The 57,502-nt window shown below is 62.7% G+C and carries 52 protein-coding genes (2 of these 52 only partly in view); 25 read left to right on the forward strand and 27 right to left on the reverse strand.

Annotated elements, in window-relative coordinates; genetic code table 11:
* Positions 1-43 carry the end of a class II fumarate hydratase gene (locus tag AC07OF_RS12700; protein ID WP_157191636.1) on the forward strand. Its footprint begins 1,352 nt before the window's first position, so only the last 43 of its 1,395 coding nucleotides appear in the window; its start codon lies off the left edge, out of view; it ends in the stop codon at positions 41-43.
* A gap of 1 nt (position 44) precedes the next feature.
* Here the strand turns inward: AC07OF_RS12700 and AC07OF_RS12705 are convergent, their stop codons facing one another.
* A complete protein-coding gene (locus AC07OF_RS12705) occupies positions 45-1,001 on the reverse strand; it encodes a DMT family transporter (RefSeq protein ID WP_157191635.1) in 957 nt (318 codons plus the stop codon).
* A 230-nt stretch (positions 1,002-1,231) separates the two neighbouring features.
* Positions 1,232-2,725 carry a polyphosphate:AMP phosphotransferase gene (gene pap / locus AC07OF_RS12710; RefSeq protein ID WP_157191634.1) on the reverse strand — a complete coding sequence of 498 codons (1,494 nt, stop codon included), beginning with the start codon at positions 2,723-2,725 and terminating at the stop codon, positions 1,232-1,234.
* Positions 2,726-2,820: 95 nt separating this feature from the next.
* On the opposite strand from pap, the gene mnmC reads away from it, so the two are divergent.
* The 5 genes from mnmC to AC07OF_RS12735 all read left to right on the forward strand — a co-directional run bounded on the left by mnmC (position 2,821) and on the right by AC07OF_RS12735 (position 9,944).
* On the forward strand, positions 2,821-4,812 hold the full coding sequence (mnmC, locus tag AC07OF_RS12715; RefSeq protein WP_157191633.1) for a bifunctional tRNA (5-methylaminomethyl-2-thiouridine)(34)-methyltransferase MnmC2/FAD-dependent 5-carboxymethylaminomethyl-2-thiouridine(34) oxidoreductase MnmC1: 1,992 nt from the start codon (positions 2,821-2,823) through the stop codon (positions 4,810-4,812).
* A 103-nt stretch (positions 4,813-4,915) separates the two neighbouring features.
* Positions 4,916-6,703: an N-acetylglutaminylglutamine amidotransferase gene (locus AC07OF_RS12720; protein WP_157191631.1), complete on the forward strand. Its 1,788-nt coding sequence runs from the start codon at positions 4,916-4,918 to the stop codon at positions 6,701-6,703.
* 3 nt (positions 6,704-6,706) lie between these two features.
* On the forward strand, positions 6,707-8,452 hold the full coding sequence (ngg, locus tag AC07OF_RS12725; protein WP_157191629.1) for an N-acetylglutaminylglutamine synthetase: 1,746 nt from the start codon (positions 6,707-6,709) through the stop codon (positions 8,450-8,452).
* A 14-nt stretch (positions 8,453-8,466) separates the two neighbouring features.
* Positions 8,467-9,651, forward strand: coding sequence for an osmoprotectant NAGGN system M42 family peptidase (locus AC07OF_RS12730; protein ID WP_157191627.1), 1,185 nt, complete (start codon positions 8,467-8,469; stop codon positions 9,649-9,651).
* Positions 9,652-9,716: 65 nt separating this feature from the next.
* A complete protein-coding gene (locus AC07OF_RS12735) occupies positions 9,717-9,944 on the forward strand; it encodes a YheU family protein (protein ID WP_028943652.1) in 228 nt (75 codons plus the stop codon).
* On the opposite strand, the gene csrA is transcribed toward AC07OF_RS12735, so the two are convergent.
* The 3 genes from csrA to AC07OF_RS12750 form a co-directional block, all read right to left on the reverse strand.
* Complete coding sequence (gene csrA, locus AC07OF_RS12740) at positions 9,945-10,127, reverse strand: carbon storage regulator CsrA (RefSeq protein ID WP_038608271.1); 183 nt, start codon at positions 10,125-10,127, stop codon at positions 9,945-9,947.
* A gap of 135 nt (positions 10,128-10,262) precedes the next feature.
* Positions 10,263-10,595: a YnfA family protein gene (locus AC07OF_RS12745; protein ID WP_107025988.1), complete on the reverse strand. Its 333-nt coding sequence runs from the start codon at positions 10,593-10,595 to the stop codon at positions 10,263-10,265.
* 66 nt (positions 10,596-10,661) lie between these two features.
* A complete protein-coding gene (locus tag AC07OF_RS12750) occupies positions 10,662-11,477 on the reverse strand; it encodes an SDR family oxidoreductase (protein ID WP_157191626.1) in 816 nt (271 codons plus the stop codon).
* Positions 11,478-11,690: 213 nt separating this feature from the next.
* Between AC07OF_RS12750 and AC07OF_RS12755 the strand changes: the two genes are divergently transcribed.
* Entirely contained in the window at positions 11,691-11,843 is a 153-nt protein-coding gene (locus tag AC07OF_RS12755) for a DUF3309 family protein (RefSeq protein WP_038608265.1), read from the forward strand.
* Here AC07OF_RS12755 and AC07OF_RS12760 read toward each other — a convergent pair.
* From AC07OF_RS12760 to AC07OF_RS12800, 9 genes are all read right to left on the reverse strand, one after another.
* Positions 11,829-15,035 (reverse strand): transporter substrate-binding domain-containing protein, encoded by a 3,207-nt coding sequence (locus tag AC07OF_RS12760; protein ID WP_495072945.1) that lies wholly within the window; start codon positions 15,033-15,035, stop codon positions 11,829-11,831. The two genes, AC07OF_RS12755 and AC07OF_RS12760, sit on opposite strands and share 15 nt — an antisense overlap.
* Positions 15,036-15,048: 13 nt before the next feature.
* Positions 15,049-15,675 (reverse strand): response regulator transcription factor, encoded by a 627-nt coding sequence (locus tag AC07OF_RS12765; protein ID WP_157191622.1) that lies wholly within the window; start codon positions 15,673-15,675, stop codon positions 15,049-15,051.
* 17 nt (positions 15,676-15,692) lie between these two features.
* Complete coding sequence (locus tag AC07OF_RS12770; protein WP_198325404.1) at positions 15,693-16,910, reverse strand: hypothetical protein; 1,218 nt, start codon at positions 16,908-16,910, stop codon at positions 15,693-15,695.
* Positions 16,907-17,641: a fimbrial biogenesis chaperone gene (locus AC07OF_RS12775; protein ID WP_157191621.1), complete on the reverse strand. Its 735-nt coding sequence runs from the start codon at positions 17,639-17,641 to the stop codon at positions 16,907-16,909. Before AC07OF_RS12775 ends, AC07OF_RS12770 begins: the two co-directional genes overlap by 4 nt.
* Positions 17,642-17,769: 128 nt before the next feature.
* Complete coding sequence (locus AC07OF_RS12780) at positions 17,770-20,283, reverse strand: CS1-pili formation C-terminal domain-containing protein (protein WP_495072946.1); 2,514 nt, start codon at positions 20,281-20,283, stop codon at positions 17,770-17,772.
* 78 nt (positions 20,284-20,361) lie between these two features.
* Positions 20,362-20,838: a CS1 type fimbrial major subunit gene (locus AC07OF_RS12785; protein ID WP_191832894.1), complete on the reverse strand. Its 477-nt coding sequence runs from the start codon at positions 20,836-20,838 to the stop codon at positions 20,362-20,364.
* Positions 20,839-21,082: 244 nt separating this feature from the next.
* Positions 21,083-22,741, reverse strand: a complete 1,659-nt coding sequence (locus tag AC07OF_RS12790; RefSeq protein WP_157191617.1) for a cation acetate symporter — start codon at positions 22,739-22,741, stop codon at positions 21,083-21,085.
* Positions 22,738-23,049 (reverse strand): DUF485 domain-containing protein, encoded by a 312-nt coding sequence (locus AC07OF_RS12795; protein ID WP_038608249.1) that lies wholly within the window; start codon positions 23,047-23,049, stop codon positions 22,738-22,740. The genes AC07OF_RS12790 and AC07OF_RS12795 overlap by 4 nt, the downstream gene beginning before the upstream one ends.
* A gap of 192 nt (positions 23,050-23,241) precedes the next feature.
* A complete protein-coding gene (locus AC07OF_RS12800) occupies positions 23,242-24,090 on the reverse strand; it encodes a glycine betaine ABC transporter substrate-binding protein (protein WP_495072947.1) in 849 nt (282 codons plus the stop codon).
* 224 nt (positions 24,091-24,314) lie between these two features.
* Here AC07OF_RS12800 and AC07OF_RS12805 point away from each other — a divergent pair, with 224 nt between their 5' ends.
* A complete protein-coding gene (locus AC07OF_RS12805; RefSeq protein WP_495072948.1) occupies positions 24,315-25,871 on the forward strand; it encodes a glycoside hydrolase family 17 protein in 1,557 nt (518 codons plus the stop codon).
* A 99-nt stretch (positions 25,872-25,970) separates the two neighbouring features.
* Here AC07OF_RS12805 and AC07OF_RS12810 read toward each other — a convergent pair whose 3' ends face one another.
* Complete coding sequence (locus AC07OF_RS12810) at positions 25,971-26,333, reverse strand: hypothetical protein (protein ID WP_157191612.1); 363 nt, start codon at positions 26,331-26,333, stop codon at positions 25,971-25,973.
* Between the two features lie 242 nt (positions 26,334-26,575).
* On the opposite strand from AC07OF_RS12810, the gene AC07OF_RS12815 reads away from it, so the two are divergent.
* Positions 26,576-27,874 carry an alpha/beta fold hydrolase family protein gene (locus AC07OF_RS12815; RefSeq protein ID WP_157191610.1) on the forward strand — a complete coding sequence of 433 codons (1,299 nt, stop codon included), beginning with the start codon at positions 26,576-26,578 and terminating at the stop codon, positions 27,872-27,874.
* Positions 27,867-28,652 (forward strand): MlaA family lipoprotein, encoded by a 786-nt coding sequence (locus AC07OF_RS12820; protein ID WP_157191609.1) that lies wholly within the window; start codon positions 27,867-27,869, stop codon positions 28,650-28,652. The genes AC07OF_RS12815 and AC07OF_RS12820 overlap by 8 nt, the downstream gene beginning before the upstream one ends.
* A gap of 6 nt (positions 28,653-28,658) precedes the next feature.
* Here the strand turns inward: AC07OF_RS12820 and AC07OF_RS12825 are convergent, their stop codons facing one another.
* Together AC07OF_RS12825 and AC07OF_RS12830 are read right to left on the reverse strand one after the other, a co-directional pair.
* Positions 28,659-29,819 (reverse strand): patatin-like phospholipase family protein, encoded by a 1,161-nt coding sequence (locus AC07OF_RS12825; RefSeq protein ID WP_157191607.1) that lies wholly within the window; start codon positions 29,817-29,819, stop codon positions 28,659-28,661.
* Between the two features lie 98 nt (positions 29,820-29,917).
* A complete protein-coding gene (locus AC07OF_RS12830) occupies positions 29,918-30,850 on the reverse strand; it encodes a lipid A biosynthesis lauroyl acyltransferase (protein ID WP_476445702.1) in 933 nt (310 codons plus the stop codon).
* Positions 30,851-30,961: 111 nt separating this feature from the next.
* On the opposite strand from AC07OF_RS12830, the gene minC reads away from it, so the two are divergent.
* The 7 genes from minC (at position 30,962) to AC07OF_RS12865 (ending at position 37,636) form a co-directional block, all read left to right on the forward strand.
* Positions 30,962-31,720 carry a septum site-determining protein MinC gene (gene minC, locus AC07OF_RS12835; protein WP_038608233.1) on the forward strand — a complete coding sequence of 253 codons (759 nt, stop codon included), beginning with the start codon at positions 30,962-30,964 and terminating at the stop codon, positions 31,718-31,720.
* Positions 31,721-31,817: 97 nt separating this feature from the next.
* A complete protein-coding gene (gene minD, locus AC07OF_RS12840; protein WP_038608231.1) occupies positions 31,818-32,630 on the forward strand; it encodes a septum site-determining protein MinD in 813 nt (270 codons plus the stop codon).
* 3 nt (positions 32,631-32,633) lie between these two features.
* Positions 32,634-32,888, forward strand: a complete 255-nt coding sequence (minE, locus tag AC07OF_RS12845) for a cell division topological specificity factor MinE (protein ID WP_010224188.1) — start codon at positions 32,634-32,636, stop codon at positions 32,886-32,888.
* 95 nt (positions 32,889-32,983) lie between these two features.
* Positions 32,984-33,619 carry an RluA family pseudouridine synthase gene (locus tag AC07OF_RS12850; RefSeq protein WP_157191603.1) on the forward strand — a complete coding sequence of 212 codons (636 nt, stop codon included), beginning with the start codon at positions 32,984-32,986 and terminating at the stop codon, positions 33,617-33,619.
* 153 nt (positions 33,620-33,772) lie between these two features.
* Positions 33,773-35,062: a M18 family aminopeptidase gene (locus AC07OF_RS12855; RefSeq protein WP_157191601.1), complete on the forward strand. Its 1,290-nt coding sequence runs from the start codon at positions 33,773-33,775 to the stop codon at positions 35,060-35,062.
* A 204-nt stretch (positions 35,063-35,266) separates the two neighbouring features.
* Positions 35,267-35,431: a hypothetical protein gene (locus AC07OF_RS12860; RefSeq protein ID WP_191832886.1), complete on the forward strand. Its 165-nt coding sequence runs from the start codon at positions 35,267-35,269 to the stop codon at positions 35,429-35,431.
* Between the two features lie 48 nt (positions 35,432-35,479).
* Positions 35,480-37,636, forward strand: coding sequence for a mechanosensitive ion channel domain-containing protein (locus tag AC07OF_RS12865; RefSeq protein WP_495072949.1), 2,157 nt, complete (start codon positions 35,480-35,482; stop codon positions 37,634-37,636).
* On the opposite strand, the gene phnR is transcribed toward AC07OF_RS12865, so the two are convergent.
* The gene (gene phnR, locus AC07OF_RS12870; protein WP_476445705.1) at positions 37,633-38,346 is read right to left on the reverse strand and encodes a phosphonate utilization transcriptional regulator PhnR; all 714 of its coding nucleotides are present in this window, start codon (positions 38,344-38,346) and stop codon (positions 37,633-37,635) included. The two genes, AC07OF_RS12865 and phnR, sit on opposite strands and share 4 nt — an antisense overlap.
* Positions 38,347-38,635: 289 nt before the next feature.
* On the opposite strand from phnR, the gene AC07OF_RS12875 reads away from it, so the two are divergent.
* From AC07OF_RS12875 to AC07OF_RS12900, 6 genes are all read left to right on the forward strand, one after another.
* Positions 38,636-39,700: an ABC transporter substrate-binding protein gene (locus tag AC07OF_RS12875; protein ID WP_495072950.1), complete on the forward strand. Its 1,065-nt coding sequence runs from the start codon at positions 38,636-38,638 to the stop codon at positions 39,698-39,700.
* Positions 39,701-39,823: 123 nt separating this feature from the next.
* A complete protein-coding gene (locus AC07OF_RS12880; protein ID WP_157191594.1) occupies positions 39,824-40,630 on the forward strand; it encodes an alkaline phosphatase family protein in 807 nt (268 codons plus the stop codon).
* Positions 40,631-40,635: 5 nt separating this feature from the next.
* Positions 40,636-41,469: an ABC transporter permease gene (locus AC07OF_RS12885; protein WP_198325426.1), complete on the forward strand. Its 834-nt coding sequence runs from the start codon at positions 40,636-40,638 to the stop codon at positions 41,467-41,469.
* Positions 41,456-42,253, forward strand: coding sequence for an ABC transporter permease (locus AC07OF_RS12890; protein ID WP_038608219.1), 798 nt, complete (start codon positions 41,456-41,458; stop codon positions 42,251-42,253). Before AC07OF_RS12885 ends, AC07OF_RS12890 begins: the two co-directional genes overlap by 14 nt.
* Before the next feature lies 1 nt (position 42,254).
* Complete coding sequence (locus AC07OF_RS12895) at positions 42,255-43,244, forward strand: ABC transporter ATP-binding protein (protein WP_038608217.1); 990 nt, start codon at positions 42,255-42,257, stop codon at positions 43,242-43,244.
* Between the two features lie 25 nt (positions 43,245-43,269).
* Positions 43,270-43,923 carry an HAD family hydrolase gene (locus AC07OF_RS12900; RefSeq protein ID WP_495072951.1) on the forward strand — a complete coding sequence of 218 codons (654 nt, stop codon included), beginning with the start codon at positions 43,270-43,272 and terminating at the stop codon, positions 43,921-43,923.
* Between the two features lie 90 nt (positions 43,924-44,013).
* On the opposite strand, the gene AC07OF_RS12905 is transcribed toward AC07OF_RS12900, so the two are convergent.
* Entirely contained in the window at positions 44,014-44,976 is a 963-nt protein-coding gene (locus AC07OF_RS12905) for an NAD(P)H-quinone oxidoreductase (RefSeq protein WP_157191584.1), read from the reverse strand.
* 140 nt (positions 44,977-45,116) lie between these two features.
* On the opposite strand from AC07OF_RS12905, the gene AC07OF_RS12910 reads away from it, so the two are divergent.
* Both AC07OF_RS12910 and AC07OF_RS12915 read left to right on the forward strand, forming a co-directional pair.
* Positions 45,117-47,204, forward strand: coding sequence for a carboxy terminal-processing peptidase (locus tag AC07OF_RS12910; RefSeq protein WP_198325403.1), 2,088 nt, complete (start codon positions 45,117-45,119; stop codon positions 47,202-47,204).
* 123 nt (positions 47,205-47,327) lie between these two features.
* Positions 47,328-49,106: a bifunctional diguanylate cyclase/phosphodiesterase gene (locus tag AC07OF_RS12915; RefSeq protein WP_495072952.1), complete on the forward strand. Its 1,779-nt coding sequence runs from the start codon at positions 47,328-47,330 to the stop codon at positions 49,104-49,106.
* On the opposite strand, the gene AC07OF_RS12920 is transcribed toward AC07OF_RS12915, so the two are convergent.
* From AC07OF_RS12920 to AC07OF_RS12955, 8 genes are all read right to left on the reverse strand, one after another.
* Complete coding sequence (locus AC07OF_RS12920; protein ID WP_133215943.1) at positions 49,082-49,456, reverse strand: hypothetical protein; 375 nt, start codon at positions 49,454-49,456, stop codon at positions 49,082-49,084. The two genes, AC07OF_RS12915 and AC07OF_RS12920, sit on opposite strands and share 25 nt — an antisense overlap.
* Complete coding sequence (locus AC07OF_RS12925; protein WP_157191578.1) at positions 49,453-49,791, reverse strand: helix-turn-helix domain-containing protein; 339 nt, start codon at positions 49,789-49,791, stop codon at positions 49,453-49,455. The genes AC07OF_RS12920 and AC07OF_RS12925 overlap by 4 nt, the downstream gene beginning before the upstream one ends.
* Positions 49,792-49,889: 98 nt before the next feature.
* Entirely contained in the window at positions 49,890-50,330 is a 441-nt protein-coding gene (locus AC07OF_RS12930) for a YkvA family protein (RefSeq protein WP_157191576.1), read from the reverse strand.
* Between the two features lie 283 nt (positions 50,331-50,613).
* Positions 50,614-51,333: a BamJ family beta-barrel-assembly machinery protein gene (gene bamJ / locus AC07OF_RS12935; protein WP_038608201.1), complete on the reverse strand. Its 720-nt coding sequence runs from the start codon at positions 51,331-51,333 to the stop codon at positions 50,614-50,616.
* Between the two features lie 227 nt (positions 51,334-51,560).
* Positions 51,561-52,493 carry a pca operon transcription factor PcaQ gene (gene pcaQ, locus AC07OF_RS12940; RefSeq protein WP_038608199.1) on the reverse strand — a complete coding sequence of 311 codons (933 nt, stop codon included), beginning with the start codon at positions 52,491-52,493 and terminating at the stop codon, positions 51,561-51,563.
* Positions 52,494-52,597: 104 nt separating this feature from the next.
* Positions 52,598-52,963 carry a nitrite reductase small subunit NirD gene (nirD, locus tag AC07OF_RS12945; RefSeq protein ID WP_495072953.1) on the reverse strand — a complete coding sequence of 122 codons (366 nt, stop codon included), beginning with the start codon at positions 52,961-52,963 and terminating at the stop codon, positions 52,598-52,600.
* Positions 52,963-55,521 carry a nitrite reductase large subunit NirB gene (gene nirB, locus AC07OF_RS12950; protein ID WP_157191572.1) on the reverse strand — a complete coding sequence of 853 codons (2,559 nt, stop codon included), beginning with the start codon at positions 55,519-55,521 and terminating at the stop codon, positions 52,963-52,965. Before nirB ends, nirD begins: the two co-directional genes overlap by 1 nt.
* Before the next feature lie 274 nt (positions 55,522-55,795).
* On the reverse strand, positions 55,796-57,502 hold the end of the coding sequence (locus AC07OF_RS12955) for a bifunctional nitrate reductase/sulfite reductase flavoprotein subunit alpha (RefSeq protein ID WP_495072954.1). The gene runs 2,097 nt beyond the window's last position; 1,707 of the gene's 3,804 nt are visible here — the last part of the coding sequence; its start codon lies off the right edge, out of view; its stop codon occupies positions 55,796-55,798.

A 57,502-nucleotide genomic window follows, 5' to 3' on the forward strand; every position in this document is an offset into this window, starting at 1 on the left:
GGTACGCCCGCAAGACATGCTCGAGCCCGGCAAGAAAGGCTGAGTCACCGGGCCAGGCGTATGCGCCTGGCCCGCCAGCCGGCCATGATCGACGGGCCCAGCGCGGTCAGCGCCGAGCCCAGTACCACCACCAGTGCGCCAACGTAACCCAGGGTATTGATCTGTTCGGCGTGCACGTAGTCAGGCCAGAACCAGGCTGCCAGGGCTACGGCAACGAAAGTGATCAAGGGCGTGATCGCCAGGGTGGCGCTGACCTTGGAAGCTTCCCAGTGGGCCAGCGCTTCGGCGAAGGCGCCATAGGCCACCAGGGTGTTAAGGCAGCAGGCGAGCAACAGCCAGCCTTGCAGCGGCGTCAACTGCAGCGCTTCCAGCGGATGCACCCAGGGCGTCAGGAGCACGGCGCAGCACAGGTAGATGACCATCATCACCTGCATCGAATTCCACACCGTCAGCAACTGCTTCTGGCTCAGGGCGTAAAACACCCAGATGGTGGTTGCCAGGACAATGGTCAGCACCCCCGTGGTGTAGACGCTCAGAGAGGTCAACAGCTCGTCCAGGCGCTGGTTGAAAAACAGGCCGAAGCCCAGCAGCAGGATGACCAGGCCTACCCCTTGGCCGAGACTGAAGCGCTCCTTGAACAGGAACACGCTGGCCACCAGCAGCAGTACCGGCCCCAGCTGCACGACCAGTTGCGCCGTGCCGGGGCTGAGCAGGTTCAGGCCCATCAGGTACAGCACATAGTTGCCGACCAGACCGCCGGTGGCCAATGCCACCAGGGCCCAGCCCTTGCGCCCGAGCTGGTTGAACGACGGCAAGCGCTTGCTTGCCGCCAGCCAGGCCAGCAGCAGGCCACCAGAAACCGACAGGCGAAACCAGGTCACGGTGATCGGGTCCATCACCTGTAGCACCTGTTTGAGCTTGATCGGCAGGATGCCCCAGAGCAACGCGGTCAACAGCGAAAGGGAAAGGCCATAGACCCAGCGTCCGGAAGAAATGTGCATACCAGCCTCAATTGCCCTGTGGTGGGGGGAGACTGGATTCTACGGGCTGGGTGGCCGGGGCTGACAGGTACAATTGCGGAAAAGATTTCGGTATTTCATTCCCTGAGTTACTGCCAGCCCCGTGCTGTGATCTATCGCCGGCAAGGCCGGCTCCCACAACGATTGCTGTTGCACTTACCAATGTGGGAGCCGGCCTTGCCGGCGATGGGGCGCGCAGCGGCCCCGACACATCATTTCTTGTCCTTCCTGAACGCTGCCTCCAGCGCATCATTGATGGTCCGCAGCACCTTGACCCGGGCCCAACGCTTGTCGTTGGCCTCGACCAGCGTCCAGGGCGCGATCTCGGTACTGGTACGGTCGACCATGTCGCCCACCGCTTCGGCGTACAGCCCCCATTTTTCGCGATTACGCCAGTCTTCTTCAGTGATCTTGAAGCGCTTGAAGGGGATCTGCTCGCGCTCCTTGAAGCGCTCGAGCTGGGTTTGCTCATCGATCGACAACCAGAACTTGACCAGCACCACCCCGGCACTGGTCAGCTGTTCTTCGAAGTCGTTGATCTCGCCATAGGCACGCATCCAGTCAGCCTGACTGCAGAAACCCTCGACCCGTTCGACCAGCACCCGGCCGTACCAGGAGCGATCGAACACGGTGAACTTGCCGCGCGCCGGAACATGCCGCCAGAACCGCCACAGGTACGGTTGCGCACGCTCTTCTTCAGTGGGAGCGGCAATCGGTACGATGCGGTACTGACGTGGGTCCAGCGCCGCGGCCACGCGACGGATGGCGCCGCCCTTGCCCGCGGCATCATTGCCTTCGAACACCGCCACCAGGGCATGACGACGCATGCGTTTGTCACGCAGCAAACCGGCCAGGCGTGCTTGTTCGGTGATCAGCTGCTCCTGGTAGTCGTTCTTGTCCAGGCGCAGGGTCATGTCCAGGCTGCCCAACAGGCTGCGCTGATCAATGCTCTGGCCCAACGGTGCAATATTGGCCTGGTGAACCGGCGCATGCTGGACCTTGAGCGCCGCCTGCAGGCCCTCAAGCAAAATGCGTCCCACCGCCAGGCTGCGGTAATGCGGATCCACCCCTTCAATCACATGCCAGGGCGCGTAATCGCGGCTGGTCTGGCGCAGTACCCGTTCGCCGAAGCGCACGAAACGGTCGTAGGTTTGCGACTGCTGCCAGTCCAGCGGGCTGATACGCCAGCTGTGCAGCGGGTCGTCCTTGAGCGCCTTGAGCCGGGCCTTCATCTGTTTCTTGGACAGATGGAACCAGAACTTGAAAATCAGCGCGCCTTCGTCACAGAGCATCTCTTCCAGGCGCTCGGCGCCGCGAATGGCCTGGTCGAGTACCGCATCCTTGAACTGGCCATGCACCCGGCCTTGCAGCATCTGGCTGTACCAGTTGCCGAAAAACACACCAATCCGCCCCTTGGCCGGCAGTGCGCGCCAGTAGCGCCAGGCCGGTGGCCGGGCAAGCTCCTCGTCGGTCTGCTGGTCGAAGGTGCGCACTTCGATCAAGCGCGGGTCCATCCACTCGTTGAGCAGCTTTACCGTCTCGCCCTTGCCGGCGCCTTCAATGCCATTGATCAGCACAATCACCGGGAAACGCGCCTGCTGCTTGAGCTCGAACTGCGCCTCGAGCAAGGCCTCACGTAGCGCTGGAACTTCAGCGTCATAGGTTTCTTTGTCGATGGCGTGACCAATTTCAGCGGATTCGAACATACCAGGCTCCCTACATGGATAAGCAAGACTAGCGGATCCGGGTAGACTTTGTCCGGGTAAGCTAAAATGCCGCTCTAGACATGCCTGAGCCGACCATGACCGAAGTTACCCACTACGCCCAGATCGACTGGGACGACCAGGGCCGCCCCCACTCACGCCAGTTCGATGACATCTATTTCTCCAAGGACCAGAGCCTGGAAGAAACCCGTCATGTGTTCATCGACCAGAATGACCTGCGCCAGCGCTTCAGCGCGATGCTGCCCGAACAGTGCCTGGTGATCGGTGAAACCGGCTTCGGCACCGGGCTGAACTTTTTCTGTGCCTGGCAGCTGTTCAGCGAATGCGCCGATCCTGACGCCCGCCTGCATTTCGTCAGTGTCGAAAAGTACCCGCTCAGCCACGCCGACCTCAGCCGCGCCCTGGCCCTGTGGCCGGAACTGGCGCCGTTCAGCACTCAACTGATGGCGCAATACGTGGCGGTACATGAAGGTTTCCAGAGCTTTGTCTTCGAGCAGGGCCGGGTACGCCTGACCCTGATGATCGGTGATGTCCTCGAACAATTGCCGCAACTCGACGCCGCCATCGACGCCTGGTTCCTCGACGGTTTCGCCCCGGCGAAGAACCCGCAGATGTGGACTCCGGAGCTGTTCACCCAAATCGGTCGCCTGTCTGCCGCCAATGCCACCCTGGGCACCTTCACCAGCACCGGCTGGGTGCGCCGCGGACTGATCGCCGTGGGCTTCGAGATGAAGCGCATTCCCGGCATCGGCAAGAAATGGGAGGTGTTGCGCGGCGTTTTTCGTGGCACGCCTGAAGCGCTTGCAGCAGCGGCTCCGGCCGCGCCCTGGTTCGCCCGTCCCGCCGCCCTGCCCGGCCCGCGCCAGGCTCTGGTGATCGGCGCCGGCCTGGCCGGTTGCGCCACCGCCGCGAGCCTTGCCGCCCGCGGCTGGCAGGTCAGTGTGCTGGAACGTCATGCGACGCCGGCGGCCGAGGCCTCGGGTAACCCGCAAGGGGTGCTCTACCTCAAGCTTTCGGCCCATGGCACAGCCTTGTCACGGCTGATCCTCAGCGGTTTTGGCTATACCCGACGGCTGCTTGAAACCCTGCAACGCGGCCGTGACTGGGACGGGTGCGGCGTCTTGCAGCTGGCCTTCGATGCCAAGGAAGAACAGCGCCAGGCGCTGCTGGCCAATGCCTTCAACCCGCAGCTGCTGACGGCGCTGGACCGCGAACAGGCGCAAGCACTGGCCGGCGTCACACTGGCCAGTGGCGGTTTGTTCTACCCGGAAGCCGGCTGGGTGCATCCGCCAGCGTTATGCCAGGCGCAACTGCAACACCCGAACATTACCTTGCTGACGCATCATCAGGTGCTGCAGCTGCGCAAGGTCGATGGTCTTTGGCAGGCCTGGGAAAGCGAGAAGTTCCTCGCCAGCGCGCCGCTGGTGGTGCTCGCCACCGCTGCCGAGATCCAGCGTTTCGAGCCCTGCGCGAACCTGCCGCTCAAGCGCATACGCGGGCAGATCACCCGCCTGCCCGCGACCGCGCAAAGCCAGTCACTCAATACCGTGGTCTGCGCCGACGGTTACGTCGCGCCGATGCGTGGCGGCGAACACACCCTGGGCGCCAGTTTCGATTTTCACAGTATCGATCTGACCCCTACCGCCGGTGAGCACATCGGCAACCTGCGCCTGCTCGAAGAGATCTCCAGCGACCTCGCCGAGCGCCTCGATACCCACCGCATCGACCCGCACACCCTGGAGGGGCGGGCAGCCTTTCGCTGCACCAGTCCCGATTACCTGCCCATCGTCGGCCCGCTCGCCGATCAACAGGCATTCAATCAGCACTACGCAGTACTGGCCAAGGACGCCCGCCAGGTGCCCGACACGCCCTGCCCCTGGCTTGAAGGCCTGTACATCAATAGCGGCCATGGCTCACGCGGGTTGATCACTGCGCCGTTGTCGGGCGAATTGATCGCCGCCTGGGTCGACAACGCACCGCTGCCGGTTCCGCGCAGTGTCGCTGAAGCCTGTCACCCGAATCGCTTCATGTTGCGCGAGCTGATTCGTGGCAAGGGCAAACAAGGCTAAACGCTTATAACCGATCGATCTAAAACTCTCGCTATCCGCACCGGTCAGTTTCAATGTGCCCGGGTTCGGGCACCTTCCCCAACGGCAAAACCGGTAAGGACTTATGTGCGGATTAGCTGGAGAGTTTCGTTTCACCCCTGTTGCTCACCCACCACGCCCGGCGGACCTCGCTGCGGTTGAGCGGATCACCCACCACCTGGCCCCTCGTGGCCCCGACGCCTGGGGCTTTCATAGCCAGGGCCCGATTGCCCTGGGCCATCGCCGGCTGAAAATCATGGACCTGTCCGACGGTTCGGCGCAGCCGATGGTCGATAATCAGCTGGGCCTGTCGCTGGCCTTTAACGGCGCCATCTACAACTTCCCGGAACTGCGCAGCGAGCTGGAAAACCTGGGCTATGCCTTCTACTCCGGCGGCGACACCGAAGTGCTGCTCAAGGGCTACCACGCCTGGGGCGCCGAACTGTTGCCACGCCTGAACGGCATGTTCGCCCTGGCGATCTGGGAGCGTGATAGCCAACAGCTGTTCCTCGCCCGTGACCGCCTTGGGGTGAAGCCGCTGTACCTGTCGCGCAACGGCGAGCGCCTGCGCTTCGCCTCAAGCCTGCCTGCCTTGCTGCAAGGCGGCGACATCAACCCGATGCTCGACCCGGTAGCGCTCAACCACTACCTGAACTTTCACGCCGTGGTACCCGCGCCGCGCACCCTGCTGGCCAATGTCGAGAAGCTGCCGCCGGCCACCTGGATGCGTATCGATGCCCAGGGCCGCGTCGAACAACAGCTGTGGTGGCAACTGCAGTACGGCCCGCGCACCGACGAACAGCATTTGAGCCTGGAAGACTGGCGCGACCGGGTACTCGACAGCACCCGTGAAGCCGTGGCGATTCGTCAACGTGCAGCGGTGGATGTCGGCGTGCTGTTGTCCGGCGGCGTCGACTCCAGTTTGCTGGTCGGCCTGCTACGTGAAGTGGGCGTCGACGACCTCTCGACCTTCTCCATCGGCTTCGAGGATGCCGGTGGCGAGCGCGGTGATGAATTCCAGTATTCCGATCTGATCGCCCGTCACTATGGCACCCGTCATCATCAACTACGTATTGATGAGCGGGAAATCATCGAGCAACTGCCCGCGGCGTTTCGTGCCATGAGCGAGCCGATGGTCAGCCACGACTGCATCGCCTTCTACCTGCTATCGCGGGAAGTCGCCAAGCACTGCAAGGTGGTGCAAAGCGGCCAGGGCGCAGACGAACTGTTCGCCGGTTATCACTGGTACCCCCAGGTCGAAGGCGCGCAGCAGCCCTATGGCGCTTATCGCGAGGCCTTCTTCGACCGCAGTTTCGAAGACTACGCCGCCACCGTGCAGCAACCATGGCGACTCGATCACGACGCTGCCGGTGATTTTGTCCGCAAGCATTTTGCCCAGCCTGGTGCCAGCGACGCAGTGGACAAAGCCCTGCGCCTGGACAGCACGGTGATGCTGGTCGATGACCCGGTCAAACGGGTCGACAACATGACCATGGCCTGGGGTCTGGAGGCGCGCACGCCGTTTCTCGACTACCGCCTGGTGGAGCTGTCGGCACGCATTCCGGCACGCTTCAAGCTGCCTGACGGCGGCAAGCAGGTACTCAAGGAAGCGGCACGCCTGGTGATTCCCGGCGAAGTCATCGACCGCAAGAAAGGTTACTTCCCGGTGCCCGGTCTCAAGCACCTGCAAGGCGCCACCCTCGACTGGGTACGGGAACTGTTGCTGGACCCGAGCCAGGACCGCGGCCTGTTCGAACCGGCCGCCCTTGACCGCCTGCTCAGTGACCCACACGGCCAGCTGACGCCGCTGCGCGGCTCGAAGCTCTGGCAACTGGCAGCCTTGAACCTGTGGCTCAGCGAACAAGGAATCTGACCGATGAAAGCCCACCCATCACCTTATGGCCAGCGTCTGCTGCGCGGCCAGGTGCCATCCTACGCTCGTTTGCAGGCGCAACTGGCTGGCGATGGCAGCGAGCCCCACGACCAGCCGCGCGCATTGCATTGCGGCTGGGGGCGTCTGCTGATCGGCCACACTTACCCGGATCCGGCAAGCCTGGCCAATGCCTTGCAAGATGAAAACCCCGGCGAGCGCGATATCGCCCTGTATGTCGCGGCCCCTCAGCAGGTGCTGGCCCAGGCTCCGCAACAGCTGTTCCTCGACCCCTCCGACACCTTGCGCCTGTGGTTCACCGACTACCGCCCGGCGCAGCGCGTGTTTCGCGGCTTTCGCATCCGCCGCGCGCAGAGCGACAGCGACTGGCAGGCGATCAACGCTCTGTACCTGGCCCGTGGCATGCTCGCCATCGACCCGGCGTTGCTGACGCCGCGCCACCTCGGTGGCCCGATGTTCTGGCTGGCAGAGGACGAAGACAGTGGCGCGGTCATCGGCAGCGTCATGGGCCTCAATCATCACAAGGCCTTCGCCGACCCTGAACATGGCAGCAGTCTCTGGTGCCTGGCGGTCGATCCGCAGTGCACCCGGCCCGGGGTCGGCGAGGTGCTGGTGCGTCATTTGATCGAACACTTCATGAGCCGCGGCCTGAGCTGCCTCGACCTCTCGGTGCTGCACGACAACCGCCAGGCCAAGCGGCTGTACGCCAAGCTGGGATTTCGCACCCTGCCGACTTTCGCGATCAAGCGCAAAAACGCCATCAACCAGCCGTTGTTCCTCGGCCCGAGCCCCGAGACCGGGCTCAATCCCTATGCCCGGATCATTGTCGAAGAAGCCTATCGGCGTGGCATCGACGTGCAGGTGGATGATGCCGACGCCGGCCTGTTCACCCTCAGCCTCGGCGGCCGGCGGGTACGCTGCCGCGAATCGTTGAGTGACCTTACCAGCGCCGTGAGCATGACCCTGTGCCAGGACAAGAGCCTGACCCACAAGGTGCTGAAGGACGCCGGCCTGCAGTTGCCGGCACAACAACTGGCCGGCAATGCCGATGACAACCTGGCCTTTCTCGAGGACCACGGTGCAATAGTGGTCAAGCCGCTGGACGGTGAACAAGGCCAGGGCGTGGCGGTAAACCTGACCAGCCTGGAAGAAGTCAACCAGGCGATAGAGAACGCCCGGCGCTTCGATAGCCGGGTACTGCTGGAAAGCTTCCACGATGGGCTGGACCTGCGCATCGTGGTCATTGGCTTTGAGGTGGTGGCCGCTGCCATTCGCCATCCGGCGCAGATTGTCGGCGACGGCCGGCATGCCGTTGGTGCACTGATCGAAGCACAAAGCCGCCGACGCCAGGCTGTCACCGCCGGCGAAAGCCGCATTCCACTGGATGATGAAACCCGGCGTACCCTGCACGCGGCGGGCGTCGATTACGACACGGTACTGCCTGCCGGTCAGCGCCTGGCCGTGCGCCGCACTGCCAACCTGCACACCGGCGGCTGCCTGGAAGATGTCACTGAACGCTTGCACCCGGCCCTGACCGAGGCGGCGATCCGCGCTGCCCGCGCCCTGGATATCCCGGTGGTCGGCCTCGACCTGATGGTCTGTGCAGCCGACCAGCCCGAGCATGTGTTCATCGAGGCCAACGAACGTGTCGGGCTGGCCAACCACGAACCACAACCCACTGCCGAGCGTTTCGTCGATCTGCTGTTTCCCCACAGCCGCTCGACGCTTTGAGCACAGGAGGACGCATGTCTGCACCACTCCCGGAACCTGACCTCAACTACTTACAGAAAGTCTTGCTGGAGATGCTCGCCATTCCCAGCCCGACCGGTTTTACCGACACCATCGTGCGCTATGTCGCCGAGCGCCTGGAAGAACTTGGCATCCCCTTCGAACTGACCCGCCGCGGCACCATCCGCGCCACCCTCAAGGGCCGCAAAAGTTCACCCGACCGCGCCGTTTCCGCGCACCTGGACACCATCGGAGCCAGTGTGCGCGCCCTCCAGGACAACGGTCGTCTGGCCCTCGCACCGGTGGGCTGCTGGTCCAGCCGCTTTGCCGAGGGTAGCCGGGTCAGTGTGTTCACCGACAACGGTGTGTTGCGCGGTAGCGTCCTGCCGTTGATGGCCAGCGGGCACGCCTTCAATACCGCCATCGACCAGTTGCCGGTCAGTTGGGAACACATCGAGCTGCGTCTGGATGCCTACTGCGCGACCCGCGCCGACTGCCAGACCCTGGGGGTCGATATCGGTGATTTCGTCGCCTTCGATCCGCTGCCGGAATTTACCGAAAGCGGCCATATCAGCGCCCGTCACCTGGACGACAAGGCCGGGGTCGCGGCGTTGCTGGCCTCGCTCAAGGCCGTGGTCGACAGTGGCGCACAGCCATTGATCGACTGCCATCCGCTGTTCACCATCACCGAAGAAACCGGCTCCGGTGCCGCTGCGGCGCTGCCTTGGGATGTCAGCGAGTTCGTCGGCATCGACATCGCCCCGGTCGCGCCCGGCCAGCACTCCAGCGAGCATGCGGTCAGCGTGGCCATGCAGGACTCGGCCGGTCCATACGACTATCACCTGTCGCGTCACTTGCTGAAACTGGCCCGCGAGCATGAACTGCCCGCGCGCCGTGACCTGTTTCGCTACTACTTCAGCGATGCCCACTCGGCAATCACCGCCGGCCACGACATTCGCACCGCACTGCTGGCCTTTGGTTGCGATGCCACCCATGGCTATGAGCGTACCCATATCGACAGTCTGGCGGCACTCAGTCGTCTGCTGACCGCCTACCTGCTCAGCCCGCCGGTATTTGCCAGCGATTCGCAAGCGACCGGCAGCTCCCTGGAAAGCTTCAGCCATCAGCTGGAGCATGACACGCAGATGGAGAGCGATACCCGGGTACCTGCGGTCGACAGCCTGATCGGCAACAAGCACTAGGCCTACACAGTCAGAACAGGTTTCGCGTAGCATAGGTGCACACTTCGCCAAACCTGTACTGATTGATGCTGATTCCTTACGAGCAACTGGAAGCCGAAACCCTCACCCGCCTGATCGAGGATTTCGTCACCCGCGACGGCACCGACAACGGTGACGACACCCCGCTGGAAACCCGCGTGCTACGCGTGCGCCAGGCCTTGGCGAAAAAGCAGGCGTTCATTCTGTTCGACCTCGAAAGCCAGCAATGCCAACTGCTGGCCAAGCACGACGTTCCGAAAGAACTGTTCGACTGATCAGCCCGCATCCTTGGCCAACTGCTCGACGATGCGCCGATAGATTTCTGCCCGGTGCACTTCGATTTCGCGAGGTGCGCTGATGCCAAAGCGCACCACATTGCCCTCCACCGAGAGCACCTTGACCTTGATGTGCTCATCAATGGCAATGACTTCGCCTACTTCGCGTCCGATTACCAACATGCTCCGATCCTCCACAACGCTGAGAATCCGGAGACTGCACGGGGTGTCAGAGCGCAGCAATGCTCCGCCAGCCAAATAGACCGATCCCACTAAAGCCGACGAATTTGCCTACAGATTTTCGTCGTTTTCACATGCTCAGGCGCTCTGCAAGCGCGGCCCCAAGACAATGATGCTGGCCCCCAGCACACAGAGCAGCGCGCCGATCCAGTCGCTGCCCAGCGGTCGCGCCCGTTCGATCAGTGCCAGCCACAGCAACGAGGTGACGATGTAGATGCCACCATAGGCGGCATAGGCGCGCCCGGCATAGGCAGCCTCGACACGGGTCAGGATCAGCGCGAACAGGGTCAGACTGAGCAGCGCCGGGGCAATCCACCAGCCGCTCTTGCCCAGCCGCAACCACATGTAAAAGGCGTAACAACCGGCGATCTCGAAGACCGCCGCGAGGAAAAACCACAGGTAATTGATCACGCCAGGGAGCCCGTTCTACATGAAAAGGGGCCTAGGATAGCGGATCTGTGGGCAGTGCAAACCAGCTTAAGCCTGCGCCGGTTTCGCCTTGGCCCGCATTTTCTCGGCCATGCTGGCCATCTCGTCGTAGATCAGCTGCGGGTTGCGTTGCTTGAGCTGCCAGGCTTCACGGCCCTGCTCGTGGGGCAGGATCAGGAACTGGCCCTCTGCGACCTGCTGGTAGATATAACCGGCAATATCGGCGGCGCTGATCGGCGAGCTTTCCAGCAGCTTGCCGACCTGGGCTTTCATCGCCGGCGTCGGGCCACGGAACGAGTCCAGCAGGTTGGTCTGGAAGAACGATGGGCACACCACGTGCACCGCCACTTGCTGTTGGCGCAATTCGATCAACAGGCTTTCCGAGAGAGCCAGGACACCCGCCTTGGCGACATTGTAATTGCTCATCGCCGGCCCCTGCATCAAGGCCGCCATCGAAGCGATGTTGATGATCCGCCCCTTGCTGCGTTCAAGCATCGGCAGGAACGCCTTGCAGCCCTTGACCACGCCCATCAGGTTGATCGACAACTGCCACTCCCAGTCTTCCAGCGACAGTTCACCAAAGAAACCGCCAGAGGCCACACCGGCATTGTTGACGATCACATCGATGCCGCCGAACTTCTCTTCGCAGGCCTGGGCCAGGGCGGTCAGCTGGCTGTAGTCGCGCACGTCGCAACGCTGCGCAAAACCCTCGCCGCCAGCCTCGCGCACCAGCGTCAGGGTTTCGCGCAGGCCTGCCTCGTTGACGTCAGCCAGGGCCAGGCGCCAGCCCTCGCGCGCCCAGCGCAGGGCGATCTCGCGGCCCAGACCCGAGCCGGCTCCGGTAATCATGATGCGGTTGTGCATGGTGGCACGCCTTGTTCTGCCAGTGGATATGAACGGCAGAATAGCCGAGCCGGGTACCGTCACGAGCACCGATCAGGGTGCTGAATGGGCAGGCATGCAGCAATGAACAGCTCACCAAAGCGATGAAATTGAATCTTTGCGGCACTGCATTGGTCGCAACTGTAAGCGGCCAGCATTGAGGCCCTTATCCTCGAACCACTGAAGGATTCAACCATGACCACGATCCTCATCATCATTCTGATCCTGCTGCTGGTCGGTGGCTTACCGGTCTTTCCTCACTCGCGCAGCTGGGGCTACGGCCCGTCCGGCATTATCGGCGTGGTACTGGTGGTCCTGCTGGTGTTGCTCCTGCTAGGGATGATATGAATCCGGCGGATCGGTTGCGATCCGCTCGGCCAGCTGCGTTTCCAGGCGTTGCAAGGCTACCCGCAACGCCTGGACATCGCGGCGCAGGTGCGCGGCCTGCAGTGGTCTGGATTCGCAGGTGAGCTCCACTTGCTGACAAGCCCTGATCACGCCTTCGGCACGGGCAATCCTCGCGCCCCCCTTGATCCGGTGCGCCAGCTGCGCAAGTGCCGGTGGATCATTGACCAGTGCTTCCAGGCGCCGCAGGTCTTGCTGGTTGCTGCTGCGCAAATCGGCAAGCAGCGCCTTGAACGCTGCCTGGTCACTGCCGACCAGCCGCAGAAGATGGCGCAGATCCAGGAGCTGCATAGCGTCCTGGGGCGTAGTTTCAGGCTGGTACAGCGCCAGCGCCCGCACCAGCTCATCCAGCCCGAGCGGCTTGAACAGGCAGTCGTCCATGCCGACCGCACGGCAGCGCTGACGTTCGCTCTCCAGCGCATTGGCGGTCAGGCCGATGAGCCGGCACGCCGGCCTGCGGTTGCGTCGCTCATGCAAGCGGATCGCCCGGGCCAGGGCATGGCCGTTCAGGCGCGGCATGTTGCAGTCACTGATCACCACGTCAATGTGCTCCTTGAGCCACAGCCGCAAGGCCTGGGCACCGTCTTCGGCGACCCGTGCCTGGTGCCCCAGATACTCCAGCTGCTGCGCCAGCAACAGGCGATTGGGCGGGTAATCATCGACCACCAGCACCCGCAGGCGCACACCCGCCGTAGCCACTTGTGCGGCTGGCAGCGCCTGTCCCTGGTGTCCGGCGGGCGGGCGCGCGAGGTCAAGCAGGATCTCCACCCGTGTGCCCTGTCCCAGCACGCTGTGCAATGCCATCCGCCCGCCCATCATCTCGCACAGGCTGCGGCTGATGCCCAGGCCCAGCCCGGTGCTGCAGCGCGGCGACTGACGCTGGTTACTGGCCTGGCGAAACGGCTGGCCAAGCCCGGCCAGCTCGGCCTCGGCGATGCCGATGCCGGTGTCCTCGACCTGTAGCTCGACGGCCAATCGCTCGCCCACCGCCTGCGCGTGCAGACTGACGCGAACTTGGCCCTGGGGGGTGAACTTGATGGCATTGCTCAGCAGATTGGCCAGCACCTGCTTGAAGCGCACAGGGTCGAGCATCACCTCGGCATCCACCGCGCCTTCAGCCTCTAGACGCAGCGCCAGGCCTTTGCTGCGCGCCTGCTGCTCGAACAGCTGCACCACCCGCGCCACTTGCTCGCGCAAACGCACCCGCTGCGGTGCCAGCTGCAACTGCCCGGCCTCGATGCGAGTGATGTCGAGCACATCGCCGATCAACTCCAGCAGGCCGCCCGCCGCATCGGCCGCCACCTCGATCGCCAGGCGATCGAGCACGCCCTGCTCGGCCTTGCGCTGAGCCAGTTCAAGCATGCCCAGCACGGCATGCAAGGGGGTGCGGATCTCGTGGCTCATGGTGGTGAGAAACTGCGTCTTGGCCTGGTTGGCCGCATCGGCCTCAGCCTTGGTGCGCCGCAACTCGACCTGCAGACGGCGCAGGTAGCGGATCCACAGTGAGGCCAGAAGCAGCAGAGCCAGCACCACAGCGAACCCCAGCAGGATCCGCTGGCGGTAGCGCTGCCAGTCGCCATCGGCAACGATCAGCGGATTGCGCCAGCGCCGCATCAGCACATCGGTCTCACGCGGCGTGAGGCTGAGCAGGGCCTTGTTGAGGATCGACTGCAGCTCGGTCGCTCCACGGTTGCTGGCCAGGGCAAAGTGCGCCGGTGGCAGGGCCAGGCTGGCACTGACCTGCAAACGCCCAGGGTACCAGCGGGCGATCAGCGGGCGGGCGGCGTCGAGGCTCAACACGGTGGCTGCCGCCTCACCGCGGGCCACCGCCTTGAGGGCGGCCACCGGGCCAGCCACGGGCAATTGCCGGATCTGTGGATAGCGCTGGCGCACAAGCTCGGCCAGGGCACTGCCGTTGACCAGCGCCAGCGTGCGGCCCTGCAACTGCTCCAGGCTGGTCGGCGCCTGAGCTTCATCGCGGCTGACCAGCACTCTCGAGGCGCTGAGGTAAGCACGGCTGAACACCAACTGCTGCTCACGCAGCGGGCTGTGAGGCAGGCCGGCGATCACCTGCGCCTTGCCCTGATGCAGTTGCGCGATCATCCGCTCGACACTGCCACCGGCCCGCACCTCGAACTGCAGGCCGGTGCGCCGGGCGATCAATTGCAGGATATCCAGGCTCAACCCGCGCAACTGACCCTTGCCATCGCGAAAGCTCAGCGGCAGCAACTGTTCGTCGACCAGCACTGTTACCGTCGGATTGTTGCGCAGCCAGCGTTGCTCGGCGGCACTGAACTGCATCGGCTCGGGCTTGTGCCCGGTGCCGGCCAGCGGGCTCCAGCGCTCGCCGATCCGCGCCTTTTGGCGCTCGCTGAGGCTGGCCAGCGCCGCGTTCACCAGGCGTGGCAGCGGCCCGCCGTCCTCGAGCATGGCAAAGCCTATGCCTTGGCTTGGCAAGGCGGCATCGATCTCCTCGACAGCCGCCAACTGGCTGCGGCCCAGCACGTAGCGACTGCCCAGGGCATTGCCGAGAAAGACATCGGCGTGGCCAAGCGACACGGCAGCCAGGGCGCTGAAGCGCGACGGATGCAGTTGCAGGCGGGCCAGCGGGAACTGCTCGCGCAGCTGCTCAGGGGAACGGTAGCCTTCGACCATCGCCAGCCTGAATTCGTCCCCGCGCCCGATACGCGTGCCCCCTTCCTCCTGGGTAATCAACAACGGACGATCTTCGGCGTAGGCTCGCGACAGGTGCAAACCCGCTTCCAGCGCCTGTTGTGCCGACACCGAGCCGAGCAAGTCGATCGCCCCCTTGCGCAAGGCCGCTACCGCCTCGGCGAAAGAGGCGTAGGCATGCACCTCGACCTGCAGGTGCAATTGATCTGCGATCAGCCCGGCATAGTCGGCCGTCAGGCCCTCGAACACCTGGCCGGTGCCGAGGATGTCGAACGGCGGGTTGTCCCGCTCGATCACCCCCAGGCGCAGTTGCCGCCGCTCCCACAACCAGCGCAGTTCGGCGCCGTCCGGCTCCGGCCGCGGGCTGTCGAGCGTAGCCCGTGAGTGCAGGGTCGGCGCAGCCTGGCCTGGCGCCGGCACCAGGCCGCACAACAGTGCCAGCAGCAGGACACGCGTCAACACGAGCCGACGCGGCTTATATGAGCAGGTTGCGGCGAGCGAGGTCAGCCAGGTCGATCAACGAACTTACCCTGAGTTTTTCCAGCAGGCGGCTCTTGTAGGTGCTGATGGTCTTGTTGCTCAGCAACATGATTTCGCCGATGGCTTTATTGCTCAGGCCGCGTGCCAGGTGCTGCAGGACCATCAGCTCGCGGTCGCTGAGACGGGCGATGCAATGCGCCTCGCTGGCGCGCAGGTCCTGGTGATGCACCGAACTCAGGGCCACCTCGGGAAAGTAGGTGTAGCCGGACATCACCGCATGCACCGCCTTGCACAGCTCGCCGAGGTCGTCGGTTTTCGACACGTAGCCCACGGCACCGGCCTGCATGCAGCGCAGCGAATAGGCTTCGGCCAGTTGTGAAGTCAGCACCAGGGCCTTGGCCGGACGCGGCATGGCCCTGATCCTGGCGATCACCTCAAGGCCGTCCAGCCCGGGCATGGCGATGTCGAGGATGATCAGGTCCGGCGCCAGCTCCCGCGCCAGACGCAACGCATCGATGCCGTTGGCGGCCTGGCCGACCACCTCCAGCTGCTCCTGGCGCAGCAGCATGCAGACCGTGGAACGGATGAAGGGGTGGTCGTCGACCACCAGGGTTCTATACATGGCTGGCCTCGTCTGGACTAGAGCTCGGCATCGAACACCACCGTGACCTGGCCGGTGTAGGTGCTGCCGGCGTGGGCGAGCATGCTGGGGACGTCCGCGCGGCCGACGGCGAAATGCAGTTGGCCGGGGCGGTTGAGGGTCGGCATCAGCGACTCGAACTGCAGCGCCGCCGCGCGCCCGGTGGGCAGCGGCAGATGCTCGACCGGGCGGCCCTGATACTGAATACCACCCGGCAGGCTCAAGGCCACCTCGACCGGGACCTGATGCGCGTTGTCATTGACGATGCCGCAGCGCACATCCGCCGTGTGCTGGCATAGCTTGTAAACCTTGAACGGGCCGGTCGACCACAGCCGGAACGGCAGGTCGCGATACAGCCGTGTTGGTGCCTTGCCGCCCGCCAGCCAGGCACTCCAGCCGCCTTTAGGCTCAAGTACGGCACGGTCCGAGCCGGGGGGAAATTCGAAGAGGAAGGCATGGCGCACATCCAGCACGAAATTGACCGTTAGAGTATCGCCGCTGAGCTGGCTGACATCGTTGCCAAAGTCGAAATCGCCGCCTGGGCCAATGGTATAGGTGAGGCTACCGCGGTAAGTGCCGGCGCGCAGGCGATACGGAGGCGGTACGTCCAGGTTGTAGGCAACACTTGTATCCTGAACGATGGCATCGGTTACTAAACCATTGGCTGCAAATCTGTTGTAACTCCAACAGCCTTGTGGCGCTTGCGGATTGGTTACCCTCCACAAATAGGTAACCTTCGAGAGCGTGTTATCTGAGACGTAGCCAATACCACTGCATCCCCCGTTCAGCGACCTGTTGTAGAGAGGATGGGAAAAGGCGAGCGAGCCCTTGGTGATCACCACAGACTGACTCAGCGCCATCCACTCGAAGGTCATCCGCCGCGCCTCCCCCGTCTCGTCATGGTAGACATCCACATCCCGGCGGCTGGGCAATTTAATGAAATAGTGATCCCTCGGGTCGGCTGCGCCTTTGGTGGTTTTCTTGACGTAGGTAATGGGCAATTCTACGGTCGTCATGGTTCTGCACGTGGCTACCCAGTACTTGCAAAGACCGCCTGGCGGTGTGGTGTTATCGAACCGTCCCGAGCCGCCGCCCAGGTACTCGGCGGAAATCGTTACATCGAGTGCCTGCACAGCGCCTGTGGCAAGGGCCAGCGACAGCCCCAAAGCCAAGCGGACGCTACGTCGCACCATGCGTATCCCATCAAGCGCGCTCATCCTTCCACCACCATATCCTTGCGCTCGCCGCCTTCATGCAGCTCGAACTGATGCACCTTGCCCACCTGCCCCTCGAACTGCCGAGTACGCCCTGGCAACAGATGGTGCTTGGTCGCTGGCTCACAGCCCTGGGCCGGCGCCTGACACTGACGGAAATGGTCGAGCACCACGGTGCTATTGCCTTCGTTGACCACCGTCAGCTGGCCACCCTGGCGGCGCACCGGAGTCTGGAAGCGGCTCTCGGCGGGCCGCACGAACAACAAGGTGCCATAGCCCGCGAGCAAGTTGACCCCGGCCTTGAGGCTGTCGCGGTACTGCTCGGCTTCCTGCTCGTTGACGGCAAAGCCATCGCCGGTTTCCGGCAGCACCGGCATAAAGCGCACGCGAAAGTAGCGCTCGCTGTCACGCGGGCCGCGATACAGCAGGCGCACCGCCTGCATGCCCTGGGCCGGGACGATCAGGCGCGCCGGGCTGGCAATCAGGCCACGCTGCTCCAGAGGCAGGCCGTCGGTATCGACTTCGCGGGCCACGCCGTTGGCGTCGTAGACCAGCTCGGCGACGCTGACCTTGACAAAGGCCGTACTGTTACCGCCGTTGCGCACCCGTTTGAGCAGGGTGCTTTTGCCGCCGTCCAGGTAGTCATGCAACGCGCCGACATTGAGTTCCGGCGCCGCATGCAGGGCCAGTGGAGCGGTCAGTAACGCCAGGGCAATCAGGCGAAGGATGTTCATCTTGTCAGTCTCCTTACAGACACAACGAGAGTAGTGACACGGCGCGGTCTGTGGCTATGCCTGCAGTCGCGGGACTTTTCCTAAAACAGAAGAGGATTTTTCCTAAGTTTTTTTTGCCGCTGCCGGGCTCAGCCTCGACCTTTGGCCAGGTCCCCCTCTGCCCTTGCCAGGCTGTTTGCATTGCAAATCTGGTCCCCGGCCAGCAGCACGTCGTCCTCGCGTTCGAGCCGCTGCGGGTCCAGCGCCAGCAGGCAGACCGGCGCACCTTGCTGGCGGATCTCCAGGGTCGGCGTCGACTCGCTCATCTCCACCGCGAAAAAGCCATCGGCTTCGCTGACCGTGCGGCTGGCGTGGTTGATCACCTGGGCACCGCGCATGGGCCGGCCCTGGCTGTCAAACAGGCGGCCGATCACGGTCACCGTGCGCAACACGCGCAGCTGGCGGTACTCGATGCCGCCGCGGTTGAGGTGGTAATCCACGCTGGACGGCTGGATCACCGCCGCAGTGGCCTCGCTGCCGTCGAAATCGAACTGCACGTGACCGGCCTTGTAGGCGCCAACGGGGATGACATTGCGCCCTGGGTGCAAGGTCGCAGAGCTGCCACCGGTGCTGTCGGCACGTAGCTTGAGGTCGTCCAGGTCGGTCTCGACGTCGACGATCAGCCCGGCCTGGTGCGGCAGGTACTGACCACTCACCGCTGCCTTGCCAGCCCCCACCGCAAGCAGGCTTTCAAGGTTCACCCCGCCGTTGAACGCGCCGTTGTAGGACGAGCGCTGCACATAGGCATCGCCATGCAGCACCTGGCTTTCGAACTGGGTGTCGCCGCCCAGGCCGACGCCATAGCGGTCGGCACTGGCGCTCATGCCGACGTTGCGCAGCGGCCCGAGGTCGACATCCTGCTGGTAGGCCAGCGAGGCGTTGAGGTCGCGCCCGCCGTCACGCGAGGTGCGGCTGCCGAGACTGGCCGAGAGCCGGCGCCCGCTGCCGCCGCCGAGGCTCATGCTCATACTCAGGTTGACCCCACGACTGCGCGCGTCGCCGGTGCCAGCGGTGCCCGGGCGGTCGAACAGCGACAGGCGCCAGTTAGCGTCCGAGCCGAGCAGGCGGCCGTAGTACGACCAACCCAGGTCGATGCCCGTGCCCTCGCTGGCGCCGCTGCTGTGCGACAGGCGCAAGGACGCGCTGTTGCGCGGGTCGAGACGGTGATTGAGCGACAGCGATGACTGGCTCAGGCGCTGTTGGAACGACGTATCCTGAGCCGTGCGCGGGGGGGCCAGCCAGGAACGGCTGTGGCTGGCTACCAGCGAGCCGTTGTCGTAACTGTGGATGGCCTGCAGGTCGTAGCCGTTGCCATGGCCCTGAGCCTGGAACAGGTTGGCGTAGAGCTTGAAGCGGTCACGCACGTCCCAGTCCAGCGAGGTGCCGTACTGCATGGCTTCATCAATGCGCTGGGCAGACAGGCCGAGAATCGCCCGGGGGTGCACCAGGTAATTGGCCAGCGCGCCGGCGCTGAGGCTGTCGTCATGGTCGCGGTCCCAGTTGCTCAGCAGGCTGCTCTGGCGGCCAAAGAACAGGTTGTAGCGCCACGGTGCATCGGTACTGCGCCAGTTGCTGGGCTTGTAGATGAAGGCCTGGCTGCGCGAAGTCACCTGGCTGTCCTCGACCAGGCGGATCTCGACTTCATAGATGCCGCCGGGCAGCACCGTGGTATCCAGGGTCTGCAGACCCGGCTGCACCGCCTGGCTGTTGATCAGCACGCCATTGCGGTAGATCTCGGCCACGGCCGGGCGATCGGGGGTGACGTAGATCGGCGTGGCGCTGGGCGCGCCGCTGTCGACCATCAGGCTGTCGCTGCTGCCGAACATCACGCCCAGGGTGGTGTCGGCGCTCGCTCCCATCAATCGCGGCTGACGGGTCAGTCCCTGGGCGCTGGGAGTGAAGTAGCCGAGACGGTAGAAATGTTCTTCGACCAGGCGCTCGGTGTACAGCTGGTCAAGGTGGTAACGGGTGTCTTGCTGGCTGTCGCTGCCACGGTCGAGCTGGCCGTCGGCCAGGGTCGTCCAGTTGCCCAGGCTGCCTTGGCCTTGCAGGGCGTAGCGGCCACTGGTGCCGCGTTCGTCGCTGACCAGGTTGAGCTGGTTGCGCAGCAGCAGGCCGTAGCTGCCCTGCTCGGGCAGGCGATGAAAGCGCTCACCCAGGCCACCGGCCTCGGCGCTGTCGGTCAACAGCGACAGCTGTGAATTGACCAGACTGTAGTGCACGGCGCGCAGGCCGTCCGGGCAATCCTGCAGGCAATCGCCCAGTGGCCGCCCGGCGAGCAGGCGTTCGCGCCAGCGGCGGCGCAGGCTTTCAGGCTCGAGGCTTTCCTGGGTCTCGGTGAATTCGAGCAACTGCACGCGCTGATCGCGGCTCAGCACGACCATGGCATCGCCCAGGTAGCGACCGTCCAGGTCGACCCGCACGGCCAGCGGCACGTCGAAAAAATGTGCTTCGAAATCCCGCGGCAGCCCCTCGATCCGTCCCAGGGTGCCTGGCACGGGGTTGGCCAGCACGGGCAGCGCGGCCAGGCAGGCAGCCGCCGACAGCCAACGGCGCAACGAAGCGGTGATGGTGTAATTGTTCAACATGAGCGTCGCTTGCATGGGATACCCACCCTCCCCCGACAAACGCCAGGGGCAAGGGCAGGCAACAACGGATGGGCTAGCGGAGGGTGACGCCTATCAAGGCGCGGTTTCGAAGATCATGCTGACCAGCCCCTGATAGCTGCCGGGTTCATAGCCGGTGCTGGGTGCCGCCTGGGCCTCCACCTGGAAGCCGATGGTCGCGCCGGGCGCGGCCTGGGCAGCGCTGACGACTTCGGCGCTGGTGGTGCTGAGCACGGTATCGCCGACCTTGACGTTCAGGCCGATGTTGTGGGTACCGCTGGCGATGACTGCGGGCGACACCAGGTAGGCGGTGATCGGGCCGACGGTGCTCTTGACCTGCAGTTCCTTGCGGATCGGATCGAGTTTGGCCTGATACGAGTTCCAGGCCATCTCCTGCGGGTCGTTCATCCAGTTGCCGCCTACCGGCTCGACGAAGAAGGCATCGGTCGGCACCTGGGCGGTGACCTGCACCTGTTTCTCGATCGGGTCGATGGCATAGGCCGAAGCTGCGCACAGCACAGTCAGGGGAAGGGCAAGTAACGTACGTTTCACGAATGAATTCTCCTTGAAGGGGTCGATACCTGACCGGTGTTGCCCGGTCAGTGAGGAGAATTATTCGGGGTTGGCTCGCTTCGAAGAGTAAGACCGGTCCGAGCGATCTTCGGAAATTTCCCAGCGACAGCAGAAGGCCATTAGCTGGTGTGATCAACTGGAAAACGATCGCGGGGCAAGCCCGCTCCCACCGGGGTTGCTTGACCGGTGGGAGCGGGCTTGCCCCGCGATTTGTACTCAGTTATCAGTGCGAGACTGCGCCACTGGCCCCCAGACCGGTTTGCGAGCGAACGAACTGCGGGAAGAACAGCGCACGTTCTTTATCAGCTGCCTGGGACTTGTCAGTGATCGAGAAGAACCAGATCCCTGCGAAGGCAATCAGCATCGAGAACAGCGCCGGGTACTCGTACGGGTAGATGGCTTTTTCGTGACCGAGGATCTGTACCCAGATGGTCGGGCCGAGCACCATCAGTGCCACCGCACTGACCAGCCCCATCCAGCCGCCGATCATGGCGCCACGGGTGGTCAGCTTTTTCCAGTACATCGAGAGCAGCAGTACCGGGAAGTTGCAGCTGGCGGCAATCGAGAACGCCAGGCCGACCATGAAGGCGATGTTCTGGCTTTCGAACAGGATACCCAGACCGATTGCCAGTACCGCCAGGGCAATGGTGGTGATCTTCGAGACGCGGATTTCATCCTTCTCGTTGGCTTTGCCTTTCTTGATCACGCTGGCGTACAGGTCGTGGGACACCGCCGAAGCACCGGCCAGGGTCAGGCCGGCCACTACTGCCAGAATGGTCGCGAAGGCTACCGCCGAGATGAAGCCGAGGAACACGCTGCCGCCGACGGCGTCGGCCAGGTGTACCGCAGCCATGTTGTTGCCACCGATCAGGGCGCCAGCGGCGTCCTTGAAGTCAGGGTTGGTGCTGACCAGCAGGATTGCGCCGAAGCCGATGATGAAGGTCAGGATGTAGAAGTAGCCGATGAAACCGGTCGCATACAGCACGCTCTTGCGGGCTTCTTTGGCGTCGCTGACGGTGAAGAAGCGCATCAGGATGTGCGGCAGGCCAGCGGTACCGAACATCAGCGCCAGGCCCAGGGAGAAGGCCGAGATCGGGTCTTTGACCAGACCGCCCGGGCTCATGATCGCTTCACCTTTAGGGTGAACATCGATGGCCTGGGAGAACAGTGCGTTGAAGTCGAAGTTGACGTGTTTCATCACCATCAGCGCCATGAAGCTGGCACCGGAGAGCAGCAGCACGGCCTTGATGATCTGTACCCAGGTGGTCGCCAGCATGCCGCCGAACAGCACGTACAGGCACATCAGGATACCGACCAGGATCACCGCGACGTGGTAGTCCAGACCGAACAGCAGCTGGATCAGCTTACCGGCGCCGACCATTTGCGCGATCAGGTAGAACGCCACCACCACCAAGGAGCCGGAGGCCGACAGGGTGCGGATTTCTTTCTGCCCGAGACGGTACGAGGCAACGTCGGCAAAGGTGTATTTACCCAGGTTGCGCAGGCGTTCGGCGATCAGGAACAGAATGATCGGCCAGCCGACCAGGAAGCCGATCGAGTAGATCAGGCCGTCGTAGCCGGAGGTGAACACCAGGGCGGAAATACCCAGGAAGGAAGCTGCCGACATGTAGTCACCGGCAATCGCCAGACCGTTCTGGAAACCGGTGATACGCCCGCCGGCGGCATAGTAGTCGGAGGCGGAATTGTTACGTTTGGACGCCCAGTAGGTGATGCACAGGGTGGCACCGACGAAGGCGACGAACATGAGGATCGCCGCGACGTTCAACGGTTGTTTGTGCACCTCGCCGGTGAGGGCGTCGGCGGCCCACACGGCAGGTGCGAAGATGCCGAAGGCCAGGGTTGCCAGAAGACGCCGGATCATTGCTGTGCCTCCTTGAGAATCGCTTTGTTCATCTCATCGAACTCACCGTTGGCGCGACGCACGTAGATCGCAGTCAGCACGAAAGCCGAAAGGATCAGACCGACACCGAGGGGAATCCCCCAGGTAATCGACGAGTCAGGGCTGAGCCTGGTGCCCAATACATGCGGACCATAGGCGATCAACAGGATGAAAGCGGAGTAGAGACCGAGCATGATCGCCGAGAGAATCCAGGCGAAACGTTCGCGTTTTGACACCAGCTCCTTGAACCGCGGGCTGTTTTGTATCGAGAGATAAATGCTGTCGTTCATTGTTTTTGTCCTCGCAGCACAGATTAGGTAGTACGGACTCCACTTTATGCTGCCTTTGGACGCACTCCAGACGACCTTAGTCTTAGATGCAAAACTGTTTTACCGATTCGGTAACAGCCAGAAACGACAAGGGCCGCAGCACCGTTTCTGGTGCTGCGGCCCTGGAAGGTGCCAGATAGAAGCCTTAGGCCATTATTTAGCGGTCCACTCGGCGACGCGTTCAGGGTGTTTGGCTACCCAGTCCTTGGCTGCGGCCTCGGGTTTTGCGCCCTCTTGAATGGCCAACATGACCTCACCGATTTCGTCCTTGGACTGCCACTGGAACTTCTTCAGGAAGTCCGCCACTTCCGGTGCCTTGCTTGCCAGTTCCTTGCTGCCGATGCTGTTGACGGTTTCTGCCGCGCCATACACGCCTTTGGGGTCTTCAAGGAACTTGAGTTTCCACTTGGCGAACATCCAGTGCGGCACCCAGCCGGTGACGGCGATCGATTGTTGCTTGGCATAGGCGCGGCCCAGTTCCGCGGTCATCGCCGCGCCGGAACTGGCCTGGAGTTTGTAGCCGCTGAGGTCGTAGTCCTTGATGGCCTGATCGGTCTTGAGCATGACCCCGGAGCCGGCGTCGATGCCGACGATCTTGTGTTTGAAGCTGTCGTCGCTCTTGAGGTCGACCAGGGAGTTGGCCTTGACGTAGTCGGGGACGATCAGGCCGATCTTGGCGTCTTTGAAGTTGGGGCCGTAATCGACGACGTTGTCTTTGTTCTTGCTCCAGTAATCGCCATGGGTTACCGGCAACCAGGCCGACATCATCGCGTCGAGCTTGCCGGTCGCCACCCCCTGCCACATGATCCCAGTGGCCACGGCCTGCAGTTTGACGTCGTAGCCGAGCTTCTGCCTGATCACTTCGGCCGCCACGTTGGTAGTCGCCACACTGTCGGACCATCCATCGACGTAGCCGATGCTTACTTCCTTGGCCATCGCCTGCGCAGCGCCGATGGCCATTGCCAGGGCAGTGCCCACCCCCAGGAGTCGTCGCATTTTCATCAAAGCTTCCCCTCGTCACGTCACGGAACCTGCATCATCAACCGCTGATGCCCGCTGACCTGCTCTGGCAACGACCTCCAGGCATCGACAAGCGACATCACCTCGCCAGCCCGCTGTGCAGTTACATGAAGCAACATCCAACCCGGGTAACTTTGCCTGCCGAGGCTTTAGCCCGTGCCATTTGCAGGTACTATTGGCGGCTTTGCTCCCTGACGGTCCGATCCATGTCCCCGACTGCCCGCTTTGCGCTACTGCCCTATCTGTTCGCCTGCCTGCTCGGCCTGTTTGCGCTGGGAGGGCTCTGGTACGGGCTGGGCAAGCCGGTGGTGCTGCCGGATGCGGCCAGTGCCTCGCATAAACTGCAGTGCGCTTCCTACACGCCGTTCGACAAGGACCAGTCGCCGTTCGACCAGCCGTTCCAGTTGCGCCCGGCGCGCATGGACGCCGACCTGGCCCTGCTGGCCCAGCGCTTCGAGTGCATCCGTACCTATTCGATGACCGGGCTGGAGATGATCCCGGAGCTTGCACGCAAGCATGGTTTGAAAGTCATGCTCGGCGCCTGGATCAACGCCAACCCGGTGGATACGCAAAAAGAGGTCAAGGCCCTGATCGCCTCGGCCAACGCCAACCCTGACGTGGTCAAGGCGGTAATCGTCGGCAACGAAACCCTGCTGCGCAAAGAGGTCACCGGCCCGCAGCTGGCGGCGTTGATCAACCAGGTGAAAAGCCAGGTCAGCGTGCCGGTGACCTATGCCGATGTCTGGGAATTCTGGCTGCAGCACCCGGAAATCGCCCCGACCGTGGATTTTCTGACCATTCACCTGCTGCCTTACTGGGAAGATGATCCCAAGAGTATCGACGACGCCCTGGTGCATGTCGGTGAGATCCGTCAGGTGTTCGGCAACCGCTTTGCGCCCAAGGACATCGTCATCGGTGAAACCGGCTGGCCCAGCGAAGGCCGTCAGCGCGAAACCGCCCTGCCCAGCCGGGTCAATGAAGCACGCTTCATTCGCGGCTTTGTCGCCATGGCCGAACAGCACGGCTGGCACTACAACCTGATCGAAGCATTCGACCAGCCGTGGAAGCGCGCCAGTGAAGGCGCGGTCGGCGGTTACTGGGGCTTGTACGACGCCGACCGTGAAGACAAAGGCATTCTTGAAGGGCCAGTCAGCAACCTGGCGCTCTGGCCGCAATGGTTGATTGCCTGTGGTCTGCTGTTTGTTGCCACCCTGGTGCTTGCCGGTCGTGTACGCGGTACGCGGTCTGCCTTGCTGCTGCCGCTGCTGGCTGCCCTGGGTGCCGCGAGCCTGGGCTTGTGGGGCGAGCTGGTGCGGATCAACAGCCGCTTTGCCGGTGAGTGGATCTGGGCGGTGCTGCTGGGCGGATTGAACCTGATCGTCCTGACCCACGGTGCCCTGGCGCTGGCGCAACGTGACGGCTGGCGCGAGCGGGTCTTCGCCTGGCTTGAGGCGCGGGCGGGCTGGTGGTTGCTGGCGGCGGGGTTTGCCGCAGCGGTGAGCATGCTGGCGCTGGTGTTCGATCCGCGTTATCGCAGCTTCCCGAGCGCCGCACTGCTGCTGCCTGCGGTGGTCTACCTGCTGCGTCCGGTACGCGGGCCGCGGGCCGAGATCGGTCTGCTGGCGTTCATCGTCGGCGCCGGTATCGCCCCGCAGCTGTTCCGTGAGGGCCTGAGCAACCAGCAGGCGCTGGTCTGGGCCGGGGTCAGTGTGCTGATGGTGGGGGCATTGTGGCGCAGTTTGCGTGTGCGTACTCAGGCGTAATCAGCGCACCCCATCGCCGGCAACGCCGGCTCCCACAGGTCTGGCATGCACAATTCCATTGTGGGAGCCGGCGTTGCCGGCGATGGCCGCACCAAGGGTTCAGCTAGACCGCCGCACCAGGCGCAACCCGGCCAACACCACGGCAAATACCGCGATACTGGCGCTATACAACACCAGCGCCGGAATCGCGAACACCAGCGCCAGCACGGCCAGACGCCAGCCCGCTCGCGCCGGCAGCAACTGGGCCAGCAATGCCAGGCCCAGCGCGGTCCAGGCAATAACCCTGAAGTGAATCATCAACCCCATTACCGAACGCGCCTGGCATTGCCACACTTGCGCCTGTTCGGCGCAGACACCCACCCACTGTGCGTCTTCCATCAGGACATAACGCACCCCGTAACTGGCCGCCAGCCACAGGGGCAGGAACAGCAACAAGGTGATCAGTGGCAAACGGCGGGACATGGAACGCTCCGGAATCATCGAAATCGGCGCCCAGCATAATCGTCCGAGCTGTCTATGCAAGGCAAAAGCGCCAGCCTCGGCTACTTTGAACAGAAGATAAATGGAACCAATTGTTGCCGCGCTACCGGTGAAAACGGCAACATCAGGAACGATAAATGCCGGAACGCCAGGCAACTTTGCCGGGGACACCATGGTCCTAGCCTGCGTAACGCACTTTGCTGCAGCTTTTTTGGGGATCCGTCATGCTTCGATCAATACGCCTCACCGCCCTCTTGGGCGGCCTAATCCTGAGTGCGTCCGCTTCGGCACAAGATATCGACGCCGCCAGTTACGGCTACCCGCTGACCAACCCGTTCGAGGCGACCATCGCCACCACGCCGCCGGACTTGCGCCCGGAGTTGCCCAGCGACGATGACATCACCCAGTCCGACTACAGCCTGAACATGCGCCCGGAACGCGCCTTCACGCTCCCCGACAATTTCTGGGCGGTGAAACAGCTCAAGTACCGTATCGCCAGGCAGGACCACCCGGCACCGCTGATCTTTCTCATCGCCGGTACCGGTGCGCCCTACTCCAGCAGCATCAACGAATACCTCAAAAAGCTGTTCTACAAAGCCGGCTACCATGTAGTGCAACTGTCCTCGCCGACCAGCTTCGACTTCATCACCTCGGCTTCACGCTTCGCCACCCCCGGCGTCAGCAGTGATGATGCAGAAGACCTGTACCGGGTCATGCAGGGCGTGCGTGCGCAACATCCGCGCCTGCCGGTTACCGAGTATTACCTCAGCGGCTACAGCCTCGGCGCCCTGGATGCGGCGTTCGTCAGCCATCTGGACGAAACCCGGCGCAGTTTCAACTTCAAGCGCGTGCTGCTGCTCAACCCGCCGGTCAATCTCTACACCTCGATCACCAACCTCGACAAACTGGTGCAAACCGAGGTCAAGGGCGTCAACAGCAGCACCACGTTCTACGAGCTGGTCCTGAACAAGCTGACCCGCTACTTCCAGCAGAAAGGCTACATCGACCTCAACGACGCCTTGCTCTACGACTTCCAGCAGTCGCGCCAGCACCTGACCAACGAGCAGATGGCCATGGTCATTGGTACCTCGTTCCGTTTCTCGGCCGCCGACATCGCCTTCACCTCCGACCTGGTCAACCGCCGTGGGCTGATCACCCCGCCCAAGTACCCGATCACCGAAAGCAGCAGCCTCACGCCGTTTTTCAAACGGGCACTGCAGTGCGACTTCGATTGCTACATCACCGAGCAGGTCATCCCCATGTGGCGCGCCCGTACCGACGGTGGCAGCCTGCTGCAACTGGTTGACCAGGTCAGCCTGTATGCCCTCAAGGACTACCTGCAACAGAGCCCGAAAGTTGCCGTGATGCACAACGCCGACGATGTGATCCTCGGCCCCGGCGACATCGGCTTTCTGCGCAAAACCTTTGGCGAACGCTTGACCCTTTACCCCCACGGCGGCCATTGCGGCAACCTCAACTACCGCGTCAACAGCGACGCCATGCTGGAGTTTTTCCGTGGTTAAACGCCTACTGATTGCGACTGCACTACTTGCCAGTGGACTGGCCCAGGCCGAAGAACCCGCTCCGCGTGCCAGTGTTGTCGAAGCCGATGGCTTCACCCAGCCACTCAAAGAACTCAAATTCAATCCGGGCCTGGACCAGCGTGAGTTCGAGCGTTCGACGCTCGCCGCACTGAATGTCTACGACCCGCTGGAGTCGATGAACCGGCGGATCTACCACTTCAACTACCGCTTTGACCAATGGGTGTTCCTGCCGGTGGTCGATGGCTACCGCTACATCACCCCGGGTTTTGTCCGTAGTGGCGTGAGCAACTTCTTCAGCAACCTGGGCGATGTCCCCAACCTGCTCAACAGCCTGCTGCAGCTCAAGGGCAAGCGTTCGATGGAAATCACCGCGCGCCTGTTGCTCAACACCACCATTGGCGTCGCCGGCCTGTGGGACCCAGCAAGCAAGATGGGCCTGCCGTACCAGAGCGAGGACTTCGGCCAGACCCTAGGCTTCTATGGCGTGCCGGACGGCCCGTACCTGATGTTGCCGATTCTCGGGCCGTCGAACCTGCGCGATACCGGTGGACTGGCGGTGGACTTCGCCGCCGAGAACCAGATCAACTTCCTCAACGTTGCCGAAGTCAGCAGCAATCATCCGGAAGTGGTGGTGCTGCGGGCGGTCGACAAGCGCTACACCACCCGTTTCCGCTACGGTCAGCTGAACTCACCGTTCGAATACGAGAAGGTCCGCTACGTCTACACCGAAGCGCGCAAGCTGCAGATCGCCGAGTAGTTCGATTCAGCCAGTCACCTGGGGCAAGCCGAGGAAGTTGCACAACTCCCGACGCTTGGCCAGGGCGTCGCGCCGCCCCAGCTCGATCAGTTCACTGCAATAACCGGCTTCGAACAGCAGATAGCTGAGCACCCCGGCACCGCTGGTTTTGGTCGCGCCCGGGCCGCGCAGGAACAGGCGTAAGGCCGCGGGCAGCTCGCGGCGATGGCGGGCGGCGATTTCATCCAGTGGCTGGCTTGGCGCGACCACCAGCACGTCTACCGGTGCCAGGCCCAGGCGCCGACGCTCCAGATGTTCGGGCATCAGGTGGCTGAGATGGTTGAGGCGCTGCAACAACTCGATGTCGTCTTCCAGGCTGTCGATGAAGGTGCTGTTGAGCATATGCCCACCGATCTGCGCCAGGCTCGGTTGCTGGCCACTGAAAATCCGTGGACGTGGCTCGCCCTCGACCGGACGCTGCGGGTTACCGCTGACACCGACCACCAGCACCCGGCTGGCCCCCAGGTGCAGGGCCGGGCTGATCGGTGCCGACTGGCGCACCGCGCCGTCGCCGAAGTACTCCTCGCCCAGCTTGACCGGCGCGAACAGCAGCGGAATGGCTGAGCTGGCCAGCAAGTGCTCGACACTCAAACGGGTGGGCAGACCGATGCGCCGGTGGCGCAACCAGGGATCGATGGCACCGCGGCCTTGATAGAAGGTCACCGCCTGGCCGGACTCATAGCCGAAAGCGGTCACCGCCACGGCATGCAGGTGCTGTTGTTCGAGGGCATGGCCGATGCCGCTCATGTCCAGGTTCTGGTTAAGCAGATGACGCAGCGGCGAACTGTCGAGCAAGGCCACCGGTACCGGCGATCCAAGACCGAGCAAACTGTGACCGACGAAGCGGCTGGCCTGGCGAATCACCCCCGGCCAGTCGCTGCGCAGTACCTGTTGGCTGCGAAAGCCCTGCCAGAAGCTGGTCAGGCGCCGGATCGCATCGGCAAAGTGCGTCGCACCGCTGGCCAGGGTCACGGCGTTGATGGCACCCGCGGAGGTACCGACGATCACCGGAAACGGATTGGCCGCGCCAGGCGGCAGCAGATCGGCAATCCCGGCCAGCACACCGACCTGGTAGGCGGCGCGGGCGCCACCGCCGGAGAGGATCAATCCTGTGATCGGTGCTGACATACTGCCTTCCTGGGAGAATGTGGTGAATTCATCGCGGGGCAAGCCCGCTCCCACAGAGGTGCATAAGCCTGTAGGAGCGGGCTTGCCCCGCGATCGCCTCAACGCCGCTTTTTGTAGAGCTTCGGCGCCCCCGGCGGCCGCGACTTGAAGCGCCGATGCGCCCACAGATACTGCTCCGGGCACTCGCGCAACGCCACTTCAATCCACTGGTTGATGCGCAGGCAATCGGCTTCTTCGGTCTCGCCCGGGAAATCCTCCAGCGGCGGATGAATCACCAGCCGATAGCCGCTGCCGTCCGCCAGGCGCTGCTGGGTGAAGGGAATCACCCGCGCCTTGCCCAGCCGGGCAAACTTGGTGGTCGCGGTGACTGTCGCGGCCTGGATGCCGAACAGCGGCACGAACAGGCTCTGCTTGGCGCCGTAGTCCTGATCCGGTGCGTACCAGATCGCACGGCCGGCGCGCAGCAGCTTGAGCATGCCGCGCACGTCCTCACGCTCTACGGCCAGCGAGTCGAGGTTATGCCGCTCGCGGCCGCGGCGCTGAATGTAGTCGAACACCGGGTTGCCGTGCTCACGGTACATGCCGTCGATGGTGTGCTCCTGACCGAGCAGGGCCGCGCCAATTTCCAGGGTAGTGAAGTGCAATGCCATCAGGATGGCCCCCTGGCCATCACGCTGAGCGGCTTGCAGGTGTTCCAGGCCTTCGATGTGCGCCAGGCGCGCCAAACGGGCCTTTGGCCACCACCAGCTCATGGCCATTTCGAAGAAGGCGATGCCGGTGGAGGCGAAGTTTTCCTTGAGCAGACGCTTCCGCTCGACGGACGGTAGCTCCGGGAAGCACAGTTCCAGGTTGCGCCCCGCAATATAGCGGCGCTCACCGGCTACCCGGTACATCAAGGCCCCGAGCACACGGCCGATCACCAGCAATGCCCGGTATGGCAGCTGCACGATCAGCCACAACAGCCCCAGCCCCAGCCACAGCGGCCAGAAGCGCGGGTGCAGAAAGTAACGACGAAAACGCGGGCGATCCATTAAAGATTCCGGAAAGACGATGGCCGGGCATTCTACAACGGTTCGGCACGGGTTGCGGCTAACCGGCGTTCTCGTTATAAGTCTGGGCACTTTTTCGTAACAAGCCGCCCTATGCAGACCATGAGCCAAACCCAAACGCCAGACCAAGACCCTGTGTTCCAGCTCAAGGGCAGCATGCTCGCCATCACCGTGCTCGAGCTCGCCCGGAACAACCTCGAAGGCCTCGACCGGCAGTTGGCGGCCAAAGTTGCCCAGGCACCGAATTTTTTCAGCAACACGCCGCTGGTGCTGGCCCTGGACAAGCTGCCGGCGGGTGAAGGTCCGATCGATCTGCCCGGGCTGATGCGCGTCTGCCGCCATCACGGCCTGCGCACCCTGGCCATTCGTGCCAGCCGCATCGAAGACATCGCCGCGGCCATCGCCATCGACCTGCCGGTGCTGCCACCGTCCGGCGCGCGCGAGCGGCCGGTCGAACCCGAGCCTGAGGTGAAGAAGCCAGAGCCGCCGCCGGCCCCGGTTCCGCCGCCGGAACCGGCGATCAAACCGACCAGGATCATCACGACGCCAGTACGCGGTGGCCAGCAGATCTACGCCCAGGGTGGCGATCTGGTCGTGGTGTCGTCGGTCAGTCCGGGCGCGGAACTTCTCGCCGATGGCAACATCCATGTGTACGGTGCAATGCGTGGGCGGGCGCTGGCCGGAATCAAGGGCAATACCCGGGCACGCATTTTTTGCCAGCAGCTGACTGCCGAAATGGTCTCGATCGCCGGCCAGTACAAGGTCTCCGAAGACCTGCGCCGTGATCCGTTGTGGGGCACCGGCGTGCAGATCAGCCTGTCTGGTGACGTGTTGAACATCACCCGTCTTTAACGGATACTTGCCGCCATTTTCTGCGCAACTTATTTCGATGTTGCCGTTTTTTGTATTTTTGGGACTCAACGTCCTTTTTCATTAGGGGTGAAACACCTTGGCCAAGATTCTCGTGGTTACATCCGGCAAGGGTGGTGTGGGTAAGACCACCACCAGCGCCGCTATTGGTACCGGCCTCGCACTGCGCGGTCACAAGACGGTCATCGTCGACTTCGACGTCGGCCTGCGTAACCTCGACCTGATCATGGGCTGCGAACGCCGCGTGGTGTACGACTTCGTCAACGTGGTCAACGGCGAAGCCAACCTGCAGCAGGCGCTGATCAAGGACAAACGCCTTGAGAACCTCTTCGTGCTGGCCGCCAGCCAGACCCGTGACAAAGACGCGCTGACCCAGGAAGGCGTGGAAAAGGTCCTGATGCAGCTCAAGGAAGACTTCGAATACGTGGTCTGCGACTCCCCGGCCGGTATCGAGAAAGGTGCCCACCTGGCGATGTACTTCGCCGACGAGGCCATCGTCGTGACCAACCCGGAAGTCTCCTCGGTACGTGACTCGGACCGCATGCTCGGCCTGCTGGCGAGCAAATCGCGCCGCGCCGAACGCAACGAAGACCCGATCAAAGAACACCTGCTGATCACCCGCTACCATCCAGAGCGCGTGAGCCAGGGCGAAATGCTTGGCGTCGAAGACGTCAAGGAAATCCTCTCGGTCGCCCTGCTGGGCGTGATCCCGGAATCCCAGGCGGTGCTCAAGGCATCCAACCAGGGCGTACCGGTGATTCTCGACGACCAGAGCGATGCCGGTCAGGCCTACAGCGACACCGTCGATCGCCTGTTGGGCAAAAATGTGGAACATCGGTTCCTTGATGTGAAGAAGAAGGGATTCTTCGAGCGCCTGTTTGGAGGCAACTAACCAATGAACCTTTTTGACTTCTTTCGTGCCAGCAAAAAAGTAAGCACCGCCTCGGTCGCGAAAGAGCGTCTACAGATCATCGTGGCGCACGAGCGCGGTCAGCGCAGTACTCCGGACTACCTTCCAGCCCTGCAGAAGGAACTGGTGGAGGTGATCCGCAAGTACGTCAACATCGGCTCCGATGATGTGCAGGTCGCTCTGGAAAACCAGGGCAGCTGCTCGATCCTGGAACTCAACATCACCCTGCCCGATCGTTGATCGGCGCCTACGGGTAACCTGCCACGGCGACGGCCGGGCCCGGGCTTTACAGCCCGGGCCCGGCCGTCGCCGTTGGCGTTTGCAGAGAACACGTAATGCCGCTGTCCAATGTTCACGTCCTCTATGAGGATGACGCGATCCTGGTGATCAACAAACCGACCCTGCTGCTGTCTGTGCCCGGGCGCGCCGACGACAACAAGGATTGCCTGATTACCCGCCTGCAGGAAAACGGCTATCCCGACGCCCTGATCGTCCATCGCCTGGACTGGGAAACCTCGGGGATCATCCTGCTGGCCCGTGATGCCGACAGTCACCGCGAGCTGTCCCGACAGTTCCATGACCGTGAAACCGAGAAGGCCTACACCGCCCTGTGCTGGGGCCAGCCGCAACTCGACAGCGGCAGCATCGACCTGCCCCTGCGCTACGATCCGCCGACCAAGCCGCGGCATGTCGTCGACCACGAGCAGGGCAAGCATGCGCTGACCTTCTGGCGCATCCTGGAGCGCTGCGGCGATCACTGCCGGGTGGAGCTGACGCCGATTACCGGGCGCTCGCACCAGTTGCGCGTGCATATGCTGTCGATCGGCCATCCGCTGCTGGGTGACCGTTTGTATGCCTACCCTGAAGCCCTCGCCGCCCATGAGCGCCTGTGCCTGCATGCGAGTATGCTCAGCTTTACTCACCCGGTGTCCGGGGAGCGGCTGCGCTTTGAGTGTCCGGCGCCGTTCTGATACACAGCATCGCCCCTATCGCCGGCAAGGCCGGCTCCCACAGGTTCTCGGAAAACAGAGGTCATTGTGGGAGCCGGCCTTGCCGGCGATAGGGCCGACACAAATCCCCCGCCAAGTACGCTAAACTCGCGCCACTGCTGTCTGGAGTGACCTATGCGCGATGCACTGAACCAAGGCCTGATCGACTTTCTCAAGGCTTCCCCCACGCCGTTCCACGCCACCGCTGCCCTGGCCCAACGCCTGGAAGCCGCCGGTTACCAGCGCTTGGACGAGCGCGACAGCTGGGCCACCGTGGCCGGCGGCCGCTATTACCTGACCCGCAACGACTCCTCGATCATCGCCTTCAAGCTCGGCCGCCATTCGCCGCTGCTCGACGGCATCCGCCTGGTCGGCGCGCATACCGACAGCCCGTGCCTGCGGGTCAAGCCGCAACCGGAGCTGCAGCGCCAGGGCTTCTGGCAGCTGGGCGTTGAAGTCTACGGCGGTGCCCTGCTCGCCCCCTGGTTCGACCGCGACCTGTCGCTGGCCGGACGGGTGACCTTCCGTCGTGACGGCAAGGTCGAAAGCCAGCTGGTCGACTTCAAGCTGCCGATCGCGGTCATCCCTAACCTGGCGATCCATCTCAATCGCACCGCCAACGAAGGCTGGATGATCAACCCGCAGACCGAACTGCCACCGATCCTGGCCCAGGTCGCCGGTGACGAACGTGTCGATTTCCGTGCCCTGCTCACCGACCAGCTGGCGCGCGAGCATGACCTCAACGCCGATGTGGTGCTGGACTACGAACTGAGCTTCTACGATACCCAAAGCGCCGCGCTGATCGGCCTTAACGGTGAGTTCATCGCCGGTGCGCGCCTGGACAATCTGCTGTCCTGCTATGCCGGCCTGCAGGCCTTGCTCAGTGCAGACAGCGAAGAAACCTGCGTACTGGTGTGCAACGACCACGAAGAAGTTGGCTCGTGCTCGGCCTGCGGCGCCGATGGCCCGATGCTCGAACAGACCCTGCGCCGCCTGATGCCCGAGGGTGACGACTTCGTCCGCGTGATCCAGCGCTCGCTGCTGGTCTCGGCGGACAACGCCCATGGCGTGCACCCCAACTATGCCGACAAGCATGACGGCAACCATGGTCCCAAGCTCAATGCCGGTCCGGTGATCAAGGTCAACAACAACCAGCGCTACGCCACCAACAGCGAGACGGCCGGGTTCTTCCGCCATCTGTGCATGGCCGAGGAAGTGCCGGTGCAAAGCTTCGTGGTGCGCAGCGACATGGGTTGCGGCTCGACCATCGGCCCGATCACCGCCAGCCACCTGGGTGTGCGTACCGTGGACATCGGCCTGCCGACCTTCGCCATGCACTCGATTCGCGAGCTGTGCGGCAGCCACGACCTGGCGCACCTGGTCAAGGTGCTGACGGCGTTCTATCGCAGTCGCGATCTGCCGTAACTGCGCGGCGCCTGCATCGCTGGCAAGGCCAGCTCCCACAGGATCGCTGACAGGCTCGTAGCCTGTAGCAACAGATCACTTTGTGGGAGCCGGCCTTGCCGGCGATGAGGCCAGGATAAGCAGACAGCCTGACCTCGATCACACCCCCTTCCAGCGATACCCGCTATCCTTGCAGCATAAATCCGAACCCAAGGACCTTGCCGCATGTCAGCTTTCCAATCCCTGTTCCTCCCGGTCATTGCCGGCCTGCTCTTGTTGACGATTGGCTTCAGCATGCGCGAACGCAACATCGGTGTGTTCATGATGTGGATCGGCACCCTCGGCATGATCGGCATCATGTGCTGGAAGATCCTCGAGAAACTCAACTGACAAATACACTACACTCGGGCGATTGATCGTTTTGAGGTTGATTGTCCGGTGCCCGCTTTTTTCCGCGTTCTAGCTGTATTCCTGGCGTTATTCTTCCTGGCCCCGGCCCACGCTGCCGGCCTGCCGGGCCTGCTTGGCGGTAGCAAAGCCCAGCCCGAGGCCAGCGAGCCGCTGGCCCAGTCCCTGGACGAAGTCATCAAAAACCTGGAAAACGATCAGCAACGCAGCAAGCTGCTGGCCGATCTGAAGAAGCTGCGCGACAGCACCAAGCAGGCGCAACCGGCTGCCGAGCAAGGCGTACTGGGCCTGATCGGCAGCACGTTCGCCGAGCTGGAAAAGCAGTTCAGTGGTGATGCCAGCCCGCTCACGCGCTGGACCCGCGAGCTGGAACTGGCCCAGATCGAATTCAACGCTCGCCTGGTTCCACTCCAGGAATGGCCCCCCATCTTGTTTGGCTTCGCCACCATCATTGCGCTCTGGAGCCTGCTGGCCTATGCCCTGAACTGGGTCAGCCATCGGCTGCGCCTGCGCTTCGGCCTGACAGAAGAATTGCCGCAGCACCCACGCACCTGGGACCTGGTGCGCTTTGCCTTGCGCAAGCTCGGCCCGTGGCTGGTAGCGCTGCTGATTACCGTGTACCTGAGCTTCGCCCTGCCCTCGTCACTGGGCAAATCGATGGCCATGGTGCTGGCGTATGCCCTGGTGGTGGGTACCTGTTTCTCGGCGATCTGCGTCATCGCCTTTTCGCTGCTTGACGGCCCGCACCGCCATCGCGCCCTGCACATCCTTCGCCACCAGGCCTTTCGCCCGCTGTGGCTGATCGGCAGCTTCGCCGCCTTTGGCGAGGCGATGAACGATCCGCGCATGGCCGGCTCCCTCGGCGATCACCTGGCGCACACGCTGGCAACCCTGGCCAACATTCTGGCGGCACTGTCCACCGCGCTGTTCATCCTGCGTTTTCGCCGCCCCATCGCTCATCTGATCCGCAACCAGCCGCTGTCTCGGCGCCTGACCCGCCGGGCGCTTAGCGATACCATCGAAATCCTCGGGACCTTCTGGTATTTGCCAGCGCTGGTGCTGGTGGGCATCTCGCTATTTGCCACGTTCATCTCCGCTGGTGATACCAGCACCGCCCTGCGTCAGTCGTTGATGTGCACGGTGCTGCTGATTCTGTGCATGGTCATCAATGGTCTGGTGCGTCGCCATGGGCTTAAACCGCAACGGGCCAACCGCCGTCAGGCGGTGTATAACGAACGCCTGCGCAACTTTGGCTACACCTTGGTGCACATGGCGATCTGGCTGGTGTTTATCGAGCTGGGCTTGCGGGTCTGGGGCTTTTCCCTGATTGGCTTCACCGAAGGCGAAGGCCATGAGGTAGCGATGCGCCTGCTCGGTCTGGCCGGCACCCTGATCGCTGCCTGGCTGGTGTGGATTCTCGCCGACACCGCCGTGCACCATGCCTTGACCCGCTCGCGCAAAGGTCTGGCCAACACCCGCGCGCAAACCATGATGCCGCTGATCCGCAACGTGCTGTTCGTGGCGATTTTCATCATTGCGGTGATCGTCGCCCTGGCCAACATGGGCATGAACGTCACGCCGTTGCTGGCCGGTGCCGGGGTGATCGGCCTGGCCATCGGCTTCGGTGCCCAGTCACTGGTCGCCGACCTGATCACCGGCCTGTTCATCATCATCGAAGACTCGCTGGCGATTGACGACTATGTCGATGTCGGCGGCCACCTCGGCACGGTCGAAGGCCTGACCATCCGCACCGTGCGCCTGCGCGATATCGACGGCATCGTCCACACCATCCCGTTCAGTGAAATCAAGAGCATCAAGAACTACTCCCGCGAGTTCGGCTACGCGATCTTCCGCGTGGCGATTCCGCACAGCATGAACATCGACCAGGCCATCAGCCTGATTCGCGATGTCGGCCAGAAGATGCGCAACGACCCGTTGATGCGCCGCAACATCTGGTCACCGCTGGAGCTGCAGGGGGTGGAGAGTTTCGAATCGGGTTCGGCGATCCTGCGCGCACGCTTCAAGACCGCACCGATCAAGCAATGGGAAGTGTCGCGGGCCTTCAACCTGGCGCTCAAGCGTCAGCTCGATGAGGCCGGGCTGGACCTGGCGACGCCGCGCCTGAGCGTGCAGGTGATCACCACCGACGCCAGCACGCCGTTCAGCGAAACCAGCCCCAAGACCTAACCGGCCTCGGCCTTGATACGTATCGCATCGTGGCGCCAGTACTCCAGGTCACAGTCGATCAGCCTGCCCTGCTGGTCGCTGTTGACCCGGGTGATGTGCAGGCCGGGGCTGCCAGCCGACACCTTGAGCGCCGTGGCGGCTGCTACCGGCAAGGCCGTCGGCAGAATCTCGAAACGCACCCTGCCGTATTCGATGCCGTAATGACGGGCATAGAGCTCGGTCAGCGACTGGCTTAGGTCATGTTCGAGAATACCCGGGAAGTACTCGGGGTTCAGGTAGTGCTCGGCGTACAGCACCGCACGGCCATCGATCCGGCGTAAACGACAGATCTGGATAACGCTCGACAACGGCTTCAGTTGCAACCGCGCGCACACTGTCGCCGCAGCTGGCAACAAGCGCGCCGACAGCAGCTCGGTGCGCGCTTCACGCCCCTGCTCGCGAACCATGGCGTGAAAGTGGCTGCGCTGGATCAAATCGTAGGTTAGTCGCTGCGACGCGACAAACCAGCCACGCCGTTCCTCGCGGTAAATCAGCCCGCGTGCCTCCAGTTGCACCAGCGCCTCGCGCAGGGTGATGCGCGTGGTGTCGAACACTTCGCTGAGCTTGCGTTCGGCCGGCAGCTTGCAGCCGGGCGAGAGAAGGCCATGCTCGATCTGCTCCTGCAGGGCATGACAGATAGCTGTTACTGCACGCGGCGGCAGTGGCTGCATCGAAGGTTACCTATCTGGACTAGTCCAGCACCGGCAGCGCACACAATTGGCGCCTTCAGGGCTATGAGAATAGTGCAAGCCTAGGCAAACCAGATGAATCTCAGATGACAGCCAAGGTGGTCTACGCTTGATTTTCAGGGGTGCAAGCCCTGACCGGGTGCGGCGCTGGACATCAAATTGTCATGCAACAGGCCTACCTTGGCTCGGGTATTGCTGACCTAGACCAACCGAATCGCAACAACGTCCAACAACACTCGCGTTTTGCACGGCACCCACCAAGGAGCTTCGGATGAAACAGCTTTTTCTGGCATCACTGCTAGGCTCGACCATCGCCCTGTGCACGTCGGCCATGGCCGCCGACACCGACCTCAAGGCCCTCGAAGACGCCGCCCGCAAGGAAGGCGCAGTCAACAGCGTGGGCATGCCCGATGCCTGGGCCAACTGGAAAGGCACCTGGGAAGACCTGGCGAAAAAATACGGTCTCAAGCACATGGACACCGACATGAGCTCGGCCCAGGAAGTGGCCAAGTTCGATGCCGAAAAAGACAACGCCAGCGCCGACATCGGTGACGTCGGTGCCGCCTTCGGCCCGATTGCCGTGGCCAAGGGCGTGACCCAGCCGTACAAACCCAGCACCTGGGAGCAGGTGCCAGCATGGGCCAAGGATAAAGACGGGCACTGGGCACTGGCCTATACCGGCAGTATCGCCTTCATCATCAACAAGCAAGTGGTGAAGGGAGCTGACATGCCCAAAAAATGGGCAGACCTGAAAAATGGCAAGTACAAGGTGGCCATCGGTGACGTCAGCACCGCAGCCCAGGCGGCCAACGGCGTGCTGGCTGCCGCCATCGCCAATGGCGGCAGCGAGAAGAACATCGAGCCGGGTCTGGAGCTGTTCGCTGACCTCGCCAAGCAAAAACGCCTGTCGCTGGCCAACCCGACGATCCAGACCCTGGAAAAGGGTGAAATCGAAGTCGGTGTGGTCTGGGACTTCAACGGCCTGAGCTATCGCCAGCAGATCGACCCGAATCGTTTCGAAGTGTTGATCCCGTCTGACGGTTCGGTGATCTCCGGCTATACCACCATCATCAACAAGTACGCCAAGAACCCCAACGCCGCCAAGCTGACCCGCGAGTACATCTTCAGTGATGCCGGGCAGATCAACCTGGCTGAAGGTCACGCCCGGCCGATCCGCGCCGAGCACCTGACATTGCCGGCGGAGGTTCAGGCCAAACTGCTGCCCAATGAGCAATACAAAGCCGTGCAGCCAATCAAGGATGCCGCTGCCTGGGAAGCGACCTCGAAGAAGCTGCCACAGATGTGGCAGGAGCAAGTGATCATCGAGATGGAATGAGGCTCTTTTCAGGGGTGACCGCAATTCCGGGTTGCCCCAATCGCTGGCAAGGCCAGCTCCCACCCGGTCTCTGTGGGAGCTGGCCTTGCCAGCGATGAGGTCACCACTAATTCCGGAGTAACCATGAAGCACAACGTCATCCTGGTCCTGCTCGACGGTCTCAACCATCAGGTCGCGCACCACGCCATGGGCCACCTGCACGCCTACGTCGAGGCCGACCGCGCCGCCCTGTATCGTCTGGAATGCGAACTGCCAGCGCTGTCGCGTCCCCTGTACGAGTGCATCCTCACCGGCGTAGCGCCCATCGACAGCGGTATCGTGCACAACAACGTCACCCGCCTGTCCAACCAGCGCAGCATCTTCCACTACGCCCGCGAAGCCGGTCTGGGCACTGCGGCGGCGGCCTATCACTGGGTCAGCGAGCTGTACAACCGCTCACCTTTCGACCCGCTGCGCGACCGTCACACCCATGCGCCCAAGCTACCGATCCAGCATGGCCTGTTCTACTACGCCGACCATTACCCGGATTCACACCTGTTCGCCGATGCCGAATACCTGCGCCGCCGTCATGCACCGAACTTCCTCCTGGTGCATCCGATGAACATCGACGACGCCGGCCACCGCCATGGCCTGGACAGCAGCCAGTACCGCAACAGCGCGCGCAGCGCCGACATACTCCTGGCCGACTACCTGCAAACCTGGCTGCAAGAGGGTTACCAAGTGCTGGTCACCGCCGACCATGGCATGAACAACGACCGCTCGCACAACGGCCTGCTGGCCGAGGAGCGCGAGGTGCCGCTGTTCGTGTTTGGCGACGCCTTCAGCCTCGACCCCGCCGCCAAACCGCTGCAAACCGAACTGTGCGGGACGATCTGCGAACTGCTGGGCGTGCCCCACGACAAGCCGGTGTGCCGGGAGCTGCTCAAGTGAATTCGATCAAACGCAGCAAGTGGCTGGCGTCACTGTTCCTGCTGCCTTTTGCGCTGTTTTTCATCATTTTCCAGATCGCCCCACTGGCCTGGGTGGCGATCCATAGCCTGCAAGCCGAAAGCGGCTGGGGCCTGGCCAATTTCAGCAAAGTGTTCGAATCGCGGTTCTACCGCCAGGCGATCCAGCACAGCCTGGAGATCAGCTTCTGGTCGAGTGTGTTCGGCATTCTCATCGCCGTGCTCGGCAGCTACTCGCTACGCAAGGTCGACTCGCGCCTGCGCGATTTCGTCAACGCCTTCGCCAACATGACCAGCAACTTCGCCGGCGTGCCGCTGGCCTTTGCCTTCATCATCCTCCTCGGTTTCAACGGCGCGCTGACCATGCTGCTGAAACAGGCCGGGATCATCGAGGACTTCAACCTCTATTCGAAAACCGGCCTGATCATCCTTTACACCTACTTCCAGATTCCCCTGGGCGTACTGCTGCTCTACCCGGCCTTCGATGCCTTGCGTGAAGACTGGCGCGAATCGGCTGAACTGCTCGGCGCCAACGCCTGGCAGTACTGGCTGCATATCGGCCTGCCGGTGATGACACCGGCACTGTTGGGCACCTTCGTGATTCTGCTGGCCAATGCCCTCGGTGCCTACGCCACGGTCTATGCCCTGACCACCGGCAACTTCAACGTCCTACCGATACGTATCGCGGCGCTGGTGGCCGGCGATATTTCCCTGGACCCGAACCTGGCCAGCGCCCTGGCAGTGATCCTGGTCGGGCTGATGACCCTGGTGACCGTCATCCATCAATGGCTGTTGAAGAGGAGCTACCATGTCGCGCGCTGAACCGGGCACGAGCCGCCTCTACCATCGCCTGATGGTGTATTTGCTGTTCATCATCCTGTTGCTACCGCTGGCGGGCACCCTCCTCTACTCCCTGGCCACCAGCTGGTCGGCGAGCCTGTTACCCAGCGGCCTGACCTTCAAGTGGTACCTGGCACTGTGGAGCGATCCGCGCTTTCTGGCTGCCTTCGGCCAGTCGCTGCTGGTCTGCGTCGGAGCGCTGCTGCTGTCGGTGCTGCTGATCCTGCCGTTGCTGTTCGTGGTCCACTACCACTTCCCGCGCCTCGATGCGCTGATGAACATCCTCATCCTGCTGCCCTTCGCCGTACCGCCGGTGGTGTCTTCGGTCGGCCTGCTGCAGCTGTACGGCTCCGGGCCAATGGCCATGGTCGGCACGCCGTGGATCCTGATCGGCTGCTATTTCACCGTGGCCTTGCCGTTCATGTACCGGGCGATCACCAATAACCTGCAGGCAATCAACCTGCGCGACCTGATGGACGCCGCCCAACTGCTCGGCGCCAGCACTTTCCAGGCGGCGTTCCTGGTGGTACTGCCGAACCTGCGCAAGGGCCTGCTGGTGGCCTTGCTGCTGTCGTTCTCGTTCCTGTTTGGCGAGTTCGTCTTCGCCAACCTGCTGGTCGGCACCCGCTACGAGACCCTGCAGGTGTACCTGAACAACATGCGCAACAGCAGTGGTCACTTCAACAGTGCGCTGGTGATTTCCTATTTCCTCTTCGTGCTGGTGCTGACCTGGGCAGCCAACCGCCTGAACAAGGACAAGTCCTGATATGAGTTTTGTCAGCGTACAGAATCTGCAAAAAAGCTATGGCGCAAGCCCGGTGTTCACCGACATCAACTGCCAGATCCAGCGTGGCGAGTTCGTCACCTTGCTCGGCCCCTCCGGCTGCGGCAAATCCACCCTGCTGCGCTGCATTGCCGGGCTGACGGCGGTCGACAGCGGCAAGATCCTCCTCGACGGCAACGACCTGGTGCCCCTGAGCCCGCAAAAACGCGGAATCGGCATGGTGTTCCAGAGCTACGCCTTGTTTCCCAACATGACCGTGGAGCAGAACGTCGCCTTCGGCCTGCGCATGCAGAAGGTCAATGCCGACGACAGCCGCAGCCGCGTGCGCGAAGTATTGCAACTAGTGGAGCTGCAGGATTTCGCCAGCCGTTATCCGCACCAGCTGTCCGGCGGCCAGTGCCAGCGTGTGGCGCTGGCCCGTTCACTGGTCACCCGCCCGCGCCTGCTGCTGCTCGATGAACCGCTGTCGGCGCTGGATGCGCGGATTCGCAAGCACCTGCGCGAACAGATCCGTCAGATCCAGCGAGAACTGGGGCTGACCACTATTTTCGTCACCCATGACCAGGAAGAGGCGCTGACGATGTCAGACCGGATTTTCCTGATGAACCAGGGCCGCATCGTCCAGAGCGGCGATGCCGAAACCCTCTATACCGCGCCGGTGGACGTGTTTGCCGCAGGCTTTATCGGCAACTACAACCTGCTCGACGCCGACAGTGCCAGCCGCCTGCTGCAGCGCCCGGTGAACAGCCGTCTGGCGATCCGTCCGGAAGCCATCGCCCTGAGCCTTAGCGGTGAGCTGGAAGGCCAGGTACGCAGCCACAGCCTGCTGGGCAACGTGATCCGCTACCGCGTCGAAGCCCGCGGGGTAGAATTGTTGGTCGATGTACTCAACCGCTCGTCCGCCGACCTGCACCCGGACGGCCAGCGGGTATCCTTGTCGATCGATCCCACCGCCCTCTGCGAAGTCGCCTGAGGGTTGCACAGGAGTATTTCTGAACATGGCACTAGCGATTTTCGATCTGGATGAAACCCTGATCCATGGCGACTGCGCCTCGTTGTGGAGCGAGCAGATGGCCCGCCTTGGCTGGGTCGATGGCGAATCCTTCCTGCGGCGCGACAAGGAACTGATGGACGCCTACGGCCGCGGGCACCTGGCCATGGAGGATTACATGGCCTTCAGTCTGGAGCCGTTGATCGGGCGTACGCCAGAAGAAGTCGATCACCTGGTGGGGCCGTGGGTGGAAGATTTCATCGAGCCGATCATCTTCAGCGAGGCAACCCGTACCATTGCCGCCCATCGCAAGGCCGGTGACCGGATCCTGGTGATCTCCGCCTCCGGCACCCACCTGGTCGCGCCGATTGCCGAACGCCTGGGCATTGATGAGATTCTCGGCATCGAGCTGGAGGTGGTGAACGGTGTTTACACCGGCAAGACCGTCGGCACCCTGACCTACCGCGAGGGCAAGATCACCCGCTTGCTGGAATGGCTGGATCAGGAAGAAGAGAACCTGGAAGGCGCGAGTTTCTATTCCGACTCGCGTAATGACCTGCCGCTGTTGCTGAAGGTGGATTACCCGCATGTGGTCAATCCGGACCCGGTGTTGCGTGAGCAGGCCGAGAAGGCTGGCTGGCCGATTCATACCTGGAGCTGATTGCGGCTGCTTTGCAGCCATCGCCGGCAAGGCCGGCTCCCACAATGTGAACTGTACCCCTGTGGGAGCCGGCCTTGCCGGCGATTGGGGCTACACCAAGCTCTCGTCGATCACCAGCACCAGCTTGCCCGACACCTGGTTGCTGGCAAGCTCGGCAAACGCTGCCTCGGCATCCTTGATCGCAAAGGCCTTGGCCAGTTGCGGCTTGAGCCGGCCCTCAGTGAACAACGGCCACACCTGCTGCCCCAGATCGCTGAGCAGATCAGCCTTGAACTGATCATCGCGGGTACGCAGGGTCGAACCCAGCACCTGTACACGCTTGAGCAACAGCTGCGCCAGGTCCAGCTCGGCCTTGCGCCCGCCCATCAGGCCGATGATCACCCAGCGTCCGTCACGGGCCAGCAGCTTGAGGTTGAGCTCGGCATAGTTGGCGCCGACCGGATCGAGGATCACATCGAACGGACCGAAATCATTCAGGCCGTTGAGGTCTTCGCCGCGCACCACGCCGCCAGTGGCGCCGAGACTTTCGCAGTAGGCCAGGCGCTCAGCCGAGCCGACACTGACCCAGCACGGGCTGCCAAAGGCCTTGCACAGCTGGATAGCGGCCGAGCCAACGCCACTGGCACCAGCATGCAGCAAAACTTTCTCGCCCGGCTTGAGCCCGGCCAGCTGGAACACGTTAAGCCAGGCCGTCGCGTACACCTCGGGAATCGCCGCAGCCTCCTGCAGGCTCAGGCCTTCCGGCACTGGCAGCACATGACGGGCATCAACCACGACCTCTTCGGCCATGCCGCCACCAGACAGCAGCGCACACACCCGGTCACCGACCTGCCAGGAGGAGCCAGCACCCACTTCGCTGATCACCCCGGAGCACTCCAGGCCCAGAAACTCGCTGGCTCCCGGCGGCGGCGGATAGAGCCCGGCTCGCTGCAGTAGATCGGCACGATTGAGGCCGGCAGCAGCCACGCGAATTCGTACTTGACCGATATCGCAAGCTGGACTTGTCGTCGCAACCCACTCCACATGTCCGTCAACGCCTTGCAATGCCTTCACAGTGCCTCCATAGTTGTGTCATGACTGAGCCCGGGTGCTGTAGCCCCGGGCTTTTTGCATTATGCGTCCGGTTTTTATGGAACCGGCGAATTCAAAGACGGCCTAATATGCGTGATCAATTGTCCCTACGTCGAATCAGCATGAAGCATTTTTTGCCAAGCACCACCCTTGCACTGTTGATCGGTCTGGGCAGTCTGCCGTTGGCGGGCAATGCATGGGCCGCCAACAGCTGGGATAAACTCCAGCCCGATCGCGATGAAGTGGTCGCCAGCCTCAACGTGGTCGAGCTGCTCAAGCGCCACCACTACAGCAAGCCGCCGCTCAACGATGCGCGCTCGGTGATCATCTACGACAGCTACATCAAGCTGCTCGATCCGGCCCGCAGCTATTTCCTGGCCAGTGACGTCGCCGAGTTCGACAAGTGGAAGACCCAGTTCGACGATTTCCTCAAAAGTGGCAATCTCGATCCCGGCTTCACCATCTACAAGCGTTATCTGGACCGGGTCAAATCGCGTCTGGACTTCGCCCTGGCCGAGCTGAACAAGGGCGTCGACAACTTCGACTTCACCACCAAAGAGACCCTGCTGGTCGACCGTAAGGACGCGCCCTGGATCAAGACCCAGGCCGAACTCGACGACCTCTGGCGCAAACGTGTCAAAGATGAAGTCCTGCGCCTGAAAATCGCCGGCAAAGAGCCCAAGGCGATCCAGGAGCTGCTGACCAAACGCTACAAGAACCAGCTCACGCGTCTGGACCAGACCCGCGCCGAAGACATCTTCCAGACCTATATCAACACCTTTGCCCAGTCTTACGACCCACATACCAACTACCTGTCGCCGGACAACGCGGAAAACTTCGATATCAACATGAGCCTGTCGCTCGAAGGTATCGGTGCCGTGCTGCAAAGCGACAACGATCAGGTCAAGATCGTCCGCCTGGTCCCGGCCGGCCCTGCCGCCAAGACCAAGCAAGTGGCCCCGGCCGACAAGATCATCGGCGTCGCCCAGGGCGACAAGGAAATGGTCGACGTGATCGGCTGGCGCCTGGACGAAGTGGTCAAGCTGATCCGCGGGCCGAAAGGTTCGGTGGTGCGCCTGGAAGTGATCCCGGCGAGCAACGCCCCGAATGACCAGACCAGCAAGATCGTGCCGATCACCCGCGAAGCGGTGAAGCTTGAAGAGCAGGCGGCGAAAAAATCGGTGCTCAAGCTCAAGCAGGATGGCCGCGACTACAAGCTCGGCATCATCGAGATCCCGGCCTTCTACCTGGACTTCAAGGCCTTCCGTGCCGGCGATCCGGAGTACAAGAGCACCACCCGTGACGTGAAGAAGCTGCTCACCGAACTGCAGAAGGAAAAAGTCGACGGCGTGGTCATCGACCTGCGCAACAACGGCGGCGGTTCCCTGCAGGAAGCCACCGAGCTGACCAGCCTGTTCATCGACAAGGGCCCGACCGTACTGGTGCGTAACGCTGATGGCCGTGTCGACGTACTCGAAGACGAAAACCCCGGCGCCTTCTACAAAGGCCCGCTGGCCCTGGTGGTCAACCGTCTGTCGGCCTCGGCTTCGGAGATTTTCGCCGGCGCCATGCAGGACTATCACCGCGCACTGATCCTCGGCGGCCAGACCTTCGGCAAAGGCACCGTGCAGACCATCCAGCCGCTCAACCATGGCGAACTGAAGCTGACCCTGGCCAAGTTCTACCGGGTTTCCGGGCAGAGCACCCAGCATCAGGGCGTGCTGCCGGATATCGACTACCCGTCGATCATCGACACCAAGGAAATTGGCGAAAGCGCCCTGCCCGAAGCCATGCCGTGGGACACCATCCGCCCGGCGATCAGGCCTGCGGTTGACCCGTTCAAACCGTTCCTGGCCCAGCTCAAGGCCCGCCACGATGCCCGCACCGCCAAGGATCCGGAGTTCGTCTACATTCGCGACCGCCTGGCGCTGACCCAGAAGCTGATGAACGAGAAAACCGTCAGCCTCAACGAAGTCGAGCGTCGTGCCCAGCATGCCGATATCGAAAGCAAGCAGCTGGCCCTGGAAAACACCCGACGCAAGGCCAAGGGCGAAGAACCGCTCAAGGAACTGAAGAAGGAAGACGAAGACGCCCTGCCGGTCGAGCCGGACGATACCAAACCGGAAGACGACGCCTACCTGTCGGAGTCCGGGCGGATCCTGCTCGACTACCTGGGCCTGAATTCGGCAGTGGCAAAGAACAACCCGTAAAAAGGTGATGGCAAAATAATGTGACCGTGCCTCCATTGCGTCATTAAACAGTCACGATTCTGTCGTGAAATAAGGGACTGAGCGCCGCTGGCCTCAGTCCCTTTTTTTCAAGGTAGTGCCGCCATGACCGTGACCGAACAGCTCAGTGCGTTGAGCACCATTCTTGCTCAAAGCGCCCTGCACAGCCTGTTCCAGCCCATAGTCTGCCTGTCTGAGCGGCGCATCCTCGGTTACGAAGCGTTGAGCCGCGGCCCCTCCAACAGCCCGCTGCACTCGCCGATCAACCTGTTCGCCGTGGCCCGCCAGGCCGGGCGCCTGACCGAGCTGGAAGTGGCCTGCCGCGAAAGCGCCTGCCGACGCTTCAGCCAGCAGAACCTTGAAGGCAAGTTGTTTCTCAACGTCTCGCCCGAGTCGTTGCTCGAGCCGCAGTATCAGTCCGGGCGCACCCTGAAGATGCTCCATGACCTCGGCGTACCGCCCAGCCGCGTGGTAATCGAGCTGACCGAGCAGACCCCCACCGACGATTTCCAGCTGTTGTTCAATGCCCTGCACCATTACCGCGACATGGGCTTTTCGATTGCCCTGGATGACCTCGGTGCCGGGTATTCGAGCCTGCGCTTGTGGTCGGAACTGCGCCCTGATTACGTAAAGATCGACCGGCATTTCATCGACGGTATTCATCTCGACGCGGTCAAACGTGAATTTGTCGGCTCCATTTTGCAAATCGCCCGGGCCTCGCGAGCCCAGGTGATCGCCGAAGGCATCGAGCTTGCCGAAGAGCTCAAGGTGCTGACCGAAATGGGCGTCGATCTGGTCCAGGGTTATCTGCTCGGCCGTCCTCAGGAACAACCGTCACGGGACGTCCAGCAGATGCTGGGCAGCCCCAACCGGGATATCCAGGTGCTCAGCGAAGACGGCGGCAATCTCGCCGCCCTGCTCAACGAGCAACCTGCGGTGAACCAGGACACACCAACGGCGCAGGTGCTGGAGCTGTTCCGCCGCCAGGCCAACCTCAACTCCCTGGCGGTGCTCAACGAACGCCGCCAACCCTGCGGTATCGTTCACCGCCACTCGCTCTCCGATGCCCTGCTCAAGCCGTTTGCCACCGACCTGTTCGCCCGCAAGCCGATCAGTCGGCTGATGAGTGACGACTTCCTCGCGGTAGAGCTGACGCAGTCATTGCAACAGGTCAGTCGCCTGCTCACCAGCCGCGCCCGCCAGCGCATCGAAGAAGATTTCATCATTATCCACAACGGCCGCTACCTGGGCCTGGGCCGGGTGATCGACGTGCTCAAGCTGATTACCGAACAGAAAATCCAGCAAGCCCGTTACGCCAACCCCCTGACCTTGCTGCCCGGCAACGTGCCGATCCAGCAGTGCCTGACGCGCCTGCTGCAACAGCAACGTGAGGCGGCGATCTGTTATGTGGATATCGACAGTTTCAAGCCGTTCAACGACATCTACGGCTATGCCCGCGGCGATGAGGTGCTGCTGTGCCTGGCCCAGTGCCTGAACGAGCGGGTCGACCCCAATCATGACTTCGTCGGCCACATCGGCGGCGACGATTTCATGCTGGTGCTGGGTTCAGTTGACTGGGAGCGCAGGTTGCAGTTGCTGCTGGAAGACTTTCAGCGCCAGTGCCGGCGCTTCTATCGGCCTGAGCATATGCAGGCCGGGTGCTTCATTGCCGCCAACCGTCAGGGTCAGCGCCAGGAGTACGCCCTGCTGTCGCTCTCGATCGGCGTGGTGCATCTACGCCCGCAAGCCTGCGCCGACCTCGATGCCGGGCAGCTGGCGGAGCTGGCGTCACAGGCCAAGCATCAGGCCAAAGACCTGAGCGGGTACAGCCTGTACCTGATCGATACAGCGCCGGCGGTTCAGGCTTCTTCTTTTTCCGGGTAGCTGTACTCGAACACCCGCACCACTTCCGAGGCATGCCAGGAGGCGGCGGCCATACCGTCCGATGGCCCGGAAAAACGTCCCAGGCGCTCCACACACTCAAAGAAGCCGGTACGCGGCAACCGGCTGGCACCCTGGCTGATGACCAACGAACTGCGCAGCGGCTGTTCAGCACGGGCATCCAGTGCCGCCAGATGCTCCAGGGCAGCGGTCAGGGTCTGCATGGCCGGGCTTGGCAGTTGCAGGCGTTCGAGCAAGGCGCGGTAGGTCAACAGGTGGCGTTGGCGACGGGCCAGGTCAAGCTCGCCAAGCAGACCTTCCCAGTGCTGACGGCTGATCCGTACGCTGCTCACGACGGCTCGCTCCATCCGGCCACCCCCAGCTCCCAGGCCAGGCTGCGGCGAATCGCGGCATCCGGCTGGCGCTCACCACTCTCGATCAGGGCCAGGTACACCGGACTGATGCCGACGCTACGCGCCAGTTGTTCCGCTGCCAGTCCCTTGCCCTCACGCAAACGCGCCAACTCGCTGAAACTCGGCAAGCTGGCGCTTTGTGGAGGGGTGACCTGTGTGTTCTCGACGGCTGCCGACTCAAGCTGACCGGCGGCCTTCAGTAGTGCCTGGTACTGCTCCCAGGGTACAACCGCATACTCGGGTTGACCGTCCCGGCTGATGACCTGAATACCCATTACAACCCCCTTGTAGGATTACGATATGTAATCGGTAGGCATAATCCTTATGCCAATTATATTACCAGCCAGCAAGGGTGTGCAGGGTCCTGATGTAATTAGCCTTTTGGCTGCTCCAGGCGCAGGGCTTCCGGCGTATCCGGCAGACGTTCGACCACCCGTAGTTTTTCCGGTGCCTGGCGATGGCGCCAGGCGCTGAAAGCGGCCAGTTCATCAGACACCGCTTTGAGCACCCAGGCCAGCACGGCGATGTCATCGAGCATGCCGACACCCAGCAACCAGTCCGGAATGGCATCCACAGGGCTGACAAAATACAGCAGGCCGGCCACCACGGTCACCAGCGCCTTGGGGCTGATGGTCCGGTACTCGCCACGCCACCAGGCCAGGCACAGGGCCTGCATCAGGCCTACATCTTCACGCAGCTTGCTCAGCCGTGGCCCTTTACGCGCCACGGCAAAAATCAGCGCCGGTAAACGACCGCGGCTGAGCAAGCGCTCGGCCAGCGGCAGAAAACGGGCGAAGGTCCAGGGTGCTTTCATACAGCCTCCAGGGCATGACCGAGGGAAAGGTTATCCACATTTATTGTGGATAACCTTGTGAACAGAGCCACTTTTAGCGCTCAGGGTGCCCGTCCGGCAAGGGCCGGGCTTAAATCGGGCGTTTTTTACACACCTGTTTCAATCGCGCAAACGTTTTGCCCATCCTGCACCTTTTCTGCGTCAGGTCCAGCTTTTCAGACCGTCCCTGGCCGATGAGGTTCGGGGGGATTGCAGAAACGACAACGCCCCGTCGAGACGGGGCGTTGGCTGTACCGCGAGTGGATTACTCGGCGGCGTCGGCTTCAGGCTTGGCCTGATCCTTGATACCCAGCAGTTCCAGTTCGAAAACCAGGACCGAGTTGGCCGGGATCATCGGGCTCGGGCTCTGCGCGCCGTAAGCCAGGTCGGACGGGATGTACAGCTTGTACTTCTCGCCAACGTGCATCAGTTGCAGGCCTTCGACCCAACCCGGGATCACGCCGCTGACCGGCAGGTCGATCGGGCTGCCACGCTCAACCGAGCTGTCGAAGACCTTGCCATCGATCAGCTTGCCTTCGTAGTGAACGGTAACCACGTCAGTCGGCTTTGGCTGAGCGCCGTCGGCCTTCTTGACCACTTCGTACTGCAGACCGGAAGCGGTGGTGACGATACCGGCTTTCTTGCCGTTTTCTTCAAGGAACTTCTTGCCGGCGGCAGCCGACTCTTCGCTCATCTTGGCCAGACGCTCTTCAGCGCGCTTTTGCAGGGCAGCAAAGGCTTCGACCAGTTCTTCGTCCTTGATTTTCTGCTCTTTCTTGCCGACAGCATCTTCGATGCCTTGAGCAACTGCTTTTGAATCAAGGTCGTCCATGCCTTCCTGAGCCAGGCTCTTGCCCATGTTCAGGCCAATACCGTAGGAGGCTTTCTGTGCCGGAGTCTTGAGCTCGACGCTGGTCTGCGAATCGCAACCCGCCAGGACCAGACCAACCAGGGCAACCGCAGCCGCCAACCGATGCTGTTTCATGCTATTTCCTTGTTCATGCGCCAATAGGGCAATCGAGTAAAGCCGCGAGCTTATCAGGCGGCCACGACCAATGGCTACCGGCATGAGAGCAAGAAAAGCCGGATAAGTTCAGCCAAGTAAAAGCTTCTTCATACAAAGCTGCAGCCAGTGGCCAGTATTGACGGGACTACGTACTTGAGCAACTTCGCCACAGTGCTTTTGTAGCTGTTTGTAAGATTGCCGGGATTTCAGGGGTAGCTGCCGTCGCGGTACTGCCCCGCCACTTCTCGCAGCACCTCGCACAGCCAGCGCGCCGGCAGGCTCATCGGCAAGGCGGCATTGCTACAGATGCCGACCGAGCCGCCCGGCTCCTGTACACCCAGGTCCAGCTCGCACAATTCGCCGCGCCCCAGGTCGATCCGCACCGCATCGCGCGGTGCCACCCAGACCGCGTCGCTGCTTTGCACATAGCGGCGGCTCAAGGCTGGCGAAAGGGTCTCCAGGCGCTGCAGCGGTTGCTCGATGGCGCACTGCACGAACAGGCTGTCGGCATGCTTGCGGATGGTCGTACCGGCCAGCGGCAGCACCAGCGGATAGCGACCGAGCTGGCTGCGCTCGATAGGCTGACGGGCGAGCAATGGATGCCCGGGACGCACCACCAGCGACATCGATTCGCTGTACAGATGCTCGAACAACAACCCCTGGATCTGCGGGCTTTCGGTCATGCGCCCGATCACCAGATCCAGCTCGCCGACATGCAGTTGCGCCAGCAGGTGCGCACTCGGCCCGGTGGCCACGCTGACCACCAGGGCCTCATGACGTTGATGCAGGCGGCACAGCACCTCCGGCATCAGCAGGCTTTCGACCGTGGACAGCACACCGATACGCACCTGCGGCGGCGCATGTTCCTCACCGCGCAAGGTACTTACGCCTTCACGCAAGGCCTGCACGCTGGGCCCGGCGTAACGCATGAAACGCACCCCGGCCGGGGTCAGTTCGACACCCTGCTTGCTGCGTTCGAACAGGCGTGTCTGCAGCAGCTCTTCAAGCTCCTTGAGGGTCTTGGAGATGGCCGGCTGACTGATCGCCATGGCATCGGCGGCCTTGGCGAAACTGCCCTGACGGGCAATTTCGAGAAAGCACAGCAGGTGACGGAATTTGATGCGGGTGTCGAGGTTCATCCGGCGAGTTTATCGGGGCCTTGCAATCGCCGGCAATGCCGGCTCCCACAGTGTCTGCATCACACTGAACTTTGTGGGAGCCGGCCTTGCCGGCGATGAGGCCCTCAAGCCAGACCAATCTCAACCTGCTCTCCCCTGATCCGCACCGGCCATACCTGCAAGGCTTGCTGTGAATCCTCCAGGCAACGCCCATCACTCAGTCTGAAATGCTGCTTGTACAACGGCGCTGCCACCACCAATTCACCCTTGAGATGCCCCACCAACCCGCGTCCGATCACATTGGCGCCGGACCTGGGGTCCTGGTTGTCGACAGCAAACACCGGCGTGTCCTGCTCCGGCAGGTAGAACAACGCCACCTGCCGGCCTTCGAACCACACCACCACGCCCGATTGCGCAACCAGGTCCTGGCGGCTGCAGACCGCTTGCCAGTCTTGCGCTTGCAGGTTTACAGCGACATTGGACAGGCTCATCACAGCACCTCTTCAGTGGTCGGAATCAAATGCAGCTCAGCCGCGGCGATCGGCCGGCGCTGGCCACGCTCACGGACAAAATGCACACCTGGGTCAGGACGCTGGTCGTTGACGAAGGTACGAAAGCGCTTGAGCTTTTGCGGGTCTTTGAGGGCATTGGCCCATTCGCACTCGTAGCGATCGACCACCAGCTGCATCTGCGCCTCAAGCTCGGCGCCCAGGCCCAGGCTGTCGTCGATAATCACCTGCTTGAGGTAATCCAGCCCGCCCTCCAGGCTCTCGCGCCAGACCGAGGTGCGCTGCAATTTGTCGGCGGTACGGATGTAGAACATCAGCACCCGGTCGATGAGACGGATCAGCCCGGCGTCATCAAGGTCGGTGGCGAACAGTTCAGCATGGCGTGGACGCATACCGCCGTTGCCGCAGATGTACAGGTTCCAGCCCTTCTCGGTGGCGATCACGCCGATGTCCTTGCTCTGCGCCTCGGCGCATTCGCGGGTACAGCCGGATACCGCGAACTTGAGCTTGTGCGGCGAACGCAGGCCCTTGTAGCGATCTTCTATGGTCAGGGCCATCTGCACGCTGTCCTGCACGCCATAGCGACACCAGGTGCTGCCGACGCAGGATTTCACCGTACGCGTGGATTTGCCGTAGGCATGGCCGGTTTCGAAACCGGCTTCGATCAGCTCGCTCCAGATCGCCGGCAACTCGTGCAGCTGCGCGCCGAACAGGTCGATGCGCTGGCCACCGGTGATTTTGGTATAGAGGTCGTATTTCTTCGCTACCTGGCCGATGACGATGAGCTTTTCCGGGGTGATCTCGCCAGCGGGAATCCTCGGCACCACCGAGTAGGTACCGTTCTTCTGCATGTTGGCCATGAAGGTGTCGTTGGTGTCCTGCAACGGCACCAGCGAAGGGTCCATGATCGGCTGGTTCCAGCACGAGGCGAGGATCGAGCCGACCGTGGGTTTGCAGATATCGCAGCCGACGTGCCCGCGGCCATGCCTGGCGAGCATTTCCTCGAAGCTGAGGATGCCTTCGACCCGCACCAGGGCGTAGAGCTCCTGGCGGGTATAGGCAAAGTGCTCGCACAGGCTCTTGTCGACGCTGACGCCACGGGCGATCAGTTCATGCTCGAAAACCTGCTTGAGCAGCGCCGCACAACCGCCGCAACCGGTGCACGCCTTGGTCTGCTGCTTGAGCTGCCCGAGCTCGCCACAGCCGTTGTCGATGGCAGTGCAGATCGCGCCTTTGCTGACGTTGTGGCAGGAGCAGATGGTGGCGCTGTCCGGCAAAGCGTCGGCACCCAAGGTCGGTGCACCGGCGGTTTGCGGCAGGATCAATGCCGCCGGATCGACCGGCAGGGCGATGCCGTTCTGCACGTATTGCAGCAAGGTATCGTAGTAACTGTTGTCGCCCACCAACACCGCACCGAGTACGCGTTTGCCACTGGCATCGACCACCAGACGGCGATACGCCGAGCTGGCTTCGTCAATAAAGCGGTAGCTGCGCGCTCCGGAGGTTGCGCCGTGCGCATCGCCGATCGAGCCGACATCCACACCGAGCAGCTTGAGCTTGGTCGACATGTCGGCGCCGGTAAAACTGGCGGCGTTCTCACCCGCCAGCGCCGCCGCGACATTGCGCGCCATGCTGTAACCCGGTGCAACCAGGCCGAACACACTGCCGTTCCACGAAGCGCACTCGCCGATGGCATAGATGTGTGGATCGCTACTGCGACAGGCGCTGTCGATCACCACCCCGCCGCGCGCGGCAACCTCCAGACCGCTGCTGCGGCCCAGAGCATCCTGCGGACGAATCCCGGCGGAAAACACGATCAGGTCCGTTTCGAGAAACTCGCCGCCCTCGAAGTTCATCCGGTAGCGATAGTCTTCACCGGCCACCACCGACTGGGTCGCCCGCGACAGGTGCACGCCGACCCCGAGCGCTTCGATCTGCGCACGCAAGGCCGCGCCGCCTTCAGCGTCCAACTGCACCGGCATCAAGCGCGGGGCGAATTCCACTACGTGCGCTTCCAGGCCCAGCGACTTGAGGGCGTTGGCGGCTTCCAGCCCCAGCAAGCCACCACCGACCACCACGCCACGCCGGGCATCGGTTGCCGCAGCGCGGATGGCATCGAGATCATCGAGGGTGCGGTAAACCAGACGCGAAGCACCCTCGCAGCCCTCGATCGGCGGCACAAAGGGATAAGAGCCGGTGGCCAGGATCAGTTGGTCATAGGCGTAGCGCCCCGCCGAAGTCAGCACTTGCCGATGCTCGCGATCAATCTGAAGCACCGCTTCGCCCAGGTGCAGATTCACCCCATGCCCGGCATACAGACCCGCGGCGCCGAGGGCCAGGGTTTCAGCGCAGCTGCCGCTGAAATATTCGGACAGGTGCACGCGGTCGTAGGCACGCTGGCGTTCCTCACCGAACACCCGCAGCTCATAACGGCTCAGGGCGCCGCGTTCGATCAGTTGCTCGACGCAGTGATGCCCGACCATGCCGTTGCCGACGATGATCAGTTTTTCCCGCTGGGCGATGGTCGTTGCTGCATTCATACCCGATCCTCACTCAAGGCCATTCACGGTGGCTGTACTGCCGGGGCGAGCCCCGAAAAACAAAAAAAGGCGCCTGGAGCCGAAGCTCCAGGCGCCTTTGCCTGGTGGTTTTATGTAGTTCCGGGTGCAGATCGCCATTGACCCGCAGGAACGTTGTAACAGTGCAAAAGCAGGGACCGTGCCAACTGCCAAAGCCTTTGAAACCGGGCCTGTTCGCTAGCACAAGCGGCCGTTATCGACCCAGGCTGGTGCAACCCTCCCCCTTATGGGGCACTCAATACACATCGCGCAGATAACGTTTGCTGCGGCTCAATTCAGCAACGTAGGCGTCGGCCTGTTCGGTGCTCAAGGCGCCGTGCTCAGCCACCACCTGCTTGAGCGCGGCATCGACGTCACGGGCCATGCGCCCGGCGTCACCGCAGATATAGAAGTAGCCGCCCTCTTCCAGCCAGCGCCAGAGTTCGGCGCCGTGTTCGAGCATGCGCTGTTGCACATAGATTTTTTCCACCTGGTCACGTGAAAACGCTGTGTCCAGACGGGTCAGATGCCCCTCGCGCTGCCAGGCCAGGAGTTCGTCGCGGTAATAGAAATCACTGGCCGCCTTCTGTTCGCCGAACAGCAACCAGTTACGCCCCGTGGCGCCTTCGGCCTGACGCTCCTGCAGGAATGCCCGGAACGGCGCGACGCCGGTGCCGGGACCGACCATGATCACCGGCGCTGTGGCGTCCTTGGGCAGGCGAAAATGTGCGCTTGGCTGGGTGAAAATAGCCACTTTGCCCTGTGCCGCACGGTCAGCCAGATAAGTTGAGCAAACACCCTTGCGCTGACCATAACGGACCGTGGAAACGGTCAAATGAACCTGATCGGGGTGGAACCTGGCGCTGGAGCTGATCGAGTACAAGCGTGGCTGCAACGGTTTGAGCAGGCTCAGCCAGGTTTCCAGGTCGAGCGCCGGTTTGAAGGCATGCACCAGGTCAATCAGTTGTTTGCCCCACAACCACTCCTTGAGCGCTGCTTTGTTCTGCGCTTTGAGCAGGTCCTGCAGCTGCGCGTTGCCACTGTGCAGGGCAATGGCTTCCAGTATGGCCGGGGTGATCCGGGCGATTTCCAGGTGCTCGCCCAAGGCAGCGGCCAGCGGCATGTCGGCCTGGCCCTTGAGGCTGACCAACCGCCGGCCATCCAGACCGGTCGCCGCGAGCAGCTCGTCCACCAGCGCCGGACAGTTGCGCGGCCGCACGCCGAGGGCATCGCCGGCCTGATAGCTGAAGCCGCTGTCGGCCAGGTCGAAAACGATTTGCCGGGTTTCCTTGTTGGCGCCCGGGCTGTTGAGCAAGCGGTTTTCCAGCAACCTGGCGGGCAGCGGCTGTTGTTTGCTGAAGCCCGTGGCCGCAGGCTGGGACACAGGCTGGGACACAGGCAAGGCCAGCGTCTGCTGATCACGCCCGAACTTGGCCAGCAGCGCCTGCAACCACTGCCCTGCCGGTGCGGCAACGTCACCCTCGCAATCGACCCGATCCAGCAAGCGCCGACCACCGAGCTCGGCCAGGCGCTGGTCGAGCTTGCGGCCGAAACCACAGAACTGCTCATAGCTGGAATCGCCCAGGGCCAGCACGGCATAAGGCAGTCCGGCGCAACGTTGCGCATGTTCGCCCTGCAAGTCCTGCCAGAACGCCGCGCCGCTATCCGGTGCGTCGCCGTCGCCAAAGGTGCTGGCAATCAGCAGCAGGCTGGCGGGACTGTCCAGCTGCGCCAGCGCGACATCCTCCATGCAGCTTAACTGCACCGGCAGGCCAACCTCACGCAGCTGTTCGGCACACTGTTCGGCCAGGGCCTGACCGTTGCCGGTTTGCGAGGCCCAGAGTAACAGGTGCTGGTCCTGCATCGAGGCGATTGGTTGCTCGACTTGCACTGCGCTGATGCGTTCGCCAGCGACCCGGCTCAGGGCCACCGCGCAATACTTGAAGGCCGGTTGCAGCGACAG

The organism is Pseudomonas sp. GW821-FHT10B02 (assembly GCF_059415665.1).

Excerpts from the sequence above, each read along its gene's own strand:
- AC07OF_RS12830 (WP_476445702.1), bottom strand. The coding sequence starts at position 30,850 with ATGGATCGCCCGCGTTTTCGTCGTTACTTTCTGCACCCGCGCTTCTGG.
- AC07OF_RS12860 (WP_191832886.1), top strand. The coding sequence starts at position 35,267 with ATGTCAGCTTTCCAATCCCTGTTCCTCCCGGTCATTGCCGGCCTGCTC.
- AC07OF_RS12755 (WP_038608265.1), top strand. The coding sequence starts at position 11,691 with ATGACCACGATCCTCATCATCATTCTGATCCTGCTGCTGGTCGGTGGC.
- AC07OF_RS12915 (WP_495072952.1), top strand. The coding sequence starts at position 47,328 with ATGACCGTGACCGAACAGCTCAGTGCGTTGAGCACCATTCTTGCTCAA.
- AC07OF_RS12790 (WP_157191617.1), bottom strand. The coding sequence starts at position 22,741 with ATGATCCGGCGTCTTCTGGCAACCCTGGCCTTCGGCATCTTCGCACCT.
- ngg (WP_157191629.1), top strand. The coding sequence starts at position 6,707 with ATGAAAGCCCACCCATCACCTTATGGCCAGCGTCTGCTGCGCGGCCAG.
- AC07OF_RS12875 (WP_495072950.1), top strand. The coding sequence starts at position 38,636 with ATGAAACAGCTTTTTCTGGCATCACTGCTAGGCTCGACCATCGCCCTG.
- bamJ (WP_038608201.1), bottom strand. The coding sequence starts at position 51,333 with ATGAAACAGCATCGGTTGGCGGCTGCGGTTGCCCTGGTTGGTCTGGTC.
- AC07OF_RS12930 (WP_157191576.1), bottom strand. The coding sequence starts at position 50,330 with ATGAAAGCACCCTGGACCTTCGCCCGTTTTCTGCCGCTGGCCGAGCGC.
- AC07OF_RS12780 (WP_495072946.1), bottom strand. The coding sequence starts at position 20,283 with ATGCAAGCGACGCTCATGTTGAACAATTACACCATCACCGCTTCGTTG.
- AC07OF_RS12810 (WP_157191612.1), bottom strand. The coding sequence starts at position 26,333 with ATGTCCCGCCGTTTGCCACTGATCACCTTGTTGCTGTTCCTGCCCCTG.
- AC07OF_RS12900 (WP_495072951.1), top strand. The coding sequence starts at position 43,270 with ATGGCACTAGCGATTTTCGATCTGGATGAAACCCTGATCCATGGCGAC.
- nirB (WP_157191572.1), bottom strand. The coding sequence starts at position 55,521 with ATGAATGCAGCAACGACCATCGCCCAGCGGGAAAAACTGATCATCGTC.
- phnR (WP_476445705.1), bottom strand. The coding sequence starts at position 38,346 with ATGCAGCCACTGCCGCCGCGTGCAGTAACAGCTATCTGTCATGCCCTG.
- AC07OF_RS12765 (WP_157191622.1), bottom strand. The coding sequence starts at position 15,675 with ATGTATAGAACCCTGGTGGTCGACGACCACCCCTTCATCCGTTCCACG.
- AC07OF_RS12880 (WP_157191594.1), top strand. The coding sequence starts at position 39,824 with ATGAAGCACAACGTCATCCTGGTCCTGCTCGACGGTCTCAACCATCAG.
- AC07OF_RS12735 (WP_028943652.1), top strand. The coding sequence starts at position 9,717 with ATGCTGATTCCTTACGAGCAACTGGAAGCCGAAACCCTCACCCGCCTG.
- pcaQ (WP_038608199.1), bottom strand. The coding sequence starts at position 52,493 with ATGAACCTCGACACCCGCATCAAATTCCGTCACCTGCTGTGCTTTCTC.
- AC07OF_RS12855 (WP_157191601.1), top strand. The coding sequence starts at position 33,773 with ATGCGCGATGCACTGAACCAAGGCCTGATCGACTTTCTCAAGGCTTCC.
- AC07OF_RS12895 (WP_038608217.1), top strand. The coding sequence starts at position 42,255 with ATGAGTTTTGTCAGCGTACAGAATCTGCAAAAAAGCTATGGCGCAAGC.
- AC07OF_RS12925 (WP_157191578.1), bottom strand. The coding sequence starts at position 49,791 with ATGGGTATTCAGGTCATCAGCCGGGACGGTCAACCCGAGTATGCGGTT.
- AC07OF_RS12800 (WP_495072947.1), bottom strand. The coding sequence starts at position 24,090 with ATGAAAATGCGACGACTCCTGGGGGTGGGCACTGCCCTGGCAATGGCC.
- csrA (WP_038608271.1), bottom strand. The coding sequence starts at position 10,127 with ATGTTGGTAATCGGACGCGAAGTAGGCGAAGTCATTGCCATTGATGAG.
- pap (WP_157191634.1), bottom strand. The coding sequence starts at position 2,725 with ATGTTCGAATCCGCTGAAATTGGTCACGCCATCGACAAAGAAACCTAT.
- AC07OF_RS12910 (WP_198325403.1), top strand. The coding sequence starts at position 45,117 with ATGAAGCATTTTTTGCCAAGCACCACCCTTGCACTGTTGATCGGTCTG.
- AC07OF_RS12890 (WP_038608219.1), top strand. The coding sequence starts at position 41,456 with ATGTCGCGCGCTGAACCGGGCACGAGCCGCCTCTACCATCGCCTGATG.
- minE (WP_010224188.1), top strand. The coding sequence starts at position 32,634 with ATGAACCTTTTTGACTTCTTTCGTGCCAGCAAAAAAGTAAGCACCGCC.
- AC07OF_RS12730 (WP_157191627.1), top strand. The coding sequence starts at position 8,467 with ATGTCTGCACCACTCCCGGAACCTGACCTCAACTACTTACAGAAAGTC.
- AC07OF_RS12705 (WP_157191635.1), bottom strand. The coding sequence starts at position 1,001 with ATGCACATTTCTTCCGGACGCTGGGTCTATGGCCTTTCCCTTTCGCTG.
- AC07OF_RS12770 (WP_198325404.1), bottom strand. The coding sequence starts at position 16,910 with ATGAGCGCGCTTGATGGGATACGCATGGTGCGACGTAGCGTCCGCTTG.
- AC07OF_RS12825 (WP_157191607.1), bottom strand. The coding sequence starts at position 29,819 with ATGTCAGCACCGATCACAGGATTGATCCTCTCCGGCGGTGGCGCCCGC.
- mnmC (WP_157191633.1), top strand. The coding sequence starts at position 2,821 with ATGACCGAAGTTACCCACTACGCCCAGATCGACTGGGACGACCAGGGC.
- nirD (WP_495072953.1), bottom strand. The coding sequence starts at position 52,963 with ATGAGCCTGTCCAATGTCGCTGTAAACCTGCAAGCGCAAGACTGGCAA.
- AC07OF_RS12815 (WP_157191610.1), top strand. The coding sequence starts at position 26,576 with ATGCTTCGATCAATACGCCTCACCGCCCTCTTGGGCGGCCTAATCCTG.
- AC07OF_RS12805 (WP_495072948.1), top strand. The coding sequence starts at position 24,315 with ATGTCCCCGACTGCCCGCTTTGCGCTACTGCCCTATCTGTTCGCCTGC.
- AC07OF_RS12775 (WP_157191621.1), bottom strand. The coding sequence starts at position 17,641 with ATGAACATCCTTCGCCTGATTGCCCTGGCGTTACTGACCGCTCCACTG.
- AC07OF_RS12850 (WP_157191603.1), top strand. The coding sequence starts at position 32,984 with ATGCCGCTGTCCAATGTTCACGTCCTCTATGAGGATGACGCGATCCTG.
- AC07OF_RS12720 (WP_157191631.1), top strand. The coding sequence starts at position 4,916 with ATGTGCGGATTAGCTGGAGAGTTTCGTTTCACCCCTGTTGCTCACCCA.
- minC (WP_038608233.1), top strand. The coding sequence starts at position 30,962 with ATGCAGACCATGAGCCAAACCCAAACGCCAGACCAAGACCCTGTGTTC.
- AC07OF_RS12750 (WP_157191626.1), bottom strand. The coding sequence starts at position 11,477 with ATGCACAACCGCATCATGATTACCGGAGCCGGCTCGGGTCTGGGCCGC.
- AC07OF_RS12795 (WP_038608249.1), bottom strand. The coding sequence starts at position 23,049 with ATGAACGACAGCATTTATCTCTCGATACAAAACAGCCCGCGGTTCAAG.